Below are 57549 nucleotides of genomic sequence, written 5' to 3'. Positions count from 1 at the left end.
CAGGTGCTAGCCTAGAAAGTGATTGGTAATGGCTTTAATCGTTGTCATCCATCATGTCAAAAAGCATTTTTGACCCGAAGTAGACTAAGGCACCAGTAACAGCCATCTTCGCCCATGACTTACGATTAGAGTTTCGCCTACCAGTGCTCATCAATGAGTTTAACATAGAGTACATATGATGTGACATGGTAACACCTCCTTGAAATTAGTGTTACCATTGGAAAAAACATAACACATGTATATAATACCAGAAGCCTCGAGGCTTTTTTTACGAGGTGATTATCATAACAAGGATGGGTTTAAGCTGGTAGAGATTTAGAAATGGCAATTGATACTGAAAGCGTAGGTCAAATAATATTCAGTCAAAAAATTGGCGTTTATAGCGTATAAAGAAGCTCGAATTTAATCAAAATAAAATATTCTATTACTAAAGGAGGTTTGATTTATGGTTGCAAAAATTGTTGAACTCGTAGGTTCATCCCCCCGTAATTGGACAGAAGCGGTTAATAATGCAGTCCACGAAGCCGATCGATCTATTGATGAAATAACCGGGATTGAAGTTGCCAATTTTACTGCGAACATTGAAAATGGAGCCATCACTGAATATAAAGCTAATGTTCATATTGCTTTTGGTGTCCACTAGTAGCATTGTATCGGATCGAATGTTATATTAATATCAAATAAGATAATCCCTCAACCAATGCCAGGTGAGGGATTATCGATATATTGGGGCCAAACCATATGATGAATTGCATTTCTGACATATTTTTATGAAGGTTTTAGGAAGATAATGGTGAAATATAACATAATATGACGAACATATTATAGGGAGGCTCTTGTCAAGCTCGACCAATCCGCAAGATAAAGAAGATACAGGAATTGAAATAATGCTCCTGCAGAATATTATCAGGATGAAGATGATATAATTTTTGGCTTTACACTTGGTGTGCAACGAGAGTATGTTGCACACCGCTTTTATAGGCTGTTATAAGTTATCGGCTTAAAAGCTTTTTTGTGTTTTGATAGAGGAGTTGTTTAGATGCGAAAAAAAAGAGTAAGTATGGCCAGAAAGTCGGGGTTACCGCCAGGAACGTTACTTCATGTTGGACATAAATATATTGATGCAGTCAAGATTGGTGTGATAGATTACAATTTATCTCAAGTAATGGAAAGGGAACTTTATTCTGTAGAAGAGCTTGCCCATTTTCACTCAGCAGACACCATTACTTGGATTCACGTTAAGGGGCTACATAATATTGATCTAATTGAAGGAATCTGCCAATCTTTTGGTATTCACCCATTAGTGCAGGAAGATATCTTGAACACAGCGCAGCGCCCTAAAATAGAAGATTATGGAGATTATCTTTTTGTGGTACTAAAAGCCTTTTGGGTAGAGAAAGAAACGGATATTTTGACGAGTGAACAAATCAGTATACTTTTCGGGGCTTCTTATGTTATTTCTTTTCAAGAAAGTGAAAGAGAATTGTTTGAGTCGATTCGCAATCGCATTAATAGTTCACAAAGCCGAATAAGACGGCAAGGCGCGGATTATTTAGCCTACGCCTTAGTTGATATCATTGTTGACAATTACTTCGTCATTCTCGAAACATTGGGTGAAAAAATAGAATTGTTAGAAGAAGACTTAGTGGTACAGCCTGGACAGGAGGCATTGAGAGAAATTCATTTTCTGAAACGGCAGATGCTGTTTTTTCGGAAGGCCATTTGGCCATTACGCGAAACAATTGGTTCTTTAAGTCGAGGAGAATCTTCCCTTGTGAAGGATACGACGCTGCTCTATATTCGTGATGTTTATGATCATACCATCCAAGCCATTGATACGCTTGAAACATATCGTGATATCATTTCGGGTATGCTTGATATTTACCTTTCAAGCATTAGCAATCGTATGAATCAAGTGATGAAAGTGTTAACCGTTATTTCGACTATATTCATTCCACTTACTTTTATCGTTGGAGTTTACGGCATGAATTTTAAATACATGCCAGAACTAGAGTGGGAATGGGGCTATCCTGCCGTATGGCTGCTTATGTTGTTTGTCTTCCTAGCCATGTTACAATTTTTTCGGACGCGTAAATGGTTGTAAGGCTGTGTACAACTAATTATTTCAGAAAGCTTGTAATGTATTTTATTAAGTAGTCAATTTTAGCATTTAAAATCACGATGTCTTTTTTCAATTGTCCTTGTGTTTTTTCTAGGTTTTCAGTGTTTGTTTTATCTGTTACATTTTGTTCTAATTCCATTAATTTTTGTGTAGCAAAATTTTGAAATGCTGTAGCTTTTTCAGCTTGTAGTTTGGCAGTTTGCTGTTGTTCCTGATAGCGAGCCAGGCTTTCCTCTTGCTCTTGTGATACTAAATAATTATTATAAGATACAGCTGTGCCGATAAAAAAGAGTAGATTAAGTATTAGACCCATCATCCAGCGCCGTTTGGGCTTTTTTCTTAAAAATGACCAGAGCAGTCCGATAATCGAGATTGTAATAAGGATTAAAAATAACAGGATAACCAATTCCAGTATAATTCCCATTTTGGTACCTCCATATCAGTCAGAAAATAAGTTGCTTGTTTTCATCTCTTAATTTTAGCAACTTCAACGGCGTTCTTCAATGTTTGTTTTTAGATGGGTATTATCAGATATAGCTTTTTTTAGTTATTAGAGTTATGATTAGTAAAGTTACGATAAAAATTACTGTTTATAATATAGGATATGAAGGTGCTTCATGGAAACTTGGAATAAAAATTTATTAGTTTGTTGGTTTAGTGTGTTTATTGTATCATCTGGGATGAGTCAGATGGCACCCATGTTGCCGCTTTATATTGAGCATCTTGGAATCCATGATTCGGCTGCTGTTGCACAGTGGTCAGGACTTATTTTCGGTAGCAATTTTATTAGTCTTGCCATTTTTTCACCTATTTGGGGCAAATTCGCTGATAAGTACGGACGAAAACCAATGATGATACGTGCAAGTCTCTGGCTTGCTATTATTATGACGTGTATGGGATTTGCACAGAATGTTTATCAACTGCTAGGGCTGCGCATTATGCAAGGCGCTCTTTCTGGTTTTCAATCAGCTGTTGTTACACTTGTTGCGACACAGACACCGAAGGAGCGTGCTGGTTGGGCGTTGGGTGTTTTGTTTAGTGGGCAAGTGGGGGGAGCATTGCTTGGCCCTCTGTTTGGTGGGTATTTGGCTGAAACCATTGGATTTCGAGGAGATTTTATTGCCATCGGGTTGCTGTGTTTAGTGGCATTTGTTGCAGTGTGGCTTCTCATTGAGGAGAAACCCGTTATTGCCAACGAAAAAACGCTTAGCGGTCATGAAGTATGGCAGCAGCTTCCCAAGCCTAAAGTCACGATCTGTTTATTTGTTACAACTCTTATTATGCAGCTAGCGCTTATGTCTATACAACCTATTATTACCGTTTATATCTCCCAGATATCTTTAACAACAACGCATGTTGCGCTTATTTCAGGTGCAGTTTTTGCTGCATCAGGATTAGCAAGCATCATTTCTGCTCCGAAATTAGGCAGATTATCCGACAAAATTGGGCCGCAAAAAGTGCTGCTCGCAGCACTTTTTGTTGCTGGCTTACTATTTATTCCGCAAGCATTTGTTCAGACGGCTTGGCAACTGGGGGTATTGCGCTTTTTGCTGGGACTGGCGACGGCGGGTTTATTGCCTTCAATTAATACGTTGATTAAACGGAGTACGCCTGATGTAATTACTGGTCGAATTTTTGGTTATAATCAGTCGGCGCAATTCTTAGGAATGTTTGCTGGGTCTATATTTGGCGGACAACTAGCTGCTGCTTTTGGCATTCAATACGTATTTTTCTTTACTGGAGCCTTGTTATTGATGAATGCCTATTGGGTTTATCATATGATATATAAAGAAAATTTTGTTTATAGACGCTCGAAAACTTCTTAATGAAATCTGTACGTGGGGGCTCCTGGCTGCTAGTTATTTGTTAGCGGCCTTTTTGTTTGCGAATAATTCTTTACAGAACGTTTGTTTGGTGGTATTGTTAAAGTATAAAACAATTGTTTGAAGGAGATAACATGGCAGATAAAACGCTTGATAAAGCTACGAATAAGGAAAACGCTGTGGAAGCAGCGATGAAAAAGATTCGAAAAGATTTTGGCGAAGGCGCGATTATGAAATTAGGTGACGCTGCAGCTAAGATGAATATCGAAGTCATTCCGACGGGCGCCTTGTCACTCGATGTCGCTCTGGGTGTTGGTGGGATTCCCCGCGGTCGCTGTGTTGAAATATATGGGCCTGAATCTTCCGGTAAAACCACGGTTGCTTTACATATGGTGGCTCAGGCGCAAAAGCTTGGTGGTATAGCTGCTTTTATTGATGCGGAACATGCTCTTGATCCAACTTATGCCCGCAATTTAGGGGTAGATATTGATAATTTATTAATTTCTCAGCCCGATTTTGGTGAACAAGCCTTAGATATTGCAGATGCTCTTGTACGAAGTTCGGCAGTTGATCTGATTGTTGTAGATTCTGTAGCTGCTCTTGTTCCGAAGGCAGAGATTGAAGGCGAAATGGGTGATTCCCATGTGGGGCTTCACGCCAGATTGATGTCACAGGCACTTAGAAAGTTGACAGGTATTGTCAGTAAATCCCGTACGACGATTCTCTTTATTAATCAAATACGGGAAAAAGTGGGGGTTATGTTTGGTAATCCTGAAGTAACGACAGGAGGACGAGCTTTAAAATTTTATGCTTCTGTACGATTAGATGTTCGAAAAGGGGAAACAATAAAAAACGGCAATGACATTATTGGAAGTAGAACAAAAGTCAAAGTTGCCAAAAATAAAGTGGCTCCGCCTTTTAAAGTTGCTGAGTTCGATATCGTTTATGGACAAGGTATTTCACGTGAAGGCATTATTGTTGATTTAGGGGTGGAGCTAGATATTGTCAATAAAAGTGGTACGTGGTTTTCCTTTGGTGATAATCGTTTGGGGCAGGGACGCGAAAATGCTAAGCAGACACTTAAGGATAATCCGCCGTTAGCTGATGAAATTGAGAAACAAATTCGGGCACGCTTGATTCTAAGCAAAGAGGACTCTCCAGTCGCAGCAGAAGAGGTTTTTAGTAAGGATACCAGTGAGACAGGTGATACAATCGAAAGTTAATATTATTTTAGCGATGATTATCTGTTATATAGGACTAAAGTAGCTTTTTTTGCAGGAGTTTCTTCTGAGCATAAAGAATAGCTTTTACATTACAGGTATTTGGAGGTAAACATGAGCAGCAGTTTAAGACTTAGTTGTACATGTGGTAACACAGAGATTTTGTCAAATAATATGGATAAATTCCAGTTTTCCTTAATTAAGTTTTCGACAGATAGTAAGACCGGGAAGATGCGAATTATTTGTAAAGCCTGTGGTCAGGAAACAGAAGAATTATTAATTGGAAATAATTAATTGGACTATTTTTCATATTTTAAAGGGCTGTTCTGAAATGAGAGTTTCAGGACAGCCCCTTTTATTTTGTTAGTGTCTTTCAAGACCATATTTTTTTAAGTATCTGTATAAGGTAACGCGGCTTACATCAAGCATATTGGCGAGACGAGAGATATTGCCACCAGCAGCTCGCCAAGCAGTCATGAACACTTCTTTGTCTTCCTTCCAGGCTTTATCCAGATTGGTTCGACCAGGAATGAGAATACTTTCAGCAAAAATAATATCACCGGCTGTTTGGAAAAAGGCTTGTTCTACAACGCCTTGAAGCTGTTTAATATTTCCTGGCCAATCATAGTCCGTTAACACTTGCATTCCATCGGGTGCCAAAGATTTAATCGGCAAGTGGTGTTGTTCGGCGAGTTCAGTAATAATGTGATTCGTTATAATGGGGATATCGACGCTGCGTGATCGCAAGGAAGGCACGCGAATCATGGATTTGGCTATTAGAGAAAAGAATTTATCAGAAAATACCCCGCGCTCAGCTAATCTCTTGAGATCACTGTCACAGGCTGCAATAATGCGGACGTCAAAGCTGCGTAAAATCGTGTCGTTGGCGCGAGTCAATCGCCCTGATACGAGAGCTTCTGCTAAGCGATTGGCTAGATGCATGGGCAATTTTTCAACTTCATCTAGAAATAGCGTACCACCATTGGCAAGCTCCAATTTTCCTGGACGGGCTTCAGCTTGGCTATCTATAATACCAAATAATTCGGCATCAAGTAGTTCGAGGGGCATATCACCGCATTTGACGGATATGAGTGGTCCAGCTGCACGTGGACTGGCTTGATGGATACCATGGGCGAGTCGTTGTTTTCCTGTTCCTGATTCGCCTTGTAGCAGCAGATGGTGGTCATGTTTGGCTGCGCGTGTAGCTTTTTCTTTCATCGATAAGAAGGAACTTGATTCGCCTACCATGCTTGATAAGCTGTAACGTGAAATATAGCCGGCCGCATGGGCTACTAGTGTACGAAGATCCTCGATAGGCAGTGAAACGGCGACGACACTTGATACTTCTTCGTCACGAAAAATGGGAACGACTGTCGTAATATCTTCATAGGTTTTACGTGGTGTAATCCACGTTACTTCTTTATTATACGAAGGAATACCATAAAAGCCTTTTTTGATGGGCGTGTGTCGATAGTTTAGTACGACATTGTTTAAATTTGGTTTTTCATTACTATGTTCGGGTAATATCCCTGACAGGCGGTTTTGACCGAGCGTGTTTGTATAAGCAACGGTTCCCCCTGGTAAGATATGATAAACTGCCAAAGGAACGGCATCTAAAATGGTATGTGTGGCTTCGAGGCGTTCCAGCGTTTTTAAATGCGTTTCCATGGCGTATTTCATGGATAGCAGAATTGTAACGAGCATGTCAGGATCAACGCCGTTTTCTTGTACTGAAATGAGCGTAATAATGTAACGTAGTTCGTCATTAATCATAATTGGCACGGAGCAAGCATCGCTATTATGGGCATCTTTTCGCCACATTTCAGGTCCAAACATGAGAAATGAAGTTTGGTGCTCATAAGCAATGCTAATGCTTGACGTACCAATATCTTGAATAGCTAGGCGTGAACCTTCTACTTCGCCAGGCGTTTTTTGGAAAAATGGCATGGCATAGCTTTTTAAGGCATAACAATTTTCATCAAGTAACAGGAGATTGAGGTTATTCGTATGGAAGAACTCATGAACCGTCTGATAAAGGCCAGTCAAAAAGTTCAGGGCGTTTGTATGCTTTTGCTGTAAATTAGCCAGTTTATCCTTGGACAGTTTTGGTAATTGCACGGGGTCATCATTGGCGATATTTAGAGAGTGGCTTTCCTGCCAGGATGCAGCAATCCAGGGGTGTACATTGGGATCAACTTCATTTTGCTGTATGTATTTGTCATAGTAAAGTTTTAATTTTTCTTTGTTGCGTTTTTCTCTTAACATGGTGTCCCTCCAACATTTCATGAGCGAAATCCTATTATTGAAATTATATCATAACTTTTGGCTGCTTTTAAAGAATAGTATGTCAAATATGTGAGTATTGTAGTTATCTGTAAAAATTTGTCATAATCCTTTTAGGTAGCTTGGCTAATGTTTTCTTCTATTATAGAATGAACAATTCAATCGGTGAAGTCAAGTAATTTATTATAAATTGTCAGAAAAGATCATTTAGCTTAAAAAACACTAGATATAGTAATATAAAGTGAAATTTATGGCAAAATGCCCCCATAGGTTGATTATGTGGGAGTTTAGTCGCTAGAAAAAATACGGGGGATCTGTTATAATTAAGAAAAACTTTGGAGGAATATCCATGATTATTGAGGGTATCAATGTAGTTGCTGCTCCCGAATTAAGCGACCAGGAAGTTTATAAGATAGTCAATGATGAAATAAAAATATGGATAAGCAAAAACAAAACACTGGCAAAAATTGAACTCTTGCTTGACGATGAAAATATTCTTGTTACGGCAATTGAAAAGTCACCCATTCGTCGTGTGCGCCGGATTACAGGCTATCTCTCCAATATGGAGAATTTTAATGATGCGAAACTTTCTGAACTTAACAATCGCACCAAGCATGTTTCGTGAAACAGCTTTACTATCAATAGGTTATTACCGTGAGAAAAAGGATTGCCCAAAAGGTAGTTCCTTTTTTATTTACATAATTTTAATCAAACAATAACAGAAAGCAAGATATAAACTGTTAAACTTTTCTTAAAATCAATATAAGGAGAGGGTGAAGCGATGCGATCTTTTAATACCAAGCAGGTTGTTCTCATTGTATGGGTGCTTTTGACAATTATTTTGCCATGCCCAATTTCTGCTGCTCGGGAACAGCCCCAATTTTACCATCTTACAGTAATACATACCAATGATTTTCATGATTATGCGCCCTATGCCCTGGCCAGAAAAGCAACGATTATCAATCAAATACGGGCGGAGGCGCCCAATGTTCTGCTTGTTGATGCAGGTGATCTCTATGTACGTGGCCCTTATCATAAGATCTTTTATGGCGAAATGGAAATGGCCGCTCTCAATGCCATGCATTATGATGCCTGGGAGCTTGGTAATAACGAGTTTAAAGGGCATCCCGATCCGCTTATTGCTGATCAGAAGCTTTACAATTTAATTAATCAAGCACAGTTTCCCACATTATGTTCCAGCATTAAAACAGCTGCAGGTGAATATTTACCTGGTGTAAAGCCTTATACAGTAAAGTCCGTTCATGGATTAAACATTGGTATACTAGGTGTTTCTTCTATGAAAGTAAAAAATTATCCTCAAGCATCAAATAAGATTGTTGAAGACCCTGTTGCTACAGCGCAACAACTGCTTCCAAACGTGAAAAGGGAATCAGATATTCAGATTATCTTATCTCACGCAGGGTTATCAGCTGATGTACAAATGGATATGAAGTTAGCCGGCAGTGGTGTTGCATTGATCGTTGGAGCGGATGACCATTATGTCATTAGTCAGCCTATTTATCGCACAGGCGGCATTCCCATTGTGCAAGCAGGTGGCGAAGACAATATTTATTTAGGGCGTGTGGACTTAACCTTTGAAAACAAGGATGGAAAATGGGTATTAGTTTCTCATCAAGGTCGCCTTTATCCGATTACAAATGATATTCCGATGGACCCAACTATTAAAGAAATTATTGATCGCTATTTAGCTACTACCCAGAAACAAGCTGCCTAGAGAATAAATCCATTTAAAACCGGATGCCGAAAAAATATTCACAGCCCCAAGTAATTTTTGATTACTTGGGGCTTCATGTTGCCTTCAATCAGGTTCGGTAAGTATTCATGTCTTCACTGAAGTTATGGATGACTGTTTTAAACTCATTGATTTTTTCCATCATACTGTGGAGCTTCTCGTTGTATACTTCTACAGAAGCACTGACTTCTTCACTTGATGCTGAATTTTCTTCGGAAATCGCAGCAAGTGATTCGATTTTGTTGTACACTGTATTTAATCCATTCATTTCGGTTTCTAATTTATTTAGCATACCGACAATATTATCTGCTACATGGTGAATATTTGTGACATGAAGGTTATTATTGTCAACAACCGATGTCAGTTGATGGCTTTCATTTGTAAGAACATCGAATTCTTCTTCGATAGAGGTGGCAACACTACCGATAATATTGATTAACACCTTTAAGTCGCTGGAAATATTTTCCGAGTACTGATGAGATTGTTCCGCTAGTTTGCGTACTTCTTCAGCGACAACGGCAAAACCGCGACCTTGTTCGCCCGCTCGTGCTGCTTCGATGGCGGCATTTAAGGCGAGCAGATTGGTTTGACCAGCAATGGCGGCGACAAGTCCCGTGATTTCGTTGATTTTAGCTGCCTGGGACTGCAGGTTTTCAGCTGCCTTTTTGACTTTACTAAAGTTTTGAAGGCTGCTACCGAGCTTGAGACTCGATAATTTTACATCGCCAAAGCCCTTGCTTATTTCATTCACAGCCGATTCAAGCTGTTGTTTGTTTTTTGTTTGCTCTGTCATCATTTCTTTGAGTGTATCAAGATTACCGTTTAATATCATGACGGCATCCGTTGTTTCTTCGGCTTGATTCGTTGCTGCCAGTGCTACATCATGGACAACACCTGTAATGCCATTAGATGTTTCTGTCATGTGATTGGCGAGGCCATTGAAATCATCGGCAAATTTGCCCATTTCATCGGTGATTCCCTTAAATCCGACAAAATCACCTTTGAGCAGTTGTTTATAACGGCGTAATGCATTTGTAAGACGTTCAAATTCGTCTGATGACAGGACTTTCTTTTCAACGATATAACGGTGCGCTTGAAGGTCATCAAGTTCTTCCGTCAGCGTATTCAGTGGCGATAGTAATAATTTGGCTCCTATAAAACTGATTGCGCCAGCTAGGATTGCAAGCCACAAAGGGGCTGTTATACCGGAAAGAATGAGTATGCTACATACTAAGGCTGTAGCGAGGGCTGTAAATAGCCCGATTTTAGTTGCGACAGAACGAATGAATCCAAAGGAAAATAGCTGATTGATGCGGAAACGTTCAATGTGTGTGATGGGCTTATCAAAGGTAAGCTTTAATTTTAAAATGTCACTGCTTTGCTCAAAAGGCTCGACTTGAATCTTCTCGTGAAAATGCTCGGCTGCCCCTTTAAGTAGGCCACGAAAGTAACCAAACATGGCTCGTTTGGAGCGATAGCTAATAATGGCCTGATTTTCGGAAATGGGATGGATTAATAGTTCCGGTGGCTTAGCTCCAGGAATGCGCTTTACAATGACAACATGAATATCATAAATGGAGCGAAGAAATGAATAAAGATTTTCTTTTTGAAAAAAGGCGGGATACACTTTAAAAAATGTTTTTACATTATCTTCACCAATTTCCAGCCAAATTTCATCGGGTTTTTTGCCGAGCTTTTGGGCGATGAATTTGACGAAATTAAAGGGCTTTTCATCAGGTATTTCTTCTGTCATGAGAAAGATCTTATCAGGGGGCCAGCCCACATTCTCCATCGCCTGATTGGTTAGGTCATCACCCCATTTTTTTCTTGCTGTGTCCATCCAAGTACTTACAACAGTTGCTTTCATTTTGTATTGATCACTCCGTTTTTCTCAGACATTTTTAGACAGATTATTTTTTAATATATATTATTGTTCTGTAAAATAGGGTGTTATTCCTCTTATAAAAGATAGATTATTAATAAAATATGTGTTAAAATGCTGATATTTGTCACAAAGTGAACACCCTAAGAATAAAGACTGATTCTATTTAACGAAACTACTAAATGAGGTGGATGTTATGCGTTTACGCCGGAGGCCTTGGATTGCTACGGCCATTCAAGATTATAGCGATTTCATTGTTAATTTAAATGAATCTTTAGTAAAACCAGATTGGGAAGCTCTATTTGGTCGTAAGGCTTCTTTATATGTGGAGCTTGGCACAGGTAAGGGCCAATTTATTACGGAACTTGCTCGTCAAAATCCAGATAGGAATTATGTTGGCGTTGAAGCGCAACATGATATTATTTTTTATGCTGCGCGCAAGGCTCAGGAAAAGGAACTGGCGAATGTGAAGTTTTTATTGATGGATGCTAATCAGTTGACAGAGATGTTTCAGGTAAATTCGGTCATGGGTCTGTTTATTAATTTTTGTGATCCCTGGCCCAAAAAAAGACACGCCAAAAGGCGTTTGACTTTTCATGGCTTTTTTGATAACTATCGTCAGGTTCTTGAAAAAAACGGATTGTTGAGTTTTAAAACGGATAATCGTGACTTGTTTGAGTTTTCCCTAAATGAATTTGTAAATGCGAATGTAAGATTGCAGAATATTAGCCTCGATTTGCATGAAAGTAATATGATCGGAAATGTCATGACAGAATACGAAACTAAATTTTCTTCTATGGGGCAGCCCATTTATCGCTTGGAGGCCGTATTTTCCTGAACATTTGCTGGATATGCAGCATAAACTGTAGTAGTGTAAACTACTTAAAGGGAGAGTGTTATTATGCCGCGTCAAGCCCTTGCAAAATCGGCCAAGGTTCCCTTGCCGCCTTTAAATGGCGAGGAGGTTTGTTTTTGGTTGCGTATTTTAGCGGATCATGCGCTGTTTTTACGGGCCGGCCTTATGGGCGAGGACCCCGCCCTAGCCGATGAGGCACAAGCTTTTTACCAGAAAATTAATGATCTTCGATGCCGCGCAGAGCAGTCGCGAAAAATGGCTGAGATTGTTGCTCAGGCTTTGCCTGTATTGCTAAATTTCTATCAGTTTCAAAAACAGCTTGTGAATGAAATGTTGGTCTGTGAACTTCATAGTCATTTATATCCATTGCAAGTCGATCACTTAGTAAGAGAAAACGGATATGCTATTCGATTATTCGAAAAAATTCAGTTAGGAAAGCGTACGTATGTGAACACGAAGGCCCAGGAAACATTATTTTGGGTGCGTATTATGGAAGACCACAGCCAGTTTATCGGGATTCTAACAGACCCGTCTGAGCGTAATGTGGTTGCTACGGCTCGTAGCTTTGCACACGAGTTTGATGATTTGTACTTACAAGGCCGCGATTTTGTATCACTTCTTGACAGGAAACATCAAGAGATACCCGCTTTTTTGCGGTATCTTGATGATACACGCCGCGCTGTTTGTCGGTTGAGAGATTTTAAAAAATTGGTGGAAGAGCTTATTCATTCCTGTCGCCTCGTTGGGATTTTACCTGAACAGCTCGCTGACCATCTTCGGCGTGAGGCGGAACATTTTTTGATGATTTTAGCGCTACTTGAAAAAAATATGTTGGACTGTGATGAGTCTGCTGAGGAAGAGTTTTGTCCGGTTGATCCAGAGCTAGCCACATACGTAGACCGTACTGAAGAGGTTGTAGTGGACGAGGTAAAACAGGAAGCTTCCAAATGTGACTCAGGAAAACATAAATGGCCTTATCAATATCAAAAATCAAGTAAACTGGATTTAAATGAAGAAGCAGATTGTGGGCGAGAAGAGCCCAATGAAGTTGTTGAATCAAGTGTAGTCGTTGAGTCAGGTGAGACAGTTGAGACAGTTGAGTCGGAAAACGTGGCTGCCCCTATTGTAGTTCAGCAACCGGTCGTAGAAGAAAAGCCTAAAGGAAGGCAAGCAAAGCATCAATTCCCTCAAGTTAAGTGGTCAGATCATTGGCCACGGCCCTTAGGTAAAAAAAGCAAATAGATTTTCAACTAAAAAAAGCAGAGATGCTCTGCTTTTTTATTTTGCCTGCGGAGAGGTTCATGTATTATTTTGGGACGGGGGTAGGTAGTATCAGGAGTAATCCCAGTAGTGTACGTTCGGGACTGTTTGTTATGGAAACAGGTTCGCCAAGTGTCATATCAATGAGTGTAAGATCAGCGAATTTTTGACTTGGCCCAATGGCAAAGCGATTATCAGGTAAAAAATGCAGAGAAGAAATACTATGACCAATGAGCCATGTGGCGTCAAGTTTTTTTGTTGTTAAATTTATTTTGCTAATAAAACCGCCATCTTCATGAATGACATAAGCAGTGTTTTCCGTGGGGCTCATGGTAATTGTTGCAGGATAGGTTTTTATGGGTTGTAAAGGACAATTAAAAGGAATGACTTTAACAAGATTGAGCGTGGAATTTGTTGTTTCTAGTAACGCCAGACCTTCTCCAGTCCATTGCGTTGACGTATAGGAAACAAGCAGTAGTGCTTCATTTGTAAGTTGTAGTTGCGTCGGGATACCCGGAATAAACTTTTCACTCAATAGTTGCCCTTGCCGATTGAAGAGTGCAATTATGCCACCCTGCTCTTGTTCCCAAATGGTGTAGATTGAATCACCTGCAATTTGGATTCCAACGCAGACTGCATTTTGTTGGGGGCGTCCGAACAGACGTAAGGCGTGATTGTACCAGATGTAAAGACTGCCATCTTTGCAAGCAATCATAAGCTGCGATGCTTGTTCATCTCCTGCAATTTGTAAGGGTGAAATGTCAGGAATAGGCAGTGGGTGGAGCTTTTTTTGGGGGGATAAGTTTTTTTCTGTTGCTAAATATTGAAAAATGATGTTCTCGCCGGTTGTTTCGTTTATAGCCAGGATGTAAACAATTGACTTGTTTAATAGAACGGCATCAAGTGGTTCTATGTCCGGCGGATAGGGAGTTTCGGCAATAAAAGTTCCGTTTAGGCCGTGGACATGTAAAATTTTGTGGGCTGCTCCGTCAAAGAGTAGCATTTGGTAAGGCTTTTCCACTGAAAATCACCTCGTGCAAGAGTCAAAAAGGGCAGGAAGATTTCCTTTGATAGTAGAAATGAACTACAGAACAGGTAAGATAATAAAGGAGTCGTCTATGGTTAAAACAATTCCTAGGTTTTGGAAAAATCCCATTGAAGCATTGCTTGTTATTACATTTTTGTTAATTATGTTTGGCGTTATTAATGTATTTAGTGCAAGTTTTGTTGTAGCGGGCCAACAGTATCATGATAGCTATTTTTATGTAAAACGACATCTTATGGTGCTTGTGTTGGGTTTGATCGGTTTATATGTTTGTGCAAAACTTGACTATCACCGCTTAAAGGGGCGTCCTCTCGTTTATTTGATGTTTGGAACGCTCATCGTTCTTTTGCTTGTGCCTCATATTGGTTTAGATGCGAATGGTGCGAAACGCTGGATTCGACTGGGGGGGATTAATTTTCAGCCGTCAGAAGTAGCCAAGTTAACAGTTGTTTTGCTTTCTGCTGCTTATCTCGGTCCGAAACTAGATGGTAAACGAGCCATTTCTTTGTTATCAACACCTGTGTTTGTTTCTTGTGCCCTGGGTTTTTTAGTTCTGAAACAGCCTGATATGGGGACGGCGACAGTTATTGTCGGATTATGTTTAATTTTGTACATCTTAGCAGGAATTCCCCATGATCAGACAATTGGCTTATGCGTCTTTTTTGCGGCGTTGTGCCTTTATTTAGTATATGCAGCAACTTATCGGGCGGAACGTATTGCTGCATGGATTGATCCCTGGGCTTATCAGCAGGGCATTGGTTATCAAGCCGTACAATCACAGCTTGCCATTGGCTCAGGAGGGCTACTGGGGACAGGCCTCGGCCTTGGTTCAAGTAAATTTTATTATTTGCCTGAGGCGCATACTGATTTTGCTTTTGCCGTGCTTAGTCAAGAGATGGGTTTTGTAGGTGCCGTACTTGTTCTGCTGCTTTTCACGGCAATCGGCGCGTATGGCGTTCGTATTGCACTTAAGGCACCCGATGGATTTGGGATGGTTCTGGGGATGGGGCTTACGTTGCTTGTTGCGGGGCAAGCCATTGCTAATATTGCCATGGTAGCCGGTTTGATTCCAGTGACAGGTGTTCCGCTCCCTTTTATTAGCTATGGCGGGACGTCGCTCGTTGTCAATTTAACTGCTATAGGTATTATGATCAATATTGGACGGAGAGGGCTTGGGAAGCAGGTAAGTGAGGACAAATCTTTTCCCGCATCGCCTCAGAAGCATCGCTTGAAGCTCATCCGCAGGTAAAAAAAGATTAAAAAAAACTTCTCCTGGGAATAATAACAAAAACAGGAGAGGTGAATGAGCATGATTTGGCTGTTGCGTGCAGGGGCTTACGCGATCAGCAGTTTTGCAATTTGGAACTTCTTTCAAGGATCGAGTTTTGGGGACCCATCTCTTGTGAAACATTTAGCACTGGATCAAGGGCACAGTATGTTACTTGGCGTTTGTGCAGGTTTTAGCAATTATACAGGTCTTGATGTTACTCTGATTCGCTTAGTATGGGCTCTTAGTAGTTTTTATCGAGGGATTGGCATTGGAATTTATATATTAGCCTTTTTTTTAATGCCGCCATCATAGAATAGACTGCTATGAGGAATGAACAAAAACCGCTGGTTTCATTGCAGCGGTTTTTGTTATAAGATCATTGTTCTTCCCCGAATAGGAAGGGAATTAGGCGGATGATGTGGAATATATAGGCCGTGCCAATGGTGGCTTTTCCATTTGATAGTAGGAAGTGTACAATTATGTTGCATTTAACGACCTCTTTTAAAGGGAGGATCGCATTGGCTGTGGCCGCTTTTTTGTTCGTAATTATCGTGATTATTGGGCGATTAGGTTGGATTCAGTTCGTAGAAGGTAAAAAATATACAGAAAAAATGAGAGAGCAAATGCAGGAAAATAAGGAACTGCAGTCGCCGCGGGGTACTATTTTTGACCGTAATGGTCGGGAACTCGCCATTAGCAGTTTGAATAAATCTCTTTATGTAAATCCTCGCGAATTTAAATCGGATGCGGATACGGTGGCAGCTGAGCTTGCGCCGCTTGTGAATATGAAGCCGGAGGATTTGGTAGCAAAGCTACAGGGCGAGAATTCATTTGTTTGGATACGACGGACATTAGAGCCAGAACAGTATCATGACATTAATCAAATCATTCGGGACCAAAAAATAAGTGGCTTGTATTTTGTCGATGAGAGTAAACGCTATTATCCCAATGACAATCTGGCTGCACAAGTACTTGGTTTTGTTGGCACAGATGATGTGGGTCTTGATGGCTTAGAGATGGCATTGGATAAAACCATTAAAGGGAAGATCGTTCATCAAGCTGTTGATACGGATAATTACGGAATTCCCATATTTAATTCGATTTTTACTTTTGCACCACAGGAGCAAGCGAGTAATGTAGTATTAACACTTGATAGTAATATTCAGTTTATTGTTGAGCAATGCCTCGATCAGGCAGTATTTGAAACGAATGCATCAGCAGCAACGGTTATTGTCATGAATCCCAAGACAGGGGAAATTTTGGCCATGGCGAATCGGCCTACATTTAACCCTAATGATTTTGCTAAATATAACGCCATGAGCTGGCGTAATCGGGCTGTATCTGTCATATATGAACCGGGTTCGACATTTAAATCTGTTGTTGCGGCGGCTGCACTGCAAGAGGGACTTGTGAGACCAAATGAATATTTCTCTGATCATGGCTACATTGAAGTATCAGGTCGCCGCATACACAATGCGAGCGGTGAAGAGGGGTACGAGAATCTTTCTTTTACAGATATTATTAAAAACTCCGTTAACACGGGTTTTGTACAAGTTGGCATGCGTGTCGGCGCTGTAAAGCTGACAGATTATGCGCGGAATTTTGGTTTTGGCAAACCAACGGGGATTGAACTTCCTGGTGAAGAATCAGGTATTCTCTTTAATCCTGCGGATATGCGGGCCTCTGATACAGCGACCATGTCGATTGGGCAAAGTATTGCCGTAACGCCGTTACAGCTTCTTACGGCAGTTTCGGCTATTGCTAATGACGGGGTTTTGTTAAAGCCGCATATTATTAAGGAAATTTATGGCGGCGACGGATCGGTAAAGGTTACGACTGTTCCTGATGTTGTCCGTCAGGTCATTAGTTCGGAAACGGCGCATACCTTGACAGAAATGCTCGAAAAAGTCATATCTGAAGGCGGTGGAAAGCAAGCGCAAGTCAAGGGTTATCGTTTTGCCGGAAAGACGGGAACAGCAGAAAGGCTAAATGAAAATGGTGCTGGTTATGAAGCAGGTCACTATATTGCTTCTTTTGTCGGGTTCGGTCCTATTGAGAATCCTCAGTTTGCTATTATTGTCGTTTTGGATAATCCTGGCGGCGTTTATTATGGTGGCCTAATTGCAGCTCCGGTGTTTAAGAATATTGCAACGCAGCTTGCCCGATATTTCAATTTAAAGCCTCAGCTTAATGCAGATGCTTTTCCAGCGCCGCAAGCTGCGCAATCAGTCGTTCAGCCTAAGACAGCTGTTTCTGTGCCGCCTGCGCCTGAGTTGCCGCCTGGAAAAGTTTTAGTGCCTTACTTAATTGGTAAAAGTATTCGTGACGCAGGTAATTGTGTCACAAGTCTAGGTCTTACATTCGTTCCGAATGGTACGGGTTTAGCTACAAAACAAAGTATTTCGGCTAATACGATTGTGGATATGGGGACGGAAATTATGGTGACTTTTGAGTAAGGTAAACGAATAACGGGCGGCTATGCCGCCCGTTAAAGAAAATACTCAACTTAAGCTTTTCCATTGACATCATATTGGGATGTTAACGTACTAGCCGGCTGTGCTTGGCCGCTAGAACCGCCTAAGTTTGATTCATACTGTTCGATCATTTTTCGAACCATGTGACCGCCTACGCGGCCGCAGTCAGCGGAGGTCATTGTAGCCCAACCTTGGTTTTTGACGTTTTCGGCAATGCCTAATTCCGAAGCGACTTCCATCTTCATACGGTCTAAGGCATTCTCAGCCGTTGGAGAAACAGGTTTATTGCTTCTTGCCATGTGTACCTCACCTCCTTATTTTGTTCTACTCATATTATCGGATTTAAGTCGTTAAAATATGCTTGGCTTTGTGTGTTAAATAGTTACAGAATTGTCAGTTTGCTCGATCTGCTTGAGGCGTGCATTTCAGAAAAATACTGCAGTAAACAAGGAATTAATGAGGTAAAGGAAGAATCTAAGGAATAGCTGAAGGATCATTTTATAATTTCATCATAACGGAGGAAGACCATGACTGCTGATAAAGATTGGGAAGAATTCAAAAATAAATTATTCGTAAAATCGAAGATTAATTTACATGATTATAAACCGGCCCAGATGCAACGGCGCATTGGCAATTTAATGACGCGTAATGGCGCAACAAGTTATGTTCAATTTTTTGACCTGATTAATAAAAATGACAAACTTTATAAAGAATTTATTGATTTTTTAACGATTAATGTGACGGAGTTCTTTCGGACACCGGAAAAATTTGTTGAACTTGAGACAACCGTATTGCCGGACTTAATGAGAAAAAATCCCAAACTTTCCATTTGGAGCGCCGGGTGTTCCACAGGTGCTGAGCCTTATACTCTTGCTATGATTCTTGATGAAATTTCGCCCAATACAAGGCATCGCATTTTGGCAACAGATTTGGATATTGAAATGCTGAATAAAGCGAAACAGGGTCAATATGTGAATAATGAATTGAAAAATATTTCACCTGCCCGAATGAAAAAGTACCTCCAGCCCTGTCAAGGGGGAGCTATTGTAAATGATTCTATTAAAAGTCGGGTGGAATTTAAACGGCATAACTTGTTACTCGATAGCTTTGAGAGTAATTTCGATATCATCTTGTGCCGAAATGTCGTGATATATTTTACTGAAGAAGCCAAAGAATCCTTATATCGTCGATTCTTTGCAGCCTTGAGACCCGGCGGTGTGTTGTTTGTCGGTGGTACGGAAGCTATTTTAAATTTCCGGGAAATAGGTTTCAAGCATTATTTACCTTTTTTCTATCGTAAACCTGAATAATTAAAGGACGCCCCAATGATAAAATTGGCGGTATGTATCTAGTAACTGGTCAAATAATAGCTGTTCAAGCGTTTTTTCACGAATGTCTTTGGCAGCTACAATATCGACTGTTTTGATGGCTTGATTATTTGCATAAAAGATAATTTCGCCAATTTTTTGCCCCTGGTAGATAGGGGCTTTTATTATTGTGGGAACATCGCAAGTTATCGTTACAGTAGAGCTTTGTTCTGCAGGAACAACGGCGGCAGCGCAAGTTTCCGCCAATCCGTCTAACTGTTCTTCCATGCCATTTTCCACTCCGATGGTGGTGACGACTTCATTGGCTGCTGCGTACTCCATGAGATCAAATGTATTAAAACCATAGTTGAGTAATTGCATGGAGTCAGCCCAACGGGCGCTGTCATGGAGAACGACAGCAATTAGTTTTTGGTTATCTCGTGTAGCGCTTGAGACAAGGCAGGGGCCGGCGGCACCTGTTGTACCTGTTTTTACTCCATCTGCTTCTTCAAACATCCAGAGTAACTTATTTGTGTTGCGTAAGTTGCGATCTTCCTCATGACCTTTACGATTGAGCCATTCAATTTCTGTTTCCTTTGTGTTGACCAGTTCGGCGAAAGTCGGATTTTGCATGGCATAACGAGTAATGAGGGCCAGGTCATAGGCTGTTGTATAATGGTCCGGTTTTGTTAGGCCATGAGGGTTCACAAAATGGCTTTCCCTGGCACCAATGGCATAAGCTTTTTGGTTCATTAGATCGGCAAAATTCTTTACGGATCCTTCCAGGTGCTGGGCTATAGCCACAGCGGCATCATTGCCTGAACGAAGAAGTAGTCCTGTCAGTAGTTCCCTCAGACTGATGTGCTGCCCCGCATAAAGACCCATTGTTGAGCCTGGCGTTGAAGCAGCGGATATGCTTATTGTCGCTATTTCATCGAGCCTGCCGCTTTCGATGGCAAGTAGTGCTGTTAGTACTTTTGTCGTACTTGCCGGAGCCCGCCTGGTATGGCTGCTTTTTTCATATAAGACTTGTCCTGTTTTGGCATCCATGAGAATGGCTGAAGCTGCTTTTAATTGTGGGGTATTGGCTAGGACGTGGACTCCTGCAAAGCAATTTATTACGAATAGCAAGAACAGCAGGAAAAGTAACTTCTTAAACATATTCGCCCTCCTTTAGGCATAATGTTTTAATGGGGGTGGACTAAGTGTTTCTTCGAAAGCGAAAAATGGTATTTTTAAGTATTACACTTTTTCTAGTTACGGCAGTAGCTGGAATAACGCAGGAACAGCTCCGCGAGCGGGGTGAAGTGATAAAAAATGTGCCGACTACTCATAAAGTAGTGGCACTCACCATTGACGATGGTCCTCATAGTAAGACAACGCCAGCAGTGCTTGCCGCACTCAAGGAGAAAGATGTGAAAGTGACCTTGTTCTTGTTAGCATCCAATGTTGAACAGCATCCCGAACTTGTTCAGCAGGCTGTTCAAGCTGGTCACGAAATTGGTACACATACCTATAGCCATACACTTTTGACGCGACTATCGAAGCAGGCTGTAGCAGATGAACTAACCAAAGCCGAAGAAATTATTAGTAAATTAGCCCCGAAACCCATTCTATTTCGTCCGCCTGGTGGTGCTTTTAATCAGGCCGTTCTTGCAGCAGCACATGAGCGGGGCTATACAACGGTGACATGGTCTGTCGATCCCGAAGACTGGAAGTGTCCGCCTGTTTCGAATGTCGTACAGCATGTTGTATCACACGTCACGCCAGGTAGCATTGTTTTGCTTCATGATGGTCAGTACCCTCTGCCAACACCAGAGGCGCTAAAACAGATCATTGATCAATTGCGTGCCCAAGGCTACACTTTTGTCACAGTCAGTGAATTACTCCAGTATTACGAAGTACGTGATTAGAGCTATAGCTCATAGGGTTTTAGCTTTTGCCAATGGCTGGCGATCTGATAATCATAGCGTTTCATTGTTGCTGAACGTTCACTGCGTACCGATTGAATGGCGCAAAAAACATCGTGCTGGAAAGTATAAATTTTTCTTTTGGGCACTACAATGGGTTTCGCATATTCTGAAAGTTTTGTAGCTACCTTGGCATTTACCTTGCCTGGCTTGAGTAAAACAGCAGGTTCCAACATGTCTGATCCATCATAACGATGAATCAGACAATTGGGATTTAAGTGATCAATAACATTTTTTTGTTCCCCATCATAAGTTAATGGACTGTTGCAGTGTTGACAATGTTGATGGGCTTCAGTAAAATAACTGAGGCAATTTGGACAGACAAAGCCATTTAACATGATCATCCCTCCAAGGATAGAGTAACCCGAATCGAAACGAAGTATTTTCATTGCCAGAAAAAAAGTATTGACAATGAGCTTCCTGATTTTATATACTAACTATAATCAAATAAAATAGTAACTTCGATGATCAGGAAGAGTACACAGGATAAAAGAGTCTCAGCGAGCCAATGAGAGTGAGAGTTTGGCACTACTTAGTCTGTCGAATGGACCTGAGAGAAACAGACCGAGACACGTAGAGTGAGGTAGGCTCTGTCGGAAACTTCCGCCGTTATCATTGGAAGCGGGTATCAGAGGTTTTTTCCTCTCGTACTTGTCAGAGAGCCGGATGGTTTATTTTTAATAAATCATCAATCAGGGTGGCACCGCGGGTTAACCCCTCGTCCCTATTATTAGGAGATGTGGGGTTTTTTATGTTGCAAAGAATCCGAAGGAGGACAAATGAAATGAATGATGAGCCGTTGAAAAAAGACCAGACTTTTGTAAGTTTTGATAAAAACGAGGGAAATAAGTATCGTTGGATGGCTGTCACTGCCTTGCTCTTAGCTATTGGTGCCATCTTGCATTTTGTTGTTCCCAGTGTTGGCGGAATCTCTCCAAACTTTATGATTTCCATGTATGTGATTGCTATTAATTTGACTCGCCCGACCTTGTTGGAATCAGCCGGTATTGGGCTTGTAGCTGGTATTATTAATATTCCGACATCTAAGTCAGCATTTCCTTTTGCTAATATTCCCAGTGAACTTGCCGGAGCCCTTTGCTGTGCCGTCACGATTCATTTATTTGCTGGCATGCATTTGAGCCGATTTAAATTGCTGCCAGGTTTGTCAGCGGGTCTGAGTACACTTGTCAGTGGTCTTATTTTTACGGGAATTTTAAAGTTTGTGCTTGTTTTGCCGTGGAATGTCTATTTTTATGGCATGCTGCCTGTTGTGGCAATTGTGGCATTGCTTAATGTGGTGATTACGCAGGTTTTGTATTATCCTGCTGAGAAATTATTTCATCGTCAGGAGAATGAGGAAGAATGAACATTCGGTTGGAACACTTTTCCTATGCTTATCAGAAGAAAATTATTTTAGATGATATCAATCTTGCTATGGAATCAGGCAGTTTGACAGTCATTACCGGACTGTCTGGTTGTGGTAAAACGACACTTTGCCGGACTTTATGCGGTCTTGTGCCTCATTATTTTGGCGGCAAGGCGGCAGGCCAAATTTATTTTGGCCAAAAGAGCAGTCTGACGAGTTCTTTAACGGAGATTTCGCCTCAAGTTGCCATTGTTCTTGAAGACTATGAAAGTCAGCTGTTTAGCATGACTGTTTACGATGAAGTGGCTTATAATTTAACGTGTCCACCTGCCAAGCGAACGGCGATTATTGAAAAATACCTCCGGCTTGTTGGGCTAGAGGGGCTTTCTCAGCGTGAAGTATCCAGCCTGTCAGGCGGGCAAAAACAGCGCCTTGCCATTGCCGGGGCTCTTGTCAAAAGACCGCAGCTGCTTGTTTTGGATGAACCAGCGGCGGCGCTCGATCCGGCAGGTACAACAGAGCTTTATGCCCTGCTCAGCAAATTGTGTAAGCAAGGACTGACTGTTATTGTTTCGGAGCAGGACCCGCGTGAGTTAATGCTGCTCGCCGATCAAGTCGTTTTTTTGCAGCAGGGCAGAGTGGCTTGCTCAGGCAAGAGTGAGGAAGTTGCCGCTTTCTTGGAACAACAGGAAGAGTACCGGGAATTTTTGCCTGACCTTTGGAAGCTGCGCCTATTGATTGGTGATCTTTCATTGCCTTATTGGAAGAGTTCAGGTGAGGCGAAGCTCTTTTTGGGCCACTATTTAGCAGGTGGGGTGGAACAAAGTGCTTAAGCTGGATCAGGTGAGCTTTGCCTATAGCCCTGAGTTTTCTTTACATGAGATTAATTTTTCTGTCGATCATGGGGAATTTGTTGCCATTGTCGGCAAAAACGGAAGCGGAAAGACAACGCTTACGCGCGTCATTATGGCCTTAACACCGATTGAAAGTGGGCATGTTTTTTGGCACGGTCGCGATTTAGCCGGCAGTGAGCCTGCCGATTTGGCTCGATTTATGGGTTATGTTTTTCAAAACCCTGATCTGATTTTTTTTCATTCGACAGCTGAAGAAGAAGTAGCCTATGGGCTTAGGCAACTAAAGGTTGAACCGAAAAAAATTCAGCAGCATGTTACGCAGGCCTTTGCTGCTGTGGAACTTACTGGGCAAGAAAAGAAAAACCCCCGTCTCATGACGAAGGGGGAAAAACAGCGGCTGGCTATTGCTTGTACATTAGCCATGGAGCCGGAACTTTACTTGCTTGATGAACCAACTTGTGGGCAAGATATGCCCTTTCGCGATAAATTGATGACGATGCTTACTGGGCTGTGTCATCAGGGGAAATCTATTCTTGTTGTTACGCATGACATGGAGATCGTCGAAAAGTTTGCTTCTCGTGTGCTTGTTTTAAATCAGGGGAATTTAGTCTTCGATGGTTCTCCAACGCAGTTATTTAAGGATATAAAGCAGGCCTTAAGCTGGGGATTAAAAGTGTCTGATGCCAACGTGTTGTCACAAAATCTTGCGAACGTGGGGATCAGTCCAACAGGGTCTTTAACGCAGCTTGCTGAACAGATTCGCTTGCGAAGGGGGCAATAATCATGGAAATACGTACAATAACAAAATTTATCTTGGCTTGCACTGTTACGTTGTGGTCCGTTGTTTTGCAAAATCCCTTACTATTAATCCTGTTAGTTGTGGCTGAAGTAGCCCAGCTTGCTATATATTCCAAGCTAAAGTCATCACAAAAGATGGTCTTTAGTTTGTTTGGCTTTTCTATTGTTTTGGCTATCATCCAGCTTGTTTTTGGCGCCGCAAAAGAAGTGGCTATTCTTTCAGCACTAAAGATGCTGTCGATGACACTTATTTTTGTGTATCTCATGAGTACAACCAAATTAACACAGTTTCATCATTTGTTTGTCCATACCTTTCATTTGCCGGCAGAATATGCTTTTATGCTGACTTCTGTTTTCCGTTTTGTTCCTGATCTGATTAGGGAAAGCCGCGAGGTGCGGGAAGCTCAGACTTGCCGCGGCTATCGTACTGGCCGGGGAGTGAAGCAAGTCATTTCCTATGCGGCATTAATTGGACCACTTGTTCTCAGAGCCGTGAGTCGTTCAGAAAGTATGGCCATGGCCTTAGCCTTGCGGGGATTTTCTCCTTGCAGCGTCGAAGCAGAAGGACCCATCGGGAGTAAGGATTACGCCTTTTTTGCAGGCTTGGTGGCTGTGACATTTTTCTTGCTTCGTGCCAGTTTGGCATCATTGTGATTTAAAAAGTGAAAAGTTCTCGGATTTCAGCCTCGTTCATTTTAGTTAGGAAGGTTTCACCAGGATGAATGAGGCTGTCAATCATTTCTCGCTTTTTCTGTTGTAGGGCATAAATCTTTTCTTCAATTGTATTTTTGGTGATGAGTTTGTAGACTTGTACAGCCTTCTGTTGTCCAATACGGTAGGCTCGATCTGTCGCTTGCTCTTCTACGGCTGGATTCCACCATGGATCATAGTGGATGACCATATCGGCGCCAGTCAGATTTAATCCCGTTCCTCCTGCCTTGAGTGAGATGAGGAACATTTGTTTTTCACCAGAGTTAAACGAATGGACGAGTTTGATGCGTTCTTCTGATTTGGTTGATCCGTCTAAATAATGATAAGAAATCTGCATCTCTTCCAGTTCTTGCTGTATAAGGTTCAGCATGCCTGTAAACTGGGAGAATAGCAAGATACGGTGGCCGCTAGACAAGGCGTCAGTTAAAATTTCTTTGAGCATATCCAGTTTTCCGCAACCGCCGTGGTAGTCTTCAATAAATAATGCGGGATGACAGCAGAGTTGTCGGAGTCTTGTGAGTAAGGATAGTATTTTAATTTGGCTTTTTTCGAAGCCATAGGTTGCAACTTCTGATTCAAATGCTGTCTGGGCTTTGAGAATCCAGGCACCGTACAGCTTGGTTTGCTCTTTTGTCATTTCATTGGTCATTTTACTTTCAATTTTGTCAGGCAGTTCCTTGAGAACTGTTTTTTTCATGCGTCGTAAAATGAATGGATGAATATGGCGCGTTAGCTCAGTGAGTGCTTGTGAGTCGCTATTTTTGATAATAGGTATTTCATAACGGCTAGTAAAATTCTTATGAGTGCGTAGATAACCTGGCATAACGAAATCAAAAATCGACCATAACTCCGTTAGGGAGTTTTCAATCGGTGTTCCTGTGAGGGCAAAGTAGCTGTTCGCTTTAATTTTTTTGACTGATTTGGCACTCAGTGTTTGTGGATTTTTGACATGTTGTGCTTCATCTAAGAAACAGTATTTGAACTGTCGTTTTTCGTAGAACTTGATATCCCGCTTGATGAGTGCATAAGACGTGACAAGTAAATCGGCCAGCCCACTGGCTTTTAGTTGCTTTTTGCGTTCGTCTGGTTGGCCGGAGATAACGGCCAATTTGAGAGTGGGGGCAAATTTTAACACTTCATCCTGCCAGTTATAGACAAGTGATGTGGGAGCAATGACGAGGGAGGGGAGCGGGCTTTGCTGTTTTTCTGAGAGAATAAATGTGAGGACTTGCAAGGTCTTTCCAAGTCCCATATCGTCAGCTAAAATTCCTCCCAAGCCATAGCTTGCCAGAGTTTTTAGCCATTTAAAACCTGTTTTTTGATAATCTCTTAGCTTGCCTTGAATTCCTTGCGGCAGGTTAAGCTCCATATCTTGGGGTTCGCGAATGTCTTGGACCATTTGTTTAAAAGACTTGCTGCGTTCCAGTGAAAAATCGGCATTTTCGCGGGCCAGACTATCGACATACAAGGCCCGATATTTGGGAAGCTCTATGATGCCCTTTTCTACATCCGTCGTACTAAGATCCAGTTCGTGGACAAGAGTGGCCGCCATTTGTAAATCAGGTGAATCAAGGGGAATAAAGGTCCCGTCAGGCAGACGGTGATAGCGTTTTTTCAGTTTGTAGGAAGCCAGTAATTCTAAGAGCTCACGCGGCGATGTTTCGTTATAATCAAAGGAAAATTCCAGCATATCCGTGTCTGTATTGAGTTTGACACCAGCCGTGATTTTCGGTGGCTGTTTCAGGACGATTTGTTTAAAAGCATCCGTGTAAAAGACCTCGGCCAGAGCTTGTACATCAGGCAGGGTTTGTTGCAGAAAGTCATACGTAGTTTCTTCATCAGGCTGCTGGAGTTTTTCGTGGTTCCAGGCAAATTGGTGTTGAAAAAAAAGCGTTAGTAATTCATTTTCTTCAACAAGGGAGCGCAGCAGCCACTGTCCCTTAATTTCTGTATTTTGGGAAGGCTGGGCGGGATTAATCACAACTTCACCGTAACGAAATTCAATTTGTGCGCTTATGCCGTCGCCGAAACGGTCGAGGTAAACCCGTTTTTCCAGAGTTTGTTTATAAAAATTTTCGTAAACAGCGTTGTCCACTTGGACAGGAACCTGTTCTTCCAATGATGGAAGCATCGTTGATACAAATTCTGATAAGGCTGTAGGCGGAATGGGAACGCTGGGTTTGCCGACCTTTCGAAAACATGTCAGGAGTGGTTTCATATAGCTGGAAAAATCGGGTTCAACCTGATAAATGTGCTGCTTGTAATAAAGAAAGGTGTAATCTTCATTCAGTCCCAATAGAGGCTCCTCTGCTTTGAGGGCGAGCTCTAAGGCGTCTTCAAGCTTATTGACTGAAAAAGTGACAGGAGGCCGTTCTTTCAGTATTGTGATATCGTTGGCAGGACTGCCGTTGATTAGGGCTGTAAAAGGGCGACTCATGACACAATCAAAAAAGCGGCTTAAGTTGTAATCTGTTAATTTAAATTGTCGCGGATCATTAAAGGCTGAATAAGAATTACTATAGTAACTCCAGTTTGCACGTTGCTGTTCTTCCGCATAAGCTTGCTTTAATAGGTTCAGTAGGGGCTGCGAAGCGTCATCAAATTGGGCTGTTTTTGGATTTAAGGTGAATTTTTTGCCATAAACAAGGGGTTCATTGTTTGCTAAAGCCATAAGGAATTTAGGGATATCTTTTAAAACATATAAACGCTCGCAGCCAATGGTAAATTCAAGCCAACTTATGCAGTGACCGAACTGATCAATAGAGACAGCATAGGTCGGTTGGAGTTTGATTGGGGATTGCGGAACTGATTCAGACGGAGGTGCTGTCTTTTGTTGGAAGAAGGTCAACAGTTCCTGTGTGGCTGATGCCAATTGGCGTGTCTGTTTTCTGCCGGCAAGGTCTTGGTTTTGAATACTTTTTAATACAGCAATCGTGTGTTTGCAGGCACCCTCATAGTTATAGGACGCTGGACACGTACAATCGTAAAATTCAATTTCGCCTGCGGCATCTAATTTGATACAGACATCATAGAGGGTTTGTCCAATGACTTGTGCTTCAAAGGCATGGTTATCCGTAAAAAAACGGAGGCCTTTGACTCTACCATCATGACAATATTGGCATCCCCTGGCATACGTAGAGAAGGTAGCTGCTGTCGAGCGAATTTGTTCTTCTGTCAGCATAAAATAAAATCCTTTCGCTTGTTTTAAGCATAACGCTAATTTTTTTCATTATAGCATGTTAAGAGAGGGAACCTTCATAAAATACATAAATTTACTTATGCGGATATATAATGATGTGATTGCCCCAGTTAAGGTTCAGCCAAAATTTGTTATATCGTCGGTCCCGAATGTAGGTTGACAGAAGTCAGACATATTTGTTATAATACTTTATGTCTTTCAAATACGGAGAGGTGTCCGAGCGGTTTAAGGAGCTGGTCTTGAAAACCAGTGATCCTGCAAGGGACCGTGGGTTCGAATCCCACCCTCTCCGCCATATTTATTAACATGGAGTGGTACTCAAGTGGCTGAAGAGGACGGTTTGCTAAATCGTTAGAGGTCGTGAGGCCTGCCAGGGTTCAAATCCCTGCCACTCCGCCATTAAAAGAAGAGTAAGAGGCTTTGGAATTTTTCCAAAGCCTCTTACTTTTCTTTGTGGGGTGAAAGCTGTTAATCTTTAAAGAGCAGTGATAAATAGTTACGACGTTTATACAATACTCGTAAGACAAAAATTGAGGACTGCTCTACTCGGTAAAAAACAAGATAGTTTTTGCAAATGATGAAGCGATACTCTATTTTAATGGAAAGAAGAGAACTCAAGGGTGTTCCTTTATGAGGAAAATCAGGTAAAGTGCGGATAGCATTGGTAATGAAACGGATTAAATCAAGCGCCGCTTCTGGGTTCATAAGGTCATTGGTTATATAGGCTTTAATGGCCGCTAAATCATCATAGACCATAGGAGAAATTTTTAGTGTGTACATGTTTATACTTTTACTTCTAATGATTTTTCAAGATGATCTATTGATAGCCAGCCTTTTTCTTTTCCAGTATGTTCACCATCCGCTAGTTCTGATAAGAGTTTGAGTGATGCAGTCATTTTTTCATATTCGTCAATATCCAGCAGGACAAATTTTCCTCTGCCGTTTTTTGTTAAAAATACGGGAGAACTGGCAGATACGTCTTTAAGGACAGAATTATAGTTTCGTAAATCGGAAATTGGTTTTATGTTTGGCATAAGGTTACCACCTCGTTCATTTGCTTTGTTGCTATTATTGTAGACTAATTTTAATTAAAATACAACAGCAAAAAAGACGTAATCTTATTTGACAATACAACCGGTTGCCTTAGGAAGCATAGGGACGTAGATTTTGTTTCGCGTGAAGATGAATTGGGCAAAAGCACAAAATCGCCGTTAAAGAGGCTTGACTGTTTCTTTAACGGCGATTTGTTTGCTATAATTATTGTTGCTAGGAATTTAGAGAGGTAGAACTGTCTGGAGGATTTTCGTTGAACAGTGGCCGGATGACCAAAATCCCCGGCTGTCTTTCCACAAGCAGCGTATCACTCGGCTGGAACCCGAATTTTTCCAGCCATTTCCCCTGGAGTTTGATAACAGGTACGGGCCGGCCGTTTTGATATAAGAAATTTACCGGCAGGAGACGATAACTCTTTTTGTTTCCGTCTAACATGTGTATGACCCCCTTATTGAGACTGTCAGCGGAATTGTTGTTTGCCGACGGCCTCTTTTTTAGGGGGAATTTAAAAGACGCATGTGTCAGGTATGCTTACCTACACATGCGTCGTGATGACAATACCCAAACATACCTTCGCTTGTACTATAGGAAATAATTGGGTATAATAAATCATGTCGTCGTGGACAGTGATCTGTTACGTGTAGGTGGTAGTGCACCTGCGCGTGCTTATAAGTGTTTGCCTCACTTATGAGACGCGGCGGCTTTTAAATTCCCATCTATTTCTAATTATAGTACGTATTCCAATTTTTGCAAGAGGAATTGGCAGAAAATTGTTCGACAAACAAGATTTTGAAATTAGAAGCACAGTGACGTATAGTTTGCTTCTTGTCTGGATGGAGAAAAAAGCAAACAAATCGCTGTTAAAGGCGCTTGACTGCATCTTTAACAGCGATTTGTTTGACGTATTATTATTGTTAGGAATTTAGAGAAGTAGAACTGTCCGAAGAATATTTTAAAGCTTGCTGCTATTTTTTAGATAATCGGCTATAATATAAGTGTATTGAATATTAGCCGAAAGGTGACGATGGGATGCGTTATATTAAACGTGATATGGAAAAGATCGTTACGGAACTTTCAGAACAATATCCTGCAATTTTAATTACAGGGCCTAGACAGGTTGGAAAAACAACAATGCTTCAGAATCTAATGGAAGGCTCAGATAGAACCTATGTGTCTCTTGATGATTTAAATATTCGAGCATTAGCAAAATCCGACCCAGCAATGTTTTTTCAAATATATAAAACACCAATTTTTATTGATGAGGTGCAGTACGCACCTGAACTTTTCACATACATTAAAATAATGGTAGATAGAAATCAAGAACCGGGTGAATTCTGGTTGACGGGTTCTCAAGTTTTTAAGTTAATGCACGGAGTTCAAGAATCTCTCGCTGGACGTGTTGCAGTGCTTAATCTCTCATCGCTTTCTCAAAATGAAATATATAATTCTTGCAATAATATTCCATTTACTGCAGATTTAAAAGTGTTAAGTGATAGACAAAAAACGATCAAAGTTGCGAACACTCCAGAAATATTTAAACGAATCTTTACGGGCGGGATGCCAGCGATAGTTAGTGGCAAGTACAAGGATAGCAATATCTTTTATATGAGTTATTTAAGCACCTATTTAGAGCGTGATGTAAAAGGACTATCAGGATCAATTGATTCTTTAAGCTTTATGAAGTTCATTACTGCTACAGCGTGTCGTACTAGTCAAATTGTAAACTATGCAGATATTGCACGAGATGCTGACATAAATCAAATTACAGCCAAGAGCTGGCTGACGATTTTAGAAACATTAGGAATCATATTCTATCTACACCCTTACTCAAACAATATCCTAAAAAGAACAATTAAGACACCGAAGCTGTATTTTTATGACACCGGTCTTTGTACGTATCTTACAAAATGGAGCAGTCCTGAAACACTTGAAAGTGGTGCAATGAATGGAGCTGTGCTAGAAAATTACGTAGTAAGTGAAATCTTCAAAAGCTACTATAACTCAGCGAAAACTCCATTCATATATTATTACCGCGATAAGGATATGAAGGAGATAGATTTGATCATTGAAGCTGATGGAAAGCTATCTCCAATTGAAATTAAAAAAACGGCATCACCGGCATCACAACTAACTAATGTATTCAAAACGCTAGATAGAGCAAATATAGAACGGGGTAATGGGGGTGTGCTGTGCATGAAGGAAGAGTTAATGGCATTTGATAGTAAGAATTATATTATTCCCATTAGACTTATATAATCGTCACAAAAGGCTATAGATAAAATTCACTATAAGGGGTCGGTATATTTTGAAAAGTCTGTTGACTAAAATCGTCAGCAGGCTTTTTTATATTCTGGGCAGAATGTTACTAGGGACATATTTTAAATAGAAAGAGGTGTGTCGATGCAATCCAAAGGTATTCAACTGAGTAAAGAGAATCAGGAAGTTTTGCTCGCAAGTATCCAGAAATTTTTCTTAACTGAACGTGATGAGGAGCTGAGTGAATTTCAAGCTGCGCTTTTTTTGGATTTTATCTTACAGGAAGCAGGCGTATATATTTATAATCAAGCCATCGCTGATGCCCATCAGCTAATGAATCAAAAAACAGAAGAACTTTTTTCACTTGAAAAACGTATTATTCCTCGCTAGTTGTCGAATAGTTTAGTAGAAATTTTAGTACTGTTGTGAGGTGATTGTATATGGGGCGCTGGATTTTACATGTCGATATGGATGCCTTTTTTGCCTCGGTGGAGCAGCGGGATCATCCGGAGTATCGCGGCAAGCCTGTGATTGTAGGCGGCCTTGGGGCGCGTGGTGTCGTCTCGACGGCGTCTTACGAAGCCAGACGGTTTGGTGTGCATTCAGCTATGTCCATGCATGAGGCGCGCAGGCTCTGTCCGCAGGCGGTTTTTCTTGTACCCGATATTTATCATTATCAGGCAGTGTCCCAAGCGATCCATAAAATATTTCGTGCTTTTTCACCGCTCATTGAGCCTTTATCACTTGATGAAGCTTTCTTGGATATATCAGGCATGCAACTGCTTTTTACCAGTCCTGTGGCTTTAGCTAAGCAGCTCAAAGCGACGATTCGGGCGGAGCTCAATCTTGTGGCTTCAGTAGGGTTGGCACCGAATAAATTTTTGGCTAAAATAGCGTCAGATATGCAGAAACCCGATGGTCTGCAGGTCATTGAATATGGCAAGGAAGCAGCGACAATTTCTCCGTTATCTGTCGACAAAATTTGGGGCGTTGGAAAAGTTACGCTACCGCAATTACGGCAGTTAGGGCTTTTTACGATTGGTGATGTTGCGAAGGCAGAGTTGGCGTTACTTGAACAGACTTTTGGTATTTTCGGGCGGGAGATGCAGCAGCTTGCGCGGGGAATCGATGTACGTCCTGTGTTGGTTCAGCAGGCGGCGCAGTCGATAGGACGGGAAACAACATTTGAACAGGATTGGGTTGATGAGGAAGCGATCTTGACGCACTTATTTGCACTAACGGAACAGGTTGGCTGGAAACTTCGGCAAGCAGGACTTGGTGCACGGAGGGTGACGCTTAAAATTCGTTATCCTTCTTTTGAAACAGTGACACGCAGCAAGACCCTTTCTCAGGTGATTTCACTTGATGATGATATTTTTCAGGTAGGACAGGCGTTGTTTTTGGCCTTACCGCGGCGCGAGCCTATTCGCTTGCTAGGGATTAGTGTCTCTCATTTGCTATCGACGAGCCAGTTATCGCTGTTCGAAGCGGAGGAAAGTAAAAAATCCAAACTTTCCGTAGTGACAGATGAGTTAAAAAGAAAGTTTGGTCAGAAAATTGTTACGCGTGGGCGACTAGTAACAAATAAAGAGAGCCGACACAAGTCCTAGCAGGAATTTGTGTCGGCTTTCTTTATAACTTGTTTTTCTTACGAAGCCACAAACAGAGCCAATAGGCAGTCTTTGCAGAATATCGGGAAGAGTCTATGATGTTATTGCGAATTTTTTGTTCAAGACTCGTGTTTGTTTTAGGATCAGATAAATAAAGTGCCTTGAGGCCATCAATGACAGTCTGGGCAAAAGCTGGTTCAGGTAAGGATTGGGCATATAAATAAGATTGAGTGGCAAAGAAAGCGAGTCTCTCGCTGAGTTCAGCGGGGTTTTGATAGTAAGTGACAAAATTCAAATCGCCTTCACGTTCATCTTCCTTACGATCAATAAAATAGTCGAGTAAAATATGAAAGCCGCAAATCCATGGAAAGTAGGCCGTCAGGGTCAGCTCAATCTCGTCAGGTGAAAGATAAGGCTTGCTAGCCAGAGCACAAAGCATAAAAATACCGAGCGTTGAACCGGCTGCTGCTGCAAATTCATAGGCAGTGAGTTCCGGATAGATGGGGAGGTAGCAGTCATTCCATGCAGCAAGCTTTTGCTCTCGTTCTGTCGTTGCAAGATGCTTATAGGTTTGAAGCTGGCTGTAGAGGGAAGCGAGCTTGATTACTTGTGATTTAACAAGAGTATAAGAAGGAAGCTTTTGCAGCTCCTGTTGACAAGTGACGACGAGCGTCCGAAGATAGCTAGCGTCGTGTTTATAAGGATAATAGCAATAATAGTTTTTTAACGGTGCATGGGGATTGACGGCATCTGTCATGGCTAAGTGAAGTTGGGTAAAGGCTTTTTCGTCTGTCACCGAGGCTCTGTCACAGAGATTATCCAGGTAATCACTTATCGTTTGGAGTGCTACAACGAAACGAACAAAGTCAGGTGTGCTGACGCCGGGATAGAGACTATAGACACTGCCGCCGAGACAGTGAAAGCGTTTTTGCTGAATGCTGCTTACCGCTTGAGCGGCTAATTCCGGTCCGAGATGTCTTGTAGCATAAGTATGCCAATAGACAAGCTCTTTGTCGACAAGTGGGAATACTTGGCGTATAAGCCGTGTAATGATAGCGGTTGAAACGATTAGTTGCTGGAACAAGGGTCTTGAATCTCCTTTATTATCCTATTCGCTTTAGTATGGACAGTAACGCTGGTTAATTATACAGAGCTACTCGTTAGGCGAATGGATGCAAGTCTTTGTTCCGTTAGGCTTCTGTAATAATGAGTGGCAACTTCATTTCTTTACGGAACCACTTTTGGTGTTTTTTTATTGCTTGTTGTTCAATGACGGCATTGTCATAAGCCTCGAATTTTAATTCCGCTTGAGTGGGTGTTAATTTTACCGTAACTCCCTGAATGACACTCATTTCTGTTTGGTCGAGACTTTCGGCAAGGGCTAGTATCAGGGCTAGCTTGCGGGCAATGCTCCAGTCAGCCTCGTCAAGAAATTCATAATAAATTCGCCGCATCGATTTGGTACTGACACCATGGTGCCAGCCCGTCACTGCGGAAATGAGCATTTGTTCACGATGCGTTAGACCAAAGAGCCGGGCATTTTCTACTAAGTAGGCGCTATGACGGGCGTGATCGTAATAATTAATGGTAATGCCAATATCATGGAGAAATGCAGCCGCTTTTAGCAAGGTCCGTTCGCGCAGCGTGAGTTGATGGAGTTTTTGCCATCCGTCGAACAGTGTCATGGCTAGATGAGAGACATGGTAGGCATGGATGGTATTGCCTTTATAGAAGAGTAACATGTTGCGTGTGCTGTGCATGAGGATATCAGGCAAGACATCGGCTTGCTGCTGGCGTGTGAGATAGTAATGCATAAAGAGTCCTTCTCTTAGACCGCAGCCGCTAATAATAAATTGTTCCCCAGCCGATACTTCAAATAGGGCTTTTACGACATTCATGCCAGCCAAAATAATATCGGCCCGATCACTGCTTAGACCGGGAATTTTGCGCCGTTGACTTAAATTCGTTTTAATCAGGCTTTCCCAGAGGCTATCCAGGGATACCATACCCATCCGATAATTGTGTAACTTCGGGAAAGGATAGTTTTTGCGTCGTTGGTCCATTTTGGCGATATTACGCGCTGTTCCGCCAATACCGACTAATGGCAAATTTAGCTTGCTTAGCCAGGGAATGGCCAACAGCTTGTCTAGGATATAATTATTTAAATTGGCAATTATTTCATCTGTAACCTTATCTTGTGTTTGGAATTTCTCCGATAAGGTAATGGCACCAAACGGCAAACTGACGAGTTCGGCTACTTGGTTGTTGCGGACCAAGGTCAGTTCGGTACTGCCACCGCCTAAGTCAAATAATAACGCATCTTTAATATCGATAGTATTCGTGACAGCAATACTTCCGATTTTCGCCTCTTTTTTTCCGCTAATGATTTCAAGGGGGATACCTGTCAATTCGCGTACTTTCGCTACAAATGCCTGTCCGTTACTGGCATTGCGGACGGCAGCGGTGGCTGTCGCAATAATTCTGTCTACCTTGTGTAACTGACACATGTGTGCAAAAACCTTTAAGGTGTGGATGGCCCGTCCGATGGCAGCTTCTTGAAGCTGATTGTCTTGCTCCATACCTTCACTGAGCCGAACACTTTCTTTTTGATTGTAGACGAGATTATAGGCACCGTTATGATAGATATGCATGACAATGAGTCGGGCTGAGTTGGATCCTAAATCGACAATGGCAATGTGCTCAGTCATATTATCACCTCCGGCAATAGTGTAGAAAATATAAATAATAACTACTCATAGTGATAGTATCAATAATAGGGTTCAAAAGGCAAGTGTTTATTTACACAAAAATAATCTTCTGGCGGCATAATAAGACAGGGAAATCCAGGAAAATGTCGAAAATAGTTTGATCATACAGAAAGGTGGTGAGACCATGGTAAAGCAAACGCCGGAATATTTTGCTGCCATTCATTTAGGATCGGAACAAGTGAGTATGCAAATTGTCGAATATACGTGTCTACAAGACATGAAAGTCATTGATCAAGTGAGTCGCCGAGTGGATTTAGGCGAAGAAATGTTTCAAACTCATAAAATTAGTTTTGGTACTTTAAATCAAGTGTGCAATCTTTTAAAGGGGTATTGGCGATTGCTCAAAGACTATGGTGTAAAAGATTATCGTCTTGTGGCGACAACGGCTGTACGTGAAGCGACAAATCAAAATTATATTATTGATCAGATCAAGGTCAAGACGGGTTTGCGTGTGAGTGTTGTCGATATGCCGCAGGAAATTTTTTATAAATATGTTTCGTCTTATCATAACTTAGCTGAGCAGGGGCTTACTGCAGATAAAGAGGGGATTTTGTTTGTCGATATTTCTTCAGGTGGGCTGGGTATGACGCTGCTTCAGGAAGAAACCATTCAATTTCAGCAAAATCTTCACATTGGCGCACTCCGAATCAAGGAAGGGTTTGAATTGGCTCAGCGGGAATCAGCCCATTTTCATCAAGCCCTTGAGGAATATATTTATAGTGCTGTAGAACCAGTTAAGAATTATCTGGAGAATTGTCGTATTCGTTATCTCTCTTTATCAGGTATTGAAACAGGCTTGCTCCTTAAAATGCTTCATAAGGTACGTCGTGGCAATCAGTTCTGTGTGATTAGTGTGGATGAATTTAATGTTCTTTATGAACAAGTAAATCGGCTGAATGTGCCACAACTGATGCAGATTTTTGATTTAACCATAGATATGGCTGAAATGGTGCTTCCCACGCTGGTATTATATCACCAGATGTTATCTCTTACTCATGTACAGGAAATCGTGATTCCTTGTGATAATTTTAAGGATGGTATTACTCTTTTGCATCTGGCTGAACAAAAACGTGATCCCTGGATTAAGGTGATTGAAAATCAAATATTTAGTCTCGTGTGGAACTTAAGTAAGCGTTATCTCTCAGATACAAAGCATGCGCGAATGGTGGAGAAACTTTCCTTATTGCTGTTTGATAAAATGAAAAAGCTTCATGGTCTTGACAAAAGGGAGCGATTTATACTGCAAGGTGCGGCCATTTTGCACGAGATCGGTAAATTTGTGAGTTTACGCCGTCACTATTATCATTCTTACCAACTGATTGTGTCTTCCGATATTATGGGGTTTTCCAATCGTGAAAAAGCGATTATGGCGAATGTCGCTTATTATCATACGAAGGGAATTCCACATAGTGGACAGGCCAACTATGCTAAACTTTTAGAAGAAGACAAGGTGACAGTAGCCAAGCTCGCCGCCATGATTCGTTTGGCCGATGCCATGGATCGCAGCCATCGAAATAAGGTCAAAAAGGTGAATATATCGCTTAAAGGCAATGATTTGTTTATTAAAGTCGCAGTTCATGAAGATTATTCCCTAGAAGAATGGACTTTTGCTTCTAAAGCAGATTTTTTTGAAGACGTCTTTGGTGTGAGGGCTTTGTTAGAAAGGGGGAAAAGTAATGTTTGATAATGCGGAGTATTTTTTAAATCGTGAACTGAGCTGGTTGAAGTTTAATGGCCGTGTGCTGCAAGAGTCAGGCATTAAAACGACTCCCATTGGAGAAAGGTTAAAGTTTATTGCCATTACAAGCTCTAACTTGGATGAATTTTTCATGATTCGTGTGGCAGGGTTACGTCATCAGCTTGACAGTCATATTCAGAAGCGCGATGTGTCAGGTCTCACTGTGGCTGAGCAACTTGCAGCCATTTCTCATGATACGCATGTGCTTGTGCAAGTGCAATACCGTTATTTAAAGAACATTATTCGGCAGCTTCAAACGCAAAAAATTGAGTTTGTCACAAATAGTCAATTATCCCAAACTGATCAACAATGGTGTTATACCTATTTTCGCAATACCATCTATCCCGTTATTACACCTGTTGCTGTAGATGCCAGTCATCCCTTTCCTTTTCTGTCTAATCGTAGTTTAAACCTGGCCATCCGAATTACTCGCAAAGGTCAGGATGAAAAAATTGCGGCTATTCAAGTGCCCGCAGTATTGCCGCGTCTTGTGACGATACCGGTTCATACGGAAGTGCGTCAGTTCATTTTTCTTGAACAACTTATTGCAACCTATTGCAGTGAGCTATTTTACGGCTATGAAGTCAAGGAAGTCGTTCCTTTTCGTATTACGCGTAATGCCGATCTGACTATTGATGAAGAAGATGTGAAAGATTTACTGGAAGAAGTGGAAAAATCGCTTCGGCAGCGCAAACGTGGCCAACCGGTGCGGCTTGAAATTGGTAAAACAGCTTCGGTGTCTTTGAAAAATTTTATTGTTGATGCACTGAATTTACCTCCGGCAGATATTTATGAAATTGCTGGGCCGCTTGATGCAACCTGTTTCTTTAACTTTGCTGATCTGCCTGGCATGGAAACGTTTAAATTTCAGCCCAGTACGCCGCAAATTCCAGCTGATTTGTCTGATGGAAAAGATTTATTTGAAAAAATTCGCACGGAAGATGTCTTGCTTCATCATCCTTATGAGTCTTTTGAACCTGTTTTGGATTTTGTCCAGCAGGCGGCAGCCGATCCTGCCGTACTGGCCATTAAGCAGACACTATATCGCGTCAGTGGTAATTCGCCCATTGTGAAGGCTCTTTCACAGGCAGCGGAAAATGGCAAACAAGTGACGGTTCTTGTGGAACTAAAGGCGCGTTTTGATGAAGAAAATAATATTTTGTGGGCCAAACAATTGGAGGAAGCGGGCTGCCATGTCATTTATGGTTTAGTGGGTCTTAAGACGCATGCTAAAATGATTCTTGTTGTTCGTAAGGAGAACAATGGTATTAAGCGTTATATTCATATGGGGACAGGAAATTACAATGATTCGACAGCCAAAAGTTACACGGACATGGGACTTTTTACAGCTAATGATCAGTTTGGGGCCGATGCCTCGGCTTTTTTCAATGTTTTGTCTGGTTACTCTGATCCTCCTGTATGGAATAAGATTACTGTCGCTCCACTGGGATTAAGAGCGAAACTTGTTGAGCTCATTGATTATGAAATTGAAATGGTTCAGCAGGGAAAAAGTAGTCATATTATAGCTAAGATGAATTCTCTCCTTGATAAAGATATCATTAAAAAACTATATGAAGCATCTGGATATGGTGTTAAAATAGATTTAATCGTACGTGGTATTTGTGTGCTAAGGCCGGGTCTTACGGATATTAGCGAAAATATTACCGTTCGGAGTATTGTCGGTCGCTTCTTGGAGCACCATCGAATCATTTACATTCAAAATGATGACGATGAGAAAGTCTTTTTATCTAGCGCTGATTGGATGCCGCGTAATTTAAATGAGCGAGTGGAACTATTATTTCCCGTTGATCAGGACAAACATATTCAGCGGATTAAAAGGATACTAGCTATTATGCTGGCAGATAATCAAAAAGCTCATATTATGAAGAGCAATGGGACTTATCGACGTGTGCCGAAGCGTGGTAAGAGCGTCAATAGTCAGGTAGAGTTTTGTAAGTTAGCCCAAGAAACAAGGGTTGAGCCAAATCTCATTGAGCACCGTTTACAGCCGCTATACCGCAGAGAAGAATAGTAGGAAAGTAGAATAGTAGGGAGGATTTAATTTGGCAAAATTTGAATTGGGTTTTGGGCAGAAAAACATTTCGTTTGAAATTCCCGATAATCAGCTCATTGCTACTGTAGAGGGGAGGGATTATCCAGCTGCAAAAGATATGGAGGAAGCTTTTAAGGAAGCCATTGAGCATCCTATTGGCACGTTACCGCTAAAAGAGATCATTGCCGCAGATGATACAGTCGCTATTGTTGTCAGTGATGTGACGCGTGCTTGGATTCATTATGAACAATTTTTGCCGCTTTTGCTTAATGCGCTCAATGATTTTGGTGTACCTGACGAGAAAATTTTTTTGATGGTCGCTTTGGGTGCCCATCGTAAGCATAGTGCTGAAGAACAGGTAAATGTTTATGGCGAAGAAGTGGTGCGTCGCGTCGCCATTTATCAAAACGATGCTTTTAACGCCGAGGAGTTTGTTTATCAAGGTACGACATCGCATGGTGTTAAAGCTTATCAAAATAAACGTGTTGTCAATGCTGATAAAGTTATTTTGACAGGTGGTATTGTCTATCATTTGATGGCTGGGTTTGGTGCCGGGCGGAAATCCGTTATGCCGGGAATTTCCGGTTATGAGACCATTCAGGGCAATCACGCGCTTTGTCTGAATAAAATTGTTGGACAAGGTCTCAATCCTGAATGCTATAATGGGAATACTCAGTCCGATATGGCACAAGATATGATGGAAATGGCGGACATGCTCCAGCCGGCTTTTTTACTGAATGTCGTCATGAATGCCGAGGGAAAGGTAGCCAAATTTGTTGGCGGTCATTATGAAAAAGCTTGGCGGGAAGGCTGTCAGACTGTGGAGGCTATCTTTGGGGTCCCGGTAGCCGAAAAAGCTGATTTAGTGATTGCTTCTTCTGGTGGATATCCCAAGGATATTAATCTTTATCAGGCAACAAAGTCAACGGAAAATGCGGTTATGGCGTGTAAAGAAGGCGGCGTCATTATTGCACTGCTGGAATGCCGCAATATTGGCGAGCCGCCTGATTTTAGTGATTGGTTCCAGTATAAGTCACTTTATGAACGGGAAATGGTTCTCAGAAAAGGTTTTACTGTACCTGGTTTTATCGCTCTTAAAATGGGGTTTAGTGCGAAACGCATGACACATATCATTGTTTCTTTGCCTAAAAACCGTGAGTTTATAGAAAATGCCGGACTGGTTTTTGCAGCTTCTTTCGAGGAAGCGTTAACACTCGCTGAAGAAAGGTTAGGGAAAGATTATAAAGTGACAGTCATGCCCCACGCTGCCAATACGATGCCTGTGATTCAGGCGTAAATATCATGATTGAGGTGATTTTGTGAGTCAAAAATTTAAAGTGTGTATTCATTATGAAAACGATTATGGTTATATTGCCTATGATCCGGATACGAAGGCATTCAGCGTCGTATTAGCCAATGCTGAGAAGAAGAAAGTCGTTGAAGACTATCTTTCTACACCGAAAACGATTGAAGTGGCTAATGGCAAAACCATTCATGATTTTGCTTCGCAGACAGGGTTACCCACAGATAGTCTGGAATTTTTCCAGAACAATCTGGCACGGTTGTGGAATGATACGGGTGTTTTGATTGATTGGAGTCACCCTGTAGCTTAAAAAAACGGACTTATCCACAAAGTTATGCACAAAAAAGTGTATAATGTGGATAAGTCTTTTTTGTTGGTGGAGAAAAAGCCAGTAAAAACAAGGTTTATGCACAATTTGAGTTGTGCACGTTATTGTGGATAGTTGACACGATTCGGCAAAGTAGGTAGCGCTGTGTCTGTTGATTTAACAGGGATGGTGTCGATTGTGGATAAAGTGGATAAGCGTGAATAATAGAAATTCTTTTTGTGTCATTTTTAGGGGGCTTCACATGCGTCAAGTAAGTGCAACAGAACTGGCCAAGCTTGGGAAGTGTGAACGCCAGGCATATTTTGATTATTGCTATGGCGAAGATACGACACTTACGGCAAAATATATTTACAAGGGAAATGAGGCGCATGAACAATTTAATCAGAGGTTGTCTGGTCGAACGAAACAGGGTTTGTTTGTGAAGTTTATCTTGTTTATTTGGCGTTTGGTTGTGCGAATATTTTGGAGGTAACATGTTACTTTTTTTAATATTACTAGCAGTTGTTATTCTATATAAATTTTTGTGTTCGAGAAAAAAGGCTAAGCTTACTCCTTATATGCTAGAGTATTTTTTGAAAATTACTGACCCCGTACCCCTTTGCGGGAAGCCTGATGTAGTATGGATGAATCGCAAGGGAATATTAATTGTCGGCGATTATAAAAGTCGCTGCCACAACAAGGTATATGACTCCGATGTTATTCAGCTTTCTGTATATCGTCTACTCGTTGAAAAGACCCAACAAAAGCCTGTTGCGTCTTTTGGCTATATTCATTTTAAAGGGGCGTCTAGGAAGGTTAAACTACTGAGTGAACGGGAGATTATTGATTTATATCATCGCTATTGGAAGATCATTGAGGGACAAGTAAAGCCGAATCAAGCGGGAAATAACAGTTATTGTCAGAATTGTTCCCATCAATCGATCTGTTCGTCATGGTGAGAGGATAGTAGGATTGATGGCGTTCTTGTAGAATGTAAGCATAAGCGGTGCGTGAAGCAGATAAGGAGGATGTATTTTGCATGGCGGGTAAAAAATACTATGGGGTAAGAGCGGGCCGAATTCCTGGCGTTTATCGTGATTGGACGCAATGTAAAAAACAGATTGATGGTTTTCCAAATGCTTTATTTAAAGGTTTTCCCACCGAAGAAGAGGCCGAAGCTTATGTCAATCAAGTGGCTGCTTCTGCAGTCGCTCATACAAAAAAACGGCTAGACTCGATTGCAGATATTTTCGTTGATGGCAGTTACTATAAAAATCGTTATAGCTGGGCCTTTGCTGTCTATCAAGCGGGGGAATTGTCTTTTTCAGACAGCGGTGCTGGCGAAGATGACGAAGCGGCTAAAATGAATAATGTGGCAGGTGAATTAGCGGCAGCTGTAAAGGCTATGGAATGGGCTGAGGCCAATCACATCCAGCCTATTACGATTCATCATGATTATATGGGGATTGCTGCCTGGGCTGAAGGGGCCTGGCAGGCTAAAAATAAATTTACTCTTGCTTATGCCAAGTTTGCTTCAGAACGTTTGAGCTGGGTACATTTTCAAAAAGTTGAAGGGCATACAGGTGTTTCGGGCAATGAGCTTGTGGATAAGCTTGCCAAAGGCGCACTTGGAATATAGGGGGCGTACGATGGTACGATAAAAAGAGCCCAGCATGAATTGAATGCTGGGCTCTTGCTTAGATGTGGAGGTATTGATGTTAAACTATATTCATCACGCGGATACAGTTATCATTGTTCTACATGAAATTTATGGAGTTAATCAGCACATCATTGATATATGTGAAGAGTTTTCGAAATGTGGGATGGATGTCATTGCTCCTAACTTGCTTAAGGATAAGGAGTCTTTTCGTTATGACCAAGAAGCAATCGCTTATCAGCACTTTATGAATAATATTGGATTCGGAAGTGCCTTCGATCAAGTAAAAAGGGTTCTTTACAATGTGCGAGCGAGCTATAAAGCGGTTTACGTGGTTGGTTATAGTGTAGGAGCTACACTTGCGTGGTTATGTAGCGAAACAGGCTTATGTGATTTAGCTATTGGATTTTATGGCTCAAGAATACGAGATTATTTTACGCGAAAGCCTAAATGCCCGGTTTTATTGCTTTTTCCTACTGAAGAAAAAACTTTTGATGTGGACGACTTGATTTCACATTTAAGTAACTTTGAACATATCCAAGTTGAAAAATTAGCGGGCCAGCATGGTTTTGCTAACCCGTTTTCGGCCAGTTATAATAAAGAATCGGCAATTAAATCCTGTAGGAAAATCATGTCCTTCGTTAAAAAATATGAAAGGGGAATGAGTAAACCTCGCCGTAATTGGTAGGGGTTTATTTTATTTAATGCTTGACCTTAACATGAATGTCATACTTTATAATTATAAATGAATCGAGAGGGGATTAAAGTGCTAATTAGAGAATTGTCGCGTAAAACGAGTGCAAGCGTGAGGTCGATAAGATATTATGAAACAAAAAAGTTGTTAATTCCTAAACGGTTAGAAAATGGATATCGGGAATATGATGAAACGGCTGTTGAAAGAGTAAAGACTATTCAACTTTATATCAGTCTGGGACTGAATACTGACGACATTGCACAAATCATTGACTGTCCGACTTCTATGCAAAGTGGGCGCCCCTTATGCAAGCTTGTTCGTAAGTTATATAAAGCAAAGTTAGCTGACGTCAATAGTAAAATTGCAATATTGCATCAGGTGCAATTGCGTCTGCAAGAGAGAATACAGGATTTTGAGGAAAGTTGATCGTGATGTAAGCCGTTAGCTTGAAAACCAAGAGAGGAGATTTTATTATGATTATTGATAGTCATGCCCATGTTATGCTTCCATCAGAGCGGCAGTTGCAACTGATGGAAGAAGCTAAGGTGGATTGTACTATTCTGTTTACTTCGACGATCCATCCGGAAACAGCAACGAACATGCAAGCTTTAGAAACAGAGCTAAATAGTTTGTATGATATTGTGAACGGGGTAAAAAATCCGCTGAACGAAAGGATACATGCCACTACAGAGCTTGCTCAAATAATAAAGGAAAATCCCACAAAATATATTGGCTTTGGCTCCATTCCATTCGGCTTGTCTTATCATGAAAACTTGGAATGGATAAATAAATATATTTTAGCTAATGATTTTCGTGGTATTGGCGAACTAACCCCAGGTTCGGGTCAGGTATCTCAACTGGAACCTTTGTTCTTGGCTTCCCGTGAGGTAGGTAATCTTCCCCTTTGGGTTCATACGTTTTTACCGCTTAATTTTGAGGATATTAAGGCGTTGCTGATTTTAGCTAAAAAGTATCCAAGTGTTCCATTAATATTAGGGCACCTTGGCGGGATACATTGGTTAAATACATTGAAGGCCATTAGGGACATACGGAATATTTACTTAGACTTATCGGCAACTTTTACCACAATAGCACCCTCGTTTGCCATAAGAGAATATCCTGAACGTACCTTTTTCAGTTCAGATGCACCCTATTGTTCACCATTAACAGCAAGAACTATCATCGAGCAAATCGTTTCAGATCCGCATATTTTGGCACAAGTTTTGGGCGGAAATATCGCTCGATTATTAAATATATGATAGGATTAAGGGACTTAGCTAATTGACTAATCATTTATTGCTGATTAATATAGATACTTTAACGGTTCTAAGGGGCGGAAAAGAGGAAAACTATTGGTTAACAAACTAAATTTAAGAAAAGAAACAGAGCATTTTACAATTTATTACAACGAAATAGATAAGACATGTATAAATAAAGTTTCAGCTGTTCTTGAAAATAATTATAATAAAATTACCAATCATTTTAATCAACAACTTCAAGAGAAATTGACTATTGAGATTCATTCAGACCTTAATCAACTTCATCTTGCTTTAGGATTTCCCAATGCGCCTGATTGGATAAGAGGAGGGCTTGGAATAGGCAAAATTGTCATAGCGTCTCCTTTAAATCCACCCCGAGGTTCAGAATTTGATAATGTATTAAATACAGCCGTTCACGAGTTTGTGCATATTATAGTAAATAAAATAAATGCGGCTACACCCAGATGGCTGAATGAAGGAATTGCAGGTTACGAAGCAAAAGACAATGATGAAAACTGGATAAGAAAAACGGTCAAGAATGGGTTAGTAAGTAATAAGATTCCTACATTCAAAGATTTAGATACTGGCGAGGATTTTGAAACTTTTTTTAAACGTAATGGTTATCCATACTCATACACTATAGTAGAATCAATTATTGAAGAGTTTGGTTATGATAAGTTATGTAATTTTATAAAATCGCCTAATAACTTTGTAGCTGCTTTTGGCATAACGGAGAACCAATTGCAAAATAAATGGATGGAGTATATTAGAAAGAACTATCTCTTAATGTAAATTTGAAGGTACATTTTTCTTTCAATGCTCTCCAATTGACACGTCGCCTTGAAAATGGTATACTAATTATCGTTAAACTTGTAAGAAAAGTATTGTTTGAGCTTGTTAAATTTGTCAATTTGTCGTCACATGCGCCCGTAGCTCAGGTGGATAGAGCGGTGGTTTCCTAAACCGCGTCTTGCGAGGGTTCGAGTCCCCCCGGGCGCACCAATTAAATACAAGAAAAAGCAAGGCTTCAGGAGTTCTGAGCCTTGCTTTTTTGCGTGCTTTTTTAGTGCTTTGTATGCAATTTGTATGTAACGGCGCTTTCTTGCGAGGGTAGGAAGAGAAAAATTGGTGATTCAAGAGCAGTTATCCCCTTTGCTTGAACAGAAGGTATTAGAAGCACTTCTGATAGGATGAGGGTAGCTGTTTATCGGTATTTGAAGTTGCTGGTTTATCACTATAACTCATAAGCCTAAAAATTGCAGATTTTAAATATCCTTACTGACTTTCTGTTAAACTTATAATTTGTTCAGTTGAAAATACTATACTATTTTGCTCTAAACTGTACGAATAAAGAATAAGGAAGATAATTGATAAAGGCTGTTTTACACATAAGACTAAAAGACGATAGTATCATGATTTCAAGGCCAAGGGGCCTTTTTTTGTTGCTGTGTGGCAATCTCGTAAAACTAAATGAACAAATTTTAAGGAGATGAGAAAATGGTTTTTAGGGATGACGGCATTGAATTTATCGACGGGTATGAACAGCGGGAGCAAAACGTAATAGACCAAGCTGTTGTAAATGGTTCGCAGACACTGGTTCCCAACGGTGGGGAGCAATTGGGTGTACAACCAATTGTGGGGACAGCCGCGATTGAGTATAGTATTGGGGAAAAATACAAAAGCGTGTTGACTGCCGCTCAGAGCCCGGAAGAATTTGACGCACAGGTAAAAATGTTTAAGGCGGAACTAAGCGCCAAGCAACTGAATTTTGGCACGGCTGAGAGTGGAATGTCGTTAACTGGTATCAATGATGAACCAACACCGGAACGTATAGAGCTGCAAAAACAGATAGAGTCAATTGTGACTCTTAATTCCGAAAACATCGCATCTAAGCCGTTATCGCCTTTAGTGTGGAAAATGAGTGACATGGCAGCGTTTAGATCATCTGGATTGGCTAATTCTTCATTCAATTTTAAAGTTGATAATTATTTATTTAATCCCGATGAGGCACATGGTTTTAATGATGTATGGAGAAAGAATTTTGAAATACTTTTAGGACCCAATAATGCGGCTTTTGTTGATGCAACGTTAAGTTATAAGGATATTGCATTGGACTATCGTTTGGAGTATAATCAAAATGGAATATTATGGAGAGTCAGCGCTGCCGGAATACCGCACCCTGATGATTATAATAGTTTTATTGAACAGCAAAGAATAATTGAAGGTGCAACTAATCGTGCAATTGAAGACATTAAGCCTCTTGTAAACACTTCACAAGTTGCTTCAGATCCCATATTGACAAATAGAAGTACAACATATAGAAATACAGATATGTTATTTTGGGCTAATGGCTTATCTCCGCGTGAAGGTAAGCTGGTAAATCTAAGTTCAGCCGATTTAGGAGATGACGGTGAGTCTGAGACAGCTAAGCTAAATCGACAGAATGCTGTACAATATGCTTTAGATCATGCTATGGATACAAGCCATCATGATGGTTTCCACTATTTTAGCGCAGATACAGGTGGTGGGTCGGACTGTGCTAATTTTGTTTCACAATGTTTGTGGGCAGGTGGAAGGGCTATGACTGACGAATGGAATTGGAAAGGGATTACATATGAAGGATATAGAGCATGGTTTGGTAAGATCACCGTAAATGCAACACCCGCCTGGATAAATCCGGATCCGCTCTATAGATATTTTTCTAAGCTGGAAAATTCATATGGTGTATCGTATCTTACTAGCGTGGATGAAATATCAACGATTGCTGCTGATGTTAAGCCAGGTGATGTTATAGCTTTTAATAATCTAGGAGAGAATGTTCCTAAAGGACAAATTAATCACGTGGCTATTGTTGATAGTATAGAGAATGGTGAGATATATTATTGTGGGCATACAACGAATAGAAAACATCGATCTTTAAGAGAAGTATTTACAGAGGATAAATATCAGGGAGATATTTATTTTATTCATATTAATTATGAATAGCCCGGGAGGTATGACGTGAAAAAAATTGCTGCTTGGTTTATAATAGCCTTTGGGGTTGTTTGTCTTTTTTTTTATATGATTTTATAATAGTTGTTCCCGCAATAACAATTGAAGACGTAGAAATTATCAAATCTGAACCATTTAATAAACCTAATTATAGTTATGCATATGCTGTAAATGAAGCTGATAGTAAAAAACTAATGGAAAGTAAGGCTAATCTGAAAAAAGCACTAGTGACTTTTAAATATGCTAATCAGTCATTTTTTAAAACAATTTATGATGTAAAAGGTCAATATGCACGACCTGAAAATTTGCCACCGATAATAGTAGGGAAAAAACCCGATATGCCCGCTCTTACGCCAGTTAATATTTATTCAAAAGCACATCCGCGAAAATATCATTCTCAAGAATTTAGAATGACTGTTTTAATAGACCCACAAAATTATAGTGATGCGGAAATCTTGGAAATGTTAAAAAGCGTTGAGGTTATATTAGTAGGAGGAAAAAATAAGGTTTTAGCTAAGCTTCCTTTATCAAAGGCAAACTAGTACGGGATAGCATTCTTTACTAATCTTAGTTAGGATAATCATACAAAGTAATAGGAAGGCAAAAAGTAAGGCAATTATTTACAGGATAAGGGGACGGTGGGAGTGTCTTGGGCAGGACGATACCACCGTCCCTGTGTCTTTAAATTGATGTGTCAAATAATATGCGCCCGTAGCTCAGGTGGATAGAGCGGTGAATTCCTAAACCGCGTCTTGCGAGGGTTCGAGTTCCCCGAGCGCACCATAGTAAATACAAACCTTCTAGAGATTTTCTGGAAGGCTTTTTTGTGTTTAAATTCAGTTAAGCGCAAAAGCGGGCCCAAATATGACGATCAAGGTCTTATTAATGTCAATTCCTTTGGCAACCGTTCCATACAAGCAATTTTCGTTCATGATCAAAGACATACACATGCAACCTTGCTTTGCAGGCAGGCGATTAATTATGTGACATAATTACTGCTAATTCATAGAATATATTAAAGTTCTATGTAACCATAATATTACTATATAAGGAGATATCGCTATGAGTCTAGAAAAACCTATTGGATAAAGGCCTGTAGAAACAAATAATAGATATTCATATTTTGTTACTAGTAATCCTGTGACTTCTTTTAATCCTGTTAGCGTATATCCTACTATTGATAAAACTGCTTTTATCGGTCCTTTTTCCAGCATTATTGGAGATGTTCGAATAAAAAAGGAAGTGTTTATTGGATGTAATGTGACAATTAGAGCTGATGAAGGAACACCATTTCATATTGGAAATAAAACTAACTTACAAGATGGAGTAATTTTACATGGTTTGAAAAATATGCAATTAACTGTGCATAATGAACAATATTCTATCTATTTAGGAAATAAAGTTAGTGCTGATTAGGAGTGCTGAGGAGGCTCATCATGCCAAACTATAGATTACTTTATTATGTGAATAAAAAGTGAAGACGCCGATTGGGCGTCTTTTCTTTTTTTAGTGCAAAAGCTGAGTTTATATGTTGCAGATTTTTTTATTAAAAACATTGGGGGGGGGCGGACAGAAAGTTGGACAATGTACAATGGGTATCGGAAGAGATTGGTTACAGCACAGCCAGTATCTACAGCTGGCGATGATCCTCGTGAAAATCTTACAGAAGTTGACCCCGCATCATCTGATGAGGTTGAAAAGCTAAAATCCAAAAACAGGATATGCAGCTTGAAATAGATATTCTGAAGGAGCAAAAACAATTACTTACCAACAAATTAGTAGCCACTCCTGACGTAACTTGATAATCATTTTACAAGATATTAATATTGCTGTAATAATCACAGAGCAAAGTTGCCTTATAATAACACTATCATGTCGAACTTTGACAATCGAGGAATAAAATTGTCGAATTTGCTCCGATTCAGCAACACCATCTAACAGGTGGTTATCCAGTTCGAAAGATTAAAAATAACAGTGATACGCTTTGATAATGTTGAGTCGGGACAGTTAAGTTAAATCCACCTTACGTGTATGGCGAATCCAGCGGATGAGCATGACTGATATTCTATTTCAAGGATAGAGTGTGTTTATGAAAGGAGTAGAGGATTAGACAACGGATTCCATATAGTCCATATCCAAAGAGCGGCACTGTGTTTTTGAGGGCTTGACAGATCAAAGTGAAAAACTGAGAAACAATAAAAAAAACATGCAAATATTTTAAGCCTTAACTATATTTTTGCCGAAATATTGCCTACCTTGGTAGGTCGCTTCAGAGCAGTTTTGGTTGTTCCTTTTACAGCTCTGCATTCGGGTTGACTAGTGTCGGGTAAAGGAGAGACTGAACCAACCGGCCTATGAGAAGTAATACATTTTATACAGGAGGTAACAATGAAAAGACAATTATTGGCGGCGTTAACTGCAGGTATCATTATTTCAGCAGCAGGAACTGCACTGGCAGCTGAGGATCCCGCCCAGGGAATTCAGTTTGACGGTAGATTATCCATTCATTACCGGGACCAGTATGATAAGAATAGAGGTGTCGGTCTTACAAATGCCGCCTTGAAAACTACATTTACATTAAATGTAAATGCGCCATTGGCGCAAAATCTGGAGGCCTATACGAGCTTCAGTTATCAAACTATTAATACTAACGCGAGTCCTGGGTGGAGTTCTGATTATTTTGACACTCCAGCTAATGATAATGCTGCAATTAGTGCATTTGGTCTAAAATATAAAAATGACGGATATTCTTATGTTATTGGTTCTCAGTCAATGACACTTGGCGGGGGACTTGTTTATGGTAATTATGGTATTGGTCGGCATGATTTGCCATATGCGTTAAATGTCAGCAAAAAATTAGGAGCTACTGATCTTAACCTAATTGCTGCTAAGACTAACTATGAGAATGGTATCGATAATGATAAATTTTATGTAGTACAGGGGAGTTATGCCATTTCTCCTGACAACAATATAGGTGCTATGTTTGCGCATGTATCTTATGGCAAAGATAGTGTGAGCCGTTACTCCTTAAAAGATACCAATTTTTATAGTGTTTACGGTTCCCATAACTTATCAGATGTGATTAATATTTCCGAAGAATATTTGAAATCTAGCGCTCCAAAGGATAATCAAGCTATTCAAATCAATTTAAGCTATAAAGCGGATAAAAAAAATACATTGGCAGCAGGTTATTACTATGCAGAAGACCAAACCGCTATTGCGGACTACCATGGTTACGGGATGACAACTGCCCCTAATAATAATACCAAAGGCTATATTGTGTCAGGCAATCATAAGTTTGATAAAAATCTTAGCTTGAGTGTTGGTTATTTGGCTTATAAAAAGATAAATGATACTTCAACCGCTGGTGGTGCTAGTACTGACCGCCATAGAGTATTTGCTACTGCAGCACTAACTTTCTAAGCTTAACCGTAAAATCGAAAAATTTATGGAATTTTTGTGATTCCAAAATCAACTTTAAAGGAGATTAATCCTCATGATGAGGTCTGTAAATTCAATGGTTTTGAGTTTGTGAGAATACATAGTTTATTAAGGGGGAGAACAAATGAAACAACTAGTACTTAGCCGAAGAGGTTTTATCAAGAAGGCTGCTGTAACTGGGCTTGTAACAGCAGTAAGCGGATCGTTGACAGGGTTAATATCATGTAATTCGGCAATGGCTGCTGCCGCACCATCTCAAGAAAACCTGGTTGGCAAATTTGGAATAATTACCGACATCCATCATGCTATTAAAGCTGATGATATAAACGGTTACGCCTGCGAGTACTATAATGCGGCGCTTGGTAAAGTCGACGTTTTTATAAAACAAATGAACAGCATGAACATGCCATTTATTATTGCAAACGGAGACTTTAACGATCAACCGGCCGATGGCAGCGGCAGCCCAGCGGAGATGAAAGATGCTTGTTTAAAATACACCACAGAAGTTGAAGCCGCTTTTTCACAATTTAACGGCAACCGCTACCACGTTATGGGCAACCACGAGATGGAATTTTGCACCAAGGAGGAATTTGCCTCCAAAGTAGTTAACACCGGTATTCCTGCGAAAGAAGGAGTTTATTACTATTCCTTCAACTCCGGCAAAATGCATTTTGTCGTACTTGATGCCGCCTACAAGGCTGATGGTACCCCATTAGGCGTAAATACTAGTTTCAGCTGGAAAGATACTTTCATCCCTAAACAACAATTAGCTTGGTTAAAATCTGATTTAGCAGCCAATAATGCGCCGACGATTATTTTTGTCCATCAATTATTGGAGATTCCCCCCGCCAATGTCGAGCCGCCCCATGCTGTTTCAGACGCCGCTGAAGTCCGCGCCATTTTAGAAGACTCTCAGCAGGTGGTAGCCGTACTTCAAGGACATTATCATCATGGCAGTTTCGAGGAGTTGAATGGCATTCATTACGTCAATTTGGCAGCAAATGATGGTTATGGCAGCGATCCGGTCATCCATAATCAATACTCGGTTGTTGAGGTACATCAAACAGGAAACGGGAAATATCAAGTTAATCTTACTGGTTACGGAATGCAACCATCTTATACTTTCCCTGCTTTAATCAAACAATAATGGTCGTACAAGGAGGTAACCATGAAGAAAAAATATTTACCATTACTTATCGGCATCACCCTTGCCGTTAATATTAGCGTAACACCGCTTAATTTTGCTTTTGCCAATGAATATGATCAAACCGCGATTAATGGTGATTTGAATGCCCTTTCGCTGCCAGATCATATATCATTGACTTGGTCAGCAAACCCTGCCAATACCATGACTGTAACTTGGCGCACCAATAAGGAAGTAAAAAATTGTGCAATTGAGTACCAAGAGGTACACGGTAAAACCAGTACGGTCATAGTAGAGCCGCGGGCGTTAAAGAGTGCCGCTACTGATAAAATCCAAGGTGAAGCTAATTTATACAGCGTTACCTTACATGACCTTAAGCCGGGAACCAAATATTTATACCGCATCCGCAACGATAATAACCAATGGACAGATTATTCCTCTTTTACAACAGAGTCTTCAGAGACATTAAAAAATAACAAGTTTAAATTTATTGTGTTTGGCGACAGCCAAAGCGGCAATGCCGAAGTACCTAATTATACGCCCTTTCATTTAACCCTTACCAATGCCTTCCAGGCTAATCCTGACGCCAGCTTTTTTATCAATATGGGTGACTTGGTGGAAAAGGGGCAGGATTACCAGCACTGGAATAACTGGTTCAGTGCAACCAAAGGAGTAATTGATAAAATTCCCGATATGGTCGTACAAGGAAATCATGAAACCTATAATGCTGAAGACTGGAATAGCACCAAACCAGAATATTTTGTGCAGCAATTTAATGTGTTTCAAAATGGCCCGGAAGGCTTAAAAGGACAAACCTATTCTTATAATTACGGCAAAGTACACTTTGTGGTGCTAGACAGCCAATATGAAGAAGAAAGTGAAGATGCTGAGGGGCATATAGACCAAAACAAGGAAAGAGACATGCTGAAAATGCAGGCGCAATGGCTTAAAGCTGATTTAGACGCCAACAGAGACGCCGTCTTTACGCTGGCCTTTTTCCACAAAACTCCATACTATAATAAAGGCATCCGTTCTAATGTATTGTTGAAAGAAGCCTTTACCCCGGTTTTTGATGAGTATCATGTTGATATGGTGTTTAACGGCCATGATCATGCCACTTCCAGAACTTTCCCCATTTATCATGATACTTTTGTCCAAAGTCCGACCCAAGGTACGGTATATTATGTTACCGGACGTAGCGGTGCCAAATATTACGCGGATTTAACCCAGAAAGTCTGGGATGCCAAGTTCTTTGATCCCCAGGATATGCCTGATTACCAAACGGTGGAACTGAACGGCCAAAAGTTTACGGTAAAAGCCTTTAAACAGGATGGTACTTTAGTTGATACTTACGTTATCGATAAAGAGCATCCGGAAAACGATACTAGCAATAGCGAAAACCTCCCGGCAAGATATAATACTAAACAAGAAATCCCAGCCATCGGTGATAGCGTAAAATTAATTCTCTTCGGCAACATGTCTAATGGCAGGACGAGCAAGGCCACCCTTGTCGACGGCAAAGCCTATGCTGATATTCAGACCGTAGCCTCTTACGCTGGTGGGAGCTATGATGCAGACAGCAAAGTTCTTACTGTGCCGCTGTCTTTACAGAAAACATTCCAGCTTACCGACGATATGTTAACCGATAAGGGTACCAAAGTTTCTATCGATGCGCTCAACAACATGGGCTGGTCCAACCACTATGATGATAAATACAATATGGTGTTTATTGATATCTATTTAGTAGACTAGATACAGCCTTGGCTACGTTAAAAAAATACAAGAGCTGTCCTAAAATTTAATCTACAATAAATACTGAAAAATACCAAAAAGGCGATTACGAATTAGAAGATCTCGTCTAAACATATGATTGAGGTTTTAAATAAAGCATATAAGTTGTTATGAGTTATAAAATAGACAAGATGCTGGAATAGTCTGAAGTACTCGATTTCTGCTAATTTTGCGGAGACAAGAAAGTCTCAAAAGTAGTAGGGCGAGATATTTAGGTCAGCGGGGGGAACAGAAAATTTTGTGTAAATAAGTATTAAAGAGCTTCTTTACTGGCAAGAATGTATTGGCTATTTTGTTCAATTTTAAGTGCTTGTAATACATAGATCCAGTATTTACGAATGCCGCCAGCCAGCGATACTACATCTGACAGTCTGCCTCGAATCCAGCTCACCCAGCGCGTAACGTACTGCCGGAGACAATTGATATCGTTTCCTTGCTCATAAAGCCGACGAGCACGTTCCACCAGGCGGCGCAGACTTTCAGTGGATGGACGGAGTTTTTGTCCGGGTTGAAACTGATAGCCGAGAAAATCAAAACCGTTGCTGATTTTTCCAATAAATCGCTTCTCTTTTTGATGCGGGCCAAGACCTAGCGATTTTGTTACAGCGTAAACAGTCTTAATCGCAGAATGAAGTTGCCATCTCTTCTTCGCTAAAATTAAAATGTCATCCATGTATCTCACATAAAATACCTGTTGGTGTTCACACATGGCATAGTCTAGGGGTAATAAATAGAGAGCGCCCAGCAAAGAAGATAAAGAACCTCTGGCAACCATTTCGACTCCGGTGTTTATTGTGTCGGGAATGCTTAAATAGTCTTTGACCATTGATTGAATGGGTTTATTCACTAGTAATTGATTTAGCTGCTTTAACAGAGTTTCATGACGTATGGATTGGTAATAAGATGCAATATCAAAACGGGCAACAAATTGAAAATGCCCAAACTGACTTATTAGCCAGCGGGCGGTGCCTTTGACACCGCCATTTCCTTTTACATGTGTATAGGAGGATGTTAGGTATGGCTTTAGTGCAGCAGCCATGGTTTGCAGCGGGAAAGGAGTACGCCGGCAGAATGTGCGAAGGCAGTATTACGACTTTTTAGGAAATCGCAACAAAAATACAAAATTGCGTCTCTGTCAGAAGCTAACCGGCGGCAGGCTGAAACCCCTGGATAAGAAAAGGCTTTCGACAGCAGAAATTATTTTTAAGATATCCGGCAAGATATTACGAAATGTTCCTGCTGTGGCTGTAGTAAACAGCAAAGCCGTTATAACCAAATGTATAGCAATGCACCGCCAGCTAGATCCCTAAGTATATAGATTTTTCCACTTGCCCCTTTATTGGGGAGGGGGGAATCTATGCCTATTTATATCACAATTAGGCAGTTTTGTATATGTTGGTAAGGCGTTTGCTCGGGTTTTATCGGCAGTATCTAATTTTAAATGAGCGTTTGAAAAAATTTAATACCCATAGGCGAACTCAAATGACCGCAGTTTAGTACAAAAGAATTTATGCGACATTGGTGAATAGTTTAGTTTGATGGTGCACTTGAGAAGACTATATTCTTTTCAGGCGCTTTTCCTTGCCAATCTCGCATAAATCCCTACTCATTCGTCCATAAAAATATATTTTTCTAAAACTGCTTTCACGCGCAGAAAAGTTAAAAAAGCTTATTTTTTCTGCTAAAAAATAAATGATAATGATATTACTCCACTTGCGAAAATAATAAATTTACGGGTGCACCTATCTAAATACAATGATAGCAAGGCTTCAGAGATCCTGAGCCTTGCTTTTTTTTGTGCTCTTTTTTATAGTTTGCATGCTATGGCGTTTCTTGCAAGAGTAGGAAGAGAAAAAGTGACGATTTTACAGCAATCATATCTTAGTTTGAAGAGTAGGTATCAGAAGTATTTCTGATAGGATGGGGCAGCGGTTTTTATTTTTGCGGAGATAATTGTTCAGAATTTAGCTGTGCAAATCGGATTTCCTTATGACAAGAAATAGTGAGCTTTTTGAGAAGTTATTCTGTTCATTCTCTGTTGAATTTAATTCCTAGCCGGGACGAAGTATGCGCGCGTTTAGTGTGAATGCTTCTGTTACGACTGGGGAATCGTACTCTTCAGGGGCGGTTAAACTACGTAACTGGTGGATTATCAAGTCCTAATTTGTTGTTAGACGTGTCTTCAAATTTGTAACCAATCTCCATATGATTTCCACTAATTTGTCTTTGACAGTCCACTAGGCTTTTATCTTGATGTGTTGGTGGCTGTCAGTAATCCTTCATCTCATGCGAAAGTTTCTAAACTAACTAACATGGATTGCTAACTCTACGGAGCGTTTATTGAACTATAGCTGAATTTTAGCTACAGTTATTATACGGAGGGGAAATGATGCAGAATAACAAAGTTGGAAGTATTATTCGCAGAGTGCGTTTAGACCGAAAGATGACCCAAAAACAATTAGCGGAGAAAATGAATATCAGCGATAAAGCCATTTCAAAGTGGGAATGCGGATCTGGCAATCCTAACGTTTCTTTAATTTTAGAACTTTCAAGCATCCTTGGTATTGATGTTAAAGAACTGTTAGCGGGTTATGAAAAACGACAATTTTAAAATGGGTGGTGATTAATCAATGGGCAAGCTATCAAAAAAAGATTTGAAAGAGCAGTATCAAAATAGAGTGATAATGGGGGGGTATACTGCGTGAAATGCAGTGACACCGATAACCGTTGGACTCGAGCAACAACAGATATGCAAGGTTCGAAAAATCGTTTCGCATTTTCAGTATCGACTAATTCTTGCCCTGAAACGTGTATGATTGAAGCATGGAAACAGTTTGGAGCAACTGCATTTTCCTTTGAAATACTGGAGGAAATAAAAAAGAAAGAAACTCAAACAACGCGTGAATTTTCAGATGATGTAAACACTTTACTAGAACTTTGGACTGAAAAACGAAATGTCGAACAGAAAGGAGAGATTTAAATATGGAACAGAACATTAATATAACGAGATTTCTTGATGATTATGGAAAAATCACACAGTTATCTCAAAAGAAAAAATTCAGAGTTGCGACGCTCTGTTATTTGGCAGAGAAATTTGAATCAAACCGCAATTATACTGAAAAAGAGGTAAATGACATCTGTAACGAATGGCATACTTTTGGAGATTATTTTTTACTAAGACGAGAGCTTATTGATAACGGGTTATTATGCCGTGAGTTAAACTGCTCTCGTTATTGGAAACCGAAAAATGATTAGGAGGCTAGCGAATATATGTCAAATATAGCAGATAAA

The 57549-nt window shown here is 40.7% G+C and carries 57 protein-coding genes, 3 tRNA genes and 1 other annotated feature (1 of these 61 cut by a window edge); of the genes, 46 read left to right on the top strand and 14 right to left on the bottom strand.

All coding sequences use genetic code 11. From position 1 onward, the window contains the following. Positions 1-445: 445 nt before the first annotated feature. Both Ga0466249_RS08125 and corA read left to right on the top strand, forming a co-directional pair. Positions 446-643 carry a dodecin family protein gene (locus Ga0466249_RS08125; RefSeq protein ID WP_215828953.1) on the top strand — a complete coding sequence of 66 codons (198 nt, stop codon included), beginning with the start codon at positions 446-448 and terminating at the stop codon, positions 641-643. A gap of 396 nt (positions 644-1039) precedes the next feature. Next, positions 1040-2104, top strand: a complete 1065-nt coding sequence (gene corA / locus Ga0466249_RS08120; RefSeq protein WP_215828952.1) for a magnesium/cobalt transporter CorA — start codon at positions 1040-1042, stop codon at positions 2102-2104. Between the two features lie 16 nt (positions 2105-2120). Here the strand turns inward: corA and Ga0466249_RS08115 are convergent, their stop codons facing one another. After that, positions 2121-2546 (bottom strand): hypothetical protein, encoded by a 426-nt coding sequence (locus Ga0466249_RS08115; protein ID WP_215828951.1) that lies wholly within the window; start codon positions 2544-2546, stop codon positions 2121-2123. A 193-nt stretch (positions 2547-2739) separates the two neighbouring features. Here Ga0466249_RS08115 and Ga0466249_RS08110 point away from each other — a divergent pair, with 193 nt between their 5' ends. The 3 genes from Ga0466249_RS08110 to Ga0466249_RS08100 all read left to right on the top strand — a co-directional run bounded on the left by Ga0466249_RS08110 (position 2740) and on the right by Ga0466249_RS08100 (position 5459). Further along, entirely contained in the window at positions 2740-3948 is a 1209-nt protein-coding gene (locus tag Ga0466249_RS08110; protein WP_215828950.1) for a multidrug efflux MFS transporter, read from the top strand. Positions 3949-4079: 131 nt separating this feature from the next. Next, positions 4080-5168, top strand: a complete 1089-nt coding sequence (gene recA / locus Ga0466249_RS08105) for a recombinase RecA (RefSeq protein WP_215828949.1) — start codon at positions 4080-4082, stop codon at positions 5166-5168. 111 nt (positions 5169-5279) lie between these two features. Continuing rightward, positions 5280-5459, top strand: coding sequence for a hypothetical protein (locus Ga0466249_RS08100; protein ID WP_215828948.1), 180 nt, complete (start codon positions 5280-5282; stop codon positions 5457-5459). 69 nt (positions 5460-5528) lie between these two features. Here Ga0466249_RS08100 and Ga0466249_RS08095 read toward each other — a convergent pair whose 3' ends face one another. Then, entirely contained in the window at positions 5529-7430 is a 1902-nt protein-coding gene (locus Ga0466249_RS08095; RefSeq protein WP_215828947.1) for a sigma 54-interacting transcriptional regulator, read from the bottom strand. A gap of 367 nt (positions 7431-7797) precedes the next feature. On the opposite strand from Ga0466249_RS08095, the gene nrdD reads away from it, so the two are divergent. Next, entirely contained in the window at positions 7798-8073 is a 276-nt protein-coding gene (gene nrdD, locus Ga0466249_RS08090; RefSeq protein WP_215828946.1) for an anaerobic ribonucleoside-triphosphate reductase, read from the top strand. Between the two features lie 156 nt (positions 8074-8229). Further along, positions 8230-9183 (top strand): bifunctional metallophosphatase/5'-nucleotidase, encoded by a 954-nt coding sequence (locus tag Ga0466249_RS08085; RefSeq protein ID WP_215828945.1) that lies wholly within the window; start codon positions 8230-8232, stop codon positions 9181-9183. An 88-nt stretch (positions 9184-9271) separates the two neighbouring features. On the opposite strand, the gene Ga0466249_RS08080 is transcribed toward Ga0466249_RS08085, so the two are convergent. Beyond that, positions 9272-11068, bottom strand: a complete 1797-nt coding sequence (locus Ga0466249_RS08080; protein ID WP_215828944.1) for a heme NO-binding domain-containing protein — start codon at positions 11066-11068, stop codon at positions 9272-9274. 211 nt (positions 11069-11279) lie between these two features. On the opposite strand from Ga0466249_RS08080, the gene trmB reads away from it, so the two are divergent. Together trmB and Ga0466249_RS08070 are read left to right on the top strand one after the other, a co-directional pair. After that, a complete protein-coding gene (gene trmB, locus Ga0466249_RS08075; RefSeq protein WP_215828943.1) occupies positions 11280-11921 on the top strand; it encodes a tRNA (guanosine(46)-N7)-methyltransferase TrmB in 642 nt (213 codons plus the stop codon). 63 nt (positions 11922-11984) lie between these two features. Further along, complete coding sequence (locus Ga0466249_RS08070) at positions 11985-13181, top strand: DUF2935 domain-containing protein (protein ID WP_215828942.1); 1197 nt, start codon at positions 11985-11987, stop codon at positions 13179-13181. A gap of 64 nt (positions 13182-13245) precedes the next feature. Here Ga0466249_RS08070 and Ga0466249_RS08065 read toward each other — a convergent pair whose 3' ends face one another. After that, positions 13246-14220, bottom strand: coding sequence for a YncE family protein (locus Ga0466249_RS08065; RefSeq protein WP_215828941.1), 975 nt, complete (start codon positions 14218-14220; stop codon positions 13246-13248). A 97-nt stretch (positions 14221-14317) separates the two neighbouring features. On the opposite strand from Ga0466249_RS08065, the gene Ga0466249_RS08060 reads away from it, so the two are divergent. The 3 genes from Ga0466249_RS08060 to Ga0466249_RS08050 all read left to right on the top strand — a co-directional run bounded on the left by Ga0466249_RS08060 (position 14318) and on the right by Ga0466249_RS08050 (position 17970). After that, a complete protein-coding gene (locus Ga0466249_RS08060; RefSeq protein ID WP_215828940.1) occupies positions 14318-15493 on the top strand; it encodes an FtsW/RodA/SpoVE family cell cycle protein in 1176 nt (391 codons plus the stop codon). Between the two features lie 54 nt (positions 15494-15547). Then, positions 15548-15826, top strand: a complete 279-nt coding sequence (locus tag Ga0466249_RS08055; RefSeq protein ID WP_246588552.1) for a PspC domain-containing protein — start codon at positions 15548-15550, stop codon at positions 15824-15826. Positions 15827-15993: 167 nt separating this feature from the next. Beyond that, positions 15994-17970: a PASTA domain-containing penicillin-binding protein gene (locus tag Ga0466249_RS08050; protein ID WP_215828939.1), complete on the top strand. Its 1977-nt coding sequence runs from the start codon at positions 15994-15996 to the stop codon at positions 17968-17970. 50 nt (positions 17971-18020) lie between these two features. Here Ga0466249_RS08050 and Ga0466249_RS08045 read toward each other — a convergent pair whose 3' ends face one another. Further along, positions 18021-18287, bottom strand: coding sequence for an alpha/beta-type small acid-soluble spore protein (locus tag Ga0466249_RS08045; RefSeq protein WP_215828938.1), 267 nt, complete (start codon positions 18285-18287; stop codon positions 18021-18023). A 228-nt stretch (positions 18288-18515) separates the two neighbouring features. Here Ga0466249_RS08045 and Ga0466249_RS08040 point away from each other — a divergent pair, with 228 nt between their 5' ends. Then, on the top strand, positions 18516-19298 hold the full coding sequence (locus Ga0466249_RS08040) for a CheR family methyltransferase (protein ID WP_215828937.1): 783 nt from the start codon (positions 18516-18518) through the stop codon (positions 19296-19298). Here the strand turns inward: Ga0466249_RS08040 and Ga0466249_RS08035 are convergent, their stop codons facing one another. Continuing rightward, positions 19299-20456 (bottom strand): D-alanyl-D-alanine carboxypeptidase family protein, encoded by a 1158-nt coding sequence (locus Ga0466249_RS08035; protein ID WP_215828936.1) that lies wholly within the window; start codon positions 20454-20456, stop codon positions 19299-19301. A 44-nt stretch (positions 20457-20500) separates the two neighbouring features. Here Ga0466249_RS08035 and Ga0466249_RS08030 point away from each other — a divergent pair, with 44 nt between their 5' ends. After that, positions 20501-21208, top strand: a complete 708-nt coding sequence (locus Ga0466249_RS08030; RefSeq protein WP_312889732.1) for a polysaccharide deacetylase family protein — start codon at positions 20501-20503, stop codon at positions 21206-21208. Positions 21209-21210: 2 nt separating this feature from the next. On the opposite strand, the gene Ga0466249_RS08025 is transcribed toward Ga0466249_RS08030, so the two are convergent. Further along, on the bottom strand, positions 21211-21603 hold the full coding sequence (locus Ga0466249_RS08025; protein ID WP_215828935.1) for a hypothetical protein: 393 nt from the start codon (positions 21601-21603) through the stop codon (positions 21211-21213). Between the two features lie 117 nt (positions 21604-21720). After that, positions 21721-21994: a binding site (T-box leader), on the top strand. 55 nt (positions 21995-22049) lie between these two features. On the opposite strand from Ga0466249_RS08025, the gene Ga0466249_RS08020 reads away from it, so the two are divergent. The 4 genes from Ga0466249_RS08020 to Ga0466249_RS08005 are packed head-to-tail and all read left to right on the top strand — an operon-like array spanning position 22050 to position 24937. Further along, a complete protein-coding gene (locus Ga0466249_RS08020; RefSeq protein WP_215828934.1) occupies positions 22050-22631 on the top strand; it encodes a tryptophan transporter in 582 nt (193 codons plus the stop codon). Then, entirely contained in the window at positions 22628-23464 is an 837-nt protein-coding gene (locus Ga0466249_RS08015; RefSeq protein ID WP_215828933.1) for an energy-coupling factor ABC transporter ATP-binding protein, read from the top strand. The genes Ga0466249_RS08020 and Ga0466249_RS08015 overlap by 4 nt, the downstream gene beginning before the upstream one ends. Next, positions 23457-24266 carry an energy-coupling factor ABC transporter ATP-binding protein gene (locus tag Ga0466249_RS08010; protein WP_215828932.1) on the top strand — a complete coding sequence of 270 codons (810 nt, stop codon included), beginning with the start codon at positions 23457-23459 and terminating at the stop codon, positions 24264-24266. Before Ga0466249_RS08015 ends, Ga0466249_RS08010 begins: the two co-directional genes overlap by 8 nt. A 2-nt stretch (positions 24267-24268) precedes the next feature. Next, positions 24269-24937 carry an energy-coupling factor transporter transmembrane component T family protein gene (locus tag Ga0466249_RS08005; protein ID WP_215828931.1) on the top strand — a complete coding sequence of 223 codons (669 nt, stop codon included), beginning with the start codon at positions 24269-24271 and terminating at the stop codon, positions 24935-24937. A 1-nt stretch (position 24938) separates the two neighbouring features. Here the strand turns inward: Ga0466249_RS08005 and Ga0466249_RS08000 are convergent, their stop codons facing one another. Beyond that, complete coding sequence (locus tag Ga0466249_RS08000; protein ID WP_215828930.1) at positions 24939-28175, bottom strand: DEAD/DEAH box helicase; 3237 nt, start codon at positions 28173-28175, stop codon at positions 24939-24941. Between the two features lie 224 nt (positions 28176-28399). Between Ga0466249_RS08000 and Ga0466249_RS07995 the strand changes: the two genes are divergently transcribed. Together Ga0466249_RS07995 and Ga0466249_RS07990 are read left to right on the top strand one after the other, a co-directional pair. After that, positions 28400-28488, top strand: a tRNA-Ser gene (locus tag Ga0466249_RS07995). 13 nt (positions 28489-28501) lie between these two features. After that, positions 28502-28592, top strand: a tRNA-Ser gene (locus tag Ga0466249_RS07990). 69 nt (positions 28593-28661) lie between these two features. On the opposite strand, the gene Ga0466249_RS07985 is transcribed toward Ga0466249_RS07990, so the two are convergent. The 3 genes from Ga0466249_RS07985 to Ga0466249_RS07975 form a co-directional block, all read right to left on the bottom strand. Beyond that, complete coding sequence (locus tag Ga0466249_RS07985; protein WP_215828929.1) at positions 28662-28973, bottom strand: type II toxin-antitoxin system RelE/ParE family toxin; 312 nt, start codon at positions 28971-28973, stop codon at positions 28662-28664. Positions 28974-28975: 2 nt separating this feature from the next. Further along, positions 28976-29227: a type II toxin-antitoxin system prevent-host-death family antitoxin gene (locus Ga0466249_RS07980; protein ID WP_215828928.1), complete on the bottom strand. Its 252-nt coding sequence runs from the start codon at positions 29225-29227 to the stop codon at positions 28976-28978. Between the two features lie 232 nt (positions 29228-29459). After that, a complete protein-coding gene (locus Ga0466249_RS07975) occupies positions 29460-29681 on the bottom strand; it encodes a SymE family type I addiction module toxin (RefSeq protein ID WP_215828927.1) in 222 nt (73 codons plus the stop codon). Between the two features lie 594 nt (positions 29682-30275). Between Ga0466249_RS07975 and Ga0466249_RS07970 the strand changes: the two genes are divergently transcribed. From Ga0466249_RS07970 to Ga0466249_RS07960, 3 genes are all read left to right on the top strand, one after another. Beyond that, positions 30276-31502, top strand: coding sequence for an ATP-binding protein (locus tag Ga0466249_RS07970; RefSeq protein ID WP_215828926.1), 1227 nt, complete (start codon positions 30276-30278; stop codon positions 31500-31502). Positions 31503-31646: 144 nt separating this feature from the next. Continuing rightward, complete coding sequence (locus Ga0466249_RS07965; RefSeq protein WP_215828925.1) at positions 31647-31892, top strand: DUF2164 domain-containing protein; 246 nt, start codon at positions 31647-31649, stop codon at positions 31890-31892. A gap of 50 nt (positions 31893-31942) precedes the next feature. After that, complete coding sequence (locus Ga0466249_RS07960) at positions 31943-33112, top strand: DNA polymerase IV (protein ID WP_215828924.1); 1170 nt, start codon at positions 31943-31945, stop codon at positions 33110-33112. A 22-nt stretch (positions 33113-33134) separates the two neighbouring features. Here Ga0466249_RS07960 and Ga0466249_RS07955 read toward each other — a convergent pair whose 3' ends face one another. Continuing rightward, complete coding sequence (locus Ga0466249_RS07955; protein WP_215828923.1) at positions 33135-34196, bottom strand: tetraprenyl-beta-curcumene synthase family protein; 1062 nt, start codon at positions 34194-34196, stop codon at positions 33135-33137. A gap of 106 nt (positions 34197-34302) precedes the next feature. Continuing rightward, entirely contained in the window at positions 34303-35820 is a 1518-nt protein-coding gene (gene ppx, locus Ga0466249_RS07950) for an exopolyphosphatase (RefSeq protein WP_215828922.1), read from the bottom strand. A 184-nt stretch (positions 35821-36004) separates the two neighbouring features. Between ppx and Ga0466249_RS07945 the strand changes: the two genes are divergently transcribed. The 18 genes from Ga0466249_RS07945 (at position 36005) to Ga0466249_RS07860 (ending at position 54219) form a co-directional block, all read left to right on the top strand. Next, entirely contained in the window at positions 36005-37564 is a 1560-nt protein-coding gene (locus tag Ga0466249_RS07945; protein WP_215828921.1) for a Ppx/GppA phosphatase family protein, read from the top strand. Then, positions 37557-39650, top strand: a complete 2094-nt coding sequence (locus tag Ga0466249_RS07940) for an RNA degradosome polyphosphate kinase (protein ID WP_215828920.1) — start codon at positions 37557-37559, stop codon at positions 39648-39650. The genes Ga0466249_RS07945 and Ga0466249_RS07940 overlap by 8 nt, the downstream gene beginning before the upstream one ends. 31 nt (positions 39651-39681) lie before the next feature. Then, complete coding sequence (larAH10, locus tag Ga0466249_RS07935) at positions 39682-40968, top strand: NPN-dependent 2-hydroxyacid racemase, LarAH10 family (protein WP_215828919.1); 1287 nt, start codon at positions 39682-39684, stop codon at positions 40966-40968. Between the two features lie 22 nt (positions 40969-40990). Beyond that, complete coding sequence (locus Ga0466249_RS07930) at positions 40991-41284, top strand: hypothetical protein (RefSeq protein WP_215828918.1); 294 nt, start codon at positions 40991-40993, stop codon at positions 41282-41284. A gap of 259 nt (positions 41285-41543) precedes the next feature. Beyond that, entirely contained in the window at positions 41544-41774 is a 231-nt protein-coding gene (locus Ga0466249_RS07925; protein ID WP_215829035.1) for a hypothetical protein, read from the top strand. Position 41775: 1 nt separating this feature from the next. Beyond that, positions 41776-42240, top strand: a complete 465-nt coding sequence (locus Ga0466249_RS07920) for a CRISPR-associated protein Cas4 (protein WP_215828917.1) — start codon at positions 41776-41778, stop codon at positions 42238-42240. A gap of 80 nt (positions 42241-42320) precedes the next feature. Continuing rightward, a complete protein-coding gene (locus tag Ga0466249_RS07915) occupies positions 42321-42920 on the top strand; it encodes a ribonuclease H1 domain-containing protein (RefSeq protein WP_215828916.1) in 600 nt (199 codons plus the stop codon). Between the two features lie 76 nt (positions 42921-42996). Next, a complete protein-coding gene (locus tag Ga0466249_RS07910; protein ID WP_215828915.1) occupies positions 42997-43626 on the top strand; it encodes a dienelactone hydrolase family protein in 630 nt (209 codons plus the stop codon). Positions 43627-43704: 78 nt separating this feature from the next. Then, positions 43705-44058, top strand: a complete 354-nt coding sequence (locus tag Ga0466249_RS07905) for a MerR family transcriptional regulator (RefSeq protein WP_215828914.1) — start codon at positions 43705-43707, stop codon at positions 44056-44058. Positions 44059-44105: 47 nt separating this feature from the next. Continuing rightward, entirely contained in the window at positions 44106-44891 is a 786-nt protein-coding gene (locus tag Ga0466249_RS07900; RefSeq protein WP_215828913.1) for an amidohydrolase family protein, read from the top strand. Positions 44892-44984: 93 nt separating this feature from the next. Beyond that, entirely contained in the window at positions 44985-45683 is a 699-nt protein-coding gene (locus tag Ga0466249_RS07895; RefSeq protein ID WP_215828912.1) for a peptidase MA family metallohydrolase, read from the top strand. Positions 45684-45814: 131 nt separating this feature from the next. After that, a tRNA-Arg gene (locus Ga0466249_RS07890) sits at positions 45815-45893 on the top strand. 495 nt (positions 45894-46388) lie between these two features. Beyond that, entirely contained in the window at positions 46389-47876 is a 1488-nt protein-coding gene (locus tag Ga0466249_RS07885) for an amidase domain-containing protein (protein WP_215828911.1), read from the top strand. A gap of 59 nt (positions 47877-47935) precedes the next feature. After that, positions 47936-48424, top strand: coding sequence for a hypothetical protein (locus Ga0466249_RS07880; protein WP_215828910.1), 489 nt, complete (start codon positions 47936-47938; stop codon positions 48422-48424). A gap of 598 nt (positions 48425-49022) precedes the next feature. After that, positions 49023-49298 carry an LbetaH domain-containing protein gene (locus Ga0466249_RS07875; protein WP_215828909.1) on the top strand — a complete coding sequence of 92 codons (276 nt, stop codon included), beginning with the start codon at positions 49023-49025 and terminating at the stop codon, positions 49296-49298. Between the two features lie 972 nt (positions 49299-50270). Continuing rightward, complete coding sequence (locus tag Ga0466249_RS07870; protein WP_215828908.1) at positions 50271-51305, top strand: hypothetical protein; 1035 nt, start codon at positions 50271-50273, stop codon at positions 51303-51305. A gap of 142 nt (positions 51306-51447) precedes the next feature. Next, on the top strand, positions 51448-52470 hold the full coding sequence (locus Ga0466249_RS07865) for a metallophosphoesterase (protein ID WP_215829027.1): 1023 nt from the start codon (positions 51448-51450) through the stop codon (positions 52468-52470). Between the two features lie 21 nt (positions 52471-52491). After that, positions 52492-54219 carry a purple acid phosphatase family protein gene (locus Ga0466249_RS07860; protein WP_215828907.1) on the top strand — a complete coding sequence of 576 codons (1728 nt, stop codon included), beginning with the start codon at positions 52492-52494 and terminating at the stop codon, positions 54217-54219. Between the two features lie 292 nt (positions 54220-54511). Here the strand turns inward: Ga0466249_RS07860 and Ga0466249_RS07855 are convergent, their stop codons facing one another. Beyond that, positions 54512-55297 (bottom strand): reverse transcriptase domain-containing protein, encoded by a 786-nt coding sequence (locus tag Ga0466249_RS07855; protein ID WP_215828906.1) that lies wholly within the window; start codon positions 55295-55297, stop codon positions 54512-54514. Between the two features lie 34 nt (positions 55298-55331). Between Ga0466249_RS07855 and Ga0466249_RS07850 the strand changes: the two genes are divergently transcribed. The 5 genes from Ga0466249_RS07850 to Ga0466249_RS07830 form a co-directional block, all read left to right on the top strand. Further along, a complete protein-coding gene (locus tag Ga0466249_RS07850) occupies positions 55332-55568 on the top strand; it encodes a hypothetical protein (RefSeq protein ID WP_215828905.1) in 237 nt (78 codons plus the stop codon). A 1076-nt stretch (positions 55569-56644) separates the two neighbouring features. After that, on the top strand, positions 56645-56869 hold the full coding sequence (locus Ga0466249_RS07845; protein ID WP_215828904.1) for a helix-turn-helix domain-containing protein: 225 nt from the start codon (positions 56645-56647) through the stop codon (positions 56867-56869). A gap of 90 nt (positions 56870-56959) precedes the next feature. Continuing rightward, positions 56960-57238 (top strand): GIY-YIG nuclease family protein, encoded by a 279-nt coding sequence (locus Ga0466249_RS07840; RefSeq protein ID WP_215828903.1) that lies wholly within the window; start codon positions 56960-56962, stop codon positions 57236-57238. A gap of 2 nt (positions 57239-57240) precedes the next feature. Continuing rightward, positions 57241-57513 (top strand): DUF2087 domain-containing protein, encoded by a 273-nt coding sequence (locus Ga0466249_RS07835; protein ID WP_215828902.1) that lies wholly within the window; start codon positions 57241-57243, stop codon positions 57511-57513. Between the two features lie 15 nt (positions 57514-57528). After that, a protein-coding gene (locus tag Ga0466249_RS07830; protein WP_215828901.1) for a chloramphenicol acetyltransferase crosses the window boundary here: on the top strand, positions 57529-57549 show its 5' portion. The gene runs 666 nt beyond the window's last position; the window shows 21 of its 687 coding nt (coding positions 1-21); its start codon is at positions 57529-57531; its stop codon lies beyond the right edge, outside the window.

Source organism: Pelorhabdus rhamnosifermentans (assembly GCF_018835585.1).
Lineage (GTDB): Bacteria > Bacillota > Negativicutes > UMGS1260 > UMGS1260 > Pelorhabdus > Pelorhabdus rhamnosifermentans.
The sequence above is the reverse complement of the archived record's forward strand: the minus strand, read 5'-3'. Positions and strand labels throughout refer to the sequence as shown.

What these genes read in the sequence shown, in the direction of transcription:
- Ga0466249_RS07915 (WP_215828916.1), top strand. Translation starts at nt 42,321, where the DNA reads ATGGCGGGTAAAAAATACTATGGGGTAAGAGCGGGCCGAATTCCTGGC.
- nrdD (WP_215828946.1), top strand. Translation starts at nt 7,798, where the DNA reads ATGATTATTGAGGGTATCAATGTAGTTGCTGCTCCCGAATTAAGCGAC.
- Ga0466249_RS08015 (WP_215828933.1), top strand. Translation starts at nt 22,628, where the DNA reads ATGAACATTCGGTTGGAACACTTTTCCTATGCTTATCAGAAGAAAATT.
- corA (WP_215828952.1), top strand. Translation starts at nt 1,040, where the DNA reads ATGCGAAAAAAAAGAGTAAGTATGGCCAGAAAGTCGGGGTTACCGCCA.
- Ga0466249_RS08100 (WP_215828948.1), top strand. Translation starts at nt 5,280, where the DNA reads ATGAGCAGCAGTTTAAGACTTAGTTGTACATGTGGTAACACAGAGATT.
- Ga0466249_RS08020 (WP_215828934.1), top strand. Translation starts at nt 22,050, where the DNA reads ATGAATGATGAGCCGTTGAAAAAAGACCAGACTTTTGTAAGTTTTGAT.
- Ga0466249_RS08060 (WP_215828940.1), top strand. Translation starts at nt 14,318, where the DNA reads ATGGTTAAAACAATTCCTAGGTTTTGGAAAAATCCCATTGAAGCATTG.
- Ga0466249_RS07900 (WP_215828913.1), top strand. Translation starts at nt 44,106, where the DNA reads ATGATTATTGATAGTCATGCCCATGTTATGCTTCCATCAGAGCGGCAG.
- Ga0466249_RS07885 (WP_215828911.1), top strand. Translation starts at nt 46,389, where the DNA reads ATGGTTTTTAGGGATGACGGCATTGAATTTATCGACGGGTATGAACAG.
- Ga0466249_RS08055 (WP_246588552.1), top strand. Translation starts at nt 15,548, where the DNA reads ATGAGCATGATTTGGCTGTTGCGTGCAGGGGCTTACGCGATCAGCAGT.
- Ga0466249_RS07855 (WP_215828906.1), bottom strand. Translation starts at nt 55,297, where the DNA reads ATGGCTGCTGCACTAAAGCCATACCTAACATCCTCCTATACACATGTA.
- Ga0466249_RS08110 (WP_215828950.1), top strand. Translation starts at nt 2,740, where the DNA reads ATGGAAACTTGGAATAAAAATTTATTAGTTTGTTGGTTTAGTGTGTTT.
- Ga0466249_RS07960 (WP_215828924.1), top strand. Translation starts at nt 31,943, where the DNA reads ATGGGGCGCTGGATTTTACATGTCGATATGGATGCCTTTTTTGCCTCG.
- Ga0466249_RS08125 (WP_215828953.1), top strand. Translation starts at nt 446, where the DNA reads ATGGTTGCAAAAATTGTTGAACTCGTAGGTTCATCCCCCCGTAATTGG.
- Ga0466249_RS07975 (WP_215828927.1), bottom strand. Translation starts at nt 29,681, where the DNA reads ATGTTAGACGGAAACAAAAAGAGTTATCGTCTCCTGCCGGTAAATTTC.
- Ga0466249_RS07910 (WP_215828915.1), top strand. Translation starts at nt 42,997, where the DNA reads ATGTTAAACTATATTCATCACGCGGATACAGTTATCATTGTTCTACAT.
- Ga0466249_RS08045 (WP_215828938.1), bottom strand. Translation starts at nt 18,287, where the DNA reads ATGGCAAGAAGCAATAAACCTGTTTCTCCAACGGCTGAGAATGCCTTA.
- recA (WP_215828949.1), top strand. Translation starts at nt 4,080, where the DNA reads ATGGCAGATAAAACGCTTGATAAAGCTACGAATAAGGAAAACGCTGTG.
- Ga0466249_RS08115 (WP_215828951.1), bottom strand. Translation starts at nt 2,546, where the DNA reads ATGGGAATTATACTGGAATTGGTTATCCTGTTATTTTTAATCCTTATT.
- Ga0466249_RS07870 (WP_215828908.1), top strand. Translation starts at nt 50,271, where the DNA reads ATGAAAAGACAATTATTGGCGGCGTTAACTGCAGGTATCATTATTTCA.
- Ga0466249_RS08070 (WP_215828942.1), top strand. Translation starts at nt 11,985, where the DNA reads ATGCCGCGTCAAGCCCTTGCAAAATCGGCCAAGGTTCCCTTGCCGCCT.
- Ga0466249_RS07945 (WP_215828921.1), top strand. Translation starts at nt 36,005, where the DNA reads ATGGTAAAGCAAACGCCGGAATATTTTGCTGCCATTCATTTAGGATCG.
- Ga0466249_RS07860 (WP_215828907.1), top strand. Translation starts at nt 52,492, where the DNA reads ATGAAGAAAAAATATTTACCATTACTTATCGGCATCACCCTTGCCGTT.
- Ga0466249_RS07985 (WP_215828929.1), bottom strand. Translation starts at nt 28,973, where the DNA reads ATGTACACACTAAAAATTTCTCCTATGGTCTATGATGATTTAGCGGCC.
- ppx (WP_215828922.1), bottom strand. Translation starts at nt 35,820, where the DNA reads ATGACTGAGCACATTGCCATTGTCGATTTAGGATCCAACTCAGCCCGA.
- Ga0466249_RS08000 (WP_215828930.1), bottom strand. Translation starts at nt 28,175, where the DNA reads ATGCTGACAGAAGAACAAATTCGCTCGACAGCAGCTACCTTCTCTACG.
- Ga0466249_RS08040 (WP_215828937.1), top strand. Translation starts at nt 18,516, where the DNA reads ATGACTGCTGATAAAGATTGGGAAGAATTCAAAAATAAATTATTCGTA.
- Ga0466249_RS07865 (WP_215829027.1), top strand. Translation starts at nt 51,448, where the DNA reads ATGAAACAACTAGTACTTAGCCGAAGAGGTTTTATCAAGAAGGCTGCT.
- Ga0466249_RS08050 (WP_215828939.1), top strand. Translation starts at nt 15,994, where the DNA reads ATGTTGCATTTAACGACCTCTTTTAAAGGGAGGATCGCATTGGCTGTG.
- Ga0466249_RS08025 (WP_215828935.1), bottom strand. Translation starts at nt 21,603, where the DNA reads ATGTTAAATGGCTTTGTCTGTCCAAATTGCCTCAGTTATTTTACTGAA.
- Ga0466249_RS07965 (WP_215828925.1), top strand. Translation starts at nt 31,647, where the DNA reads ATGCAATCCAAAGGTATTCAACTGAGTAAAGAGAATCAGGAAGTTTTG.
- trmB (WP_215828943.1), top strand. Translation starts at nt 11,280, where the DNA reads ATGCGTTTACGCCGGAGGCCTTGGATTGCTACGGCCATTCAAGATTAT.
- Ga0466249_RS07970 (WP_215828926.1), top strand. Translation starts at nt 30,276, where the DNA reads ATGCGTTATATTAAACGTGATATGGAAAAGATCGTTACGGAACTTTCA.
- Ga0466249_RS08080 (WP_215828944.1), bottom strand. Translation starts at nt 11,068, where the DNA reads ATGAAAGCAACTGTTGTAAGTACTTGGATGGACACAGCAAGAAAAAAA.
- Ga0466249_RS07980 (WP_215828928.1), bottom strand. Translation starts at nt 29,227, where the DNA reads ATGCCAAACATAAAACCAATTTCCGATTTACGAAACTATAATTCTGTC.
- Ga0466249_RS07835 (WP_215828902.1), top strand. Translation starts at nt 57,241, where the DNA reads ATGGAACAGAACATTAATATAACGAGATTTCTTGATGATTATGGAAAA.
- Ga0466249_RS07845 (WP_215828904.1), top strand. Translation starts at nt 56,645, where the DNA reads ATGATGCAGAATAACAAAGTTGGAAGTATTATTCGCAGAGTGCGTTTA.
- Ga0466249_RS08085 (WP_215828945.1), top strand. Translation starts at nt 8,230, where the DNA reads ATGCGATCTTTTAATACCAAGCAGGTTGTTCTCATTGTATGGGTGCTT.
- Ga0466249_RS07920 (WP_215828917.1), top strand. Translation starts at nt 41,776, where the DNA reads ATGTTACTTTTTTTAATATTACTAGCAGTTGTTATTCTATATAAATTT.
- Ga0466249_RS07925 (WP_215829035.1), top strand. Translation starts at nt 41,544, where the DNA reads ATGCGTCAAGTAAGTGCAACAGAACTGGCCAAGCTTGGGAAGTGTGAA.
- Ga0466249_RS08095 (WP_215828947.1), bottom strand. Translation starts at nt 7,430, where the DNA reads ATGTTAAGAGAAAAACGCAACAAAGAAAAATTAAAACTTTACTATGAC.
- Ga0466249_RS08035 (WP_215828936.1), bottom strand. Translation starts at nt 20,456, where the DNA reads ATGTTTAAGAAGTTACTTTTCCTGCTGTTCTTGCTATTCGTAATAAAT.
- Ga0466249_RS07940 (WP_215828920.1), top strand. Translation starts at nt 37,557, where the DNA reads ATGTTTGATAATGCGGAGTATTTTTTAAATCGTGAACTGAGCTGGTTG.
- Ga0466249_RS08005 (WP_215828931.1), top strand. Translation starts at nt 24,269, where the DNA reads ATGGAAATACGTACAATAACAAAATTTATCTTGGCTTGCACTGTTACG.